Source organism: Pseudomonas sp. FW305-3-2-15-E-TSA4 (assembly GCF_058787295.1).
On the sequence record NZ_JBYSZP010000025.1, the window covers coordinates 1 to 56,326 of the forward strand.

Consider the following 56,326-nt stretch of genomic DNA (forward strand, 5'->3'; position numbering starts at 1 on the left):
GGCGTCCCCTAGGGGACTCGAACCCCTGTTACCGCCGTGAAAGGGCGGTGTCCTAGGCCACTAGACGAAGGGGACACGCTACAACATTCACTCCCTGCCGCGTTTCGCTGTGTGCTTTACGCTGCAAGTGGCGCGCATTCTATGGATGGTTTGAGAGGTCGTCAACCCCCGAATATAAATTTATTTAAATCAATGACTTCGACCTGCTTTACGGGAGCATTCGGGCTTTTCCGTCGCCCGACGATTGACGCCTATATTCCGCCACCCGCCAAGGCGTTATAGTCCGCAACACAATGATGGCAATCTGCGCACCTTGCGCCAGCATTCATATAAGCAGTGGGCAGCCGATATAGACAGAAGCTGCTGAATCAACTCGTCGAGCGGCGCTGGGCGCCTGAATGTCCAGCCACTACACTCGCATGCGAACCCTATAAAGAGGTCTTACCGGTGACACCACTCATGATCACCCTGCTAGTCATAGCCGGGATCGCAATTCTGATCGCCATTGGCTACATGAACCATGTGGTGGAAAACAACAAACTGGAGAAGGCCCGCACCAAAGTCGAACTCAACGACCGCCTGCGCCGCTGCGGCGAGCTGACCGAAACCTTCCCCGGCCAGTTCATGACCCCGGCACTCAAGCTGCTGCTGACCCGTCTGGAGCTGAACGTCTGCCAGCGCCTGCTGAACCTGGAAAAAACCAGCGCCACGACCAAGGCACGGATCACCGAACTCAGCGCACTGGTGGCCCAAGGCGAATCGATCCCGGTCAACAACCCGCCGGCACCGATCCTGACCGAAGCCAAAGCCAAGGACGTCCGCTTCCTGCTCGAAGCCTTGCACGGCCAGATCACCCGCGCCGCCCATGACGGCTTCCTGCCACCGAACGAAGCCAAACACTGGATCAAGGAAGTCCGCCACATCCTGGTCCTGCTGCACATCGAATTCTTCAACAACCTCGGCCAACAATCCCTGCAACAAAACCAACCCGGCCAGGCCCGCCTCGCCTTCGAACGCGGCGTGCAATACCTGCGCAAACAGCAAGACCCGCAGATGTACTCGGAACAACTGCAATACCTGGAAAAACTCCTGGCCCGCGCCAATGCCCAGGTCATGGACAAGATTGCTCCGGTTGAAGGCGAAGTGAACCAGTTGACCGAAGGCCTCAAAGAAGTCGAAGCCGATGCGGACTGGAAGAAGAAAGTGATTTACGACTGATGGTCGAGAGTTAAGAGAAGCCACCGAGAGGTGGCTTTTTTGTGGGGGGTGGGCTGACTGCCATTGCGAACATTCAGTTAGAGATTGGTTGGCAGTAAGGCCGCCTTCGCGAGCAAGCCCGCTCCCACAGTGGGCATGAGTTTATTCAGTTGGAGATTGGTCGGCTGTCAGGCCGCCATCGCTGGCAAGCCAGCTCCCACAGTGGGATAGGGTGAGTGAGTTAGAAAAGTGGTCGGCTGTCAGGCCGCCTTCGCGAGCAGGCTCACTCCTACAGAAGAGCGAGATAGTGCACCGCTTCGCTCTTCACCACTCAAATGGCCGAGTGTCAGCTCGCCGAAAGCTCTTGATCTTGCCGTGCCGGCCCCTTCGGCAGGCTGAGTGGAGGGGTTCATCCGGGGGGGGGTGGGAGCGCAGCGACCGTTTGGCGCAGCCAAACACATCGAGAGGAGGTGCAGCGAAGCAAACCGGAGGCGATGCCCCCGGATGAATCCCGGAGCGAAGGAACCCGAGCCTAAGCGAGGGCCGAACGCCGGGGCCAAGCCTTTTGCTTACTTTTCGGCGTCTGGAAAAGTGAGCCGCTGTAAGAGCGGAACCATAAGAAGCCGTTACCGCAGCAACGGATATTCACCCAAAACCCCAAGAACCTGGTCGGCCCAGAGGCCGCCAAGTCAAAGCCGAAAATGCCCAACCATCCCCTTGAGCTCCCCTCCCAACCGCGCCAGCTCAACACTCGAAACCGCATTCCCCCGCATCGCCATCGAAGACTGATCCGCACTCGCACGAATACTCGTAACACTGCGATTGATCTCCTCAGCCACCGAGCTCTGCTCCTCCGCCGCCGCCGCAATCTGCTGATTCATCTGCTGAATCAACGAAACCGCCGCCGCAATACTGCCCAGCGCACTCTCGGTCTGCAGCGCATCACTGACCGCCAGCTTCACCAAGTCACCACTGCTCTGAATCTGCTGCACCGACGAATGCGCTGCCGAACGCAAAGCACTGACCAGCCGCTCGATCTCCTCGGTCGATTGCTGCGTACGCCGCGCCAACGCGCGAACCTCATCAGCCACCACCGCAAAGCCCCTGCCCTGTTCCCCGGCCCGCGCCGCCTCGATCGCGGCGTTGAGCGCCAGCAGATTGGTCTGCTCGGCAACGCTCTTGATCACATCCAGCACCGTACCGATGTTCTGGATCTGCGCACTGAGGCTTTCGATGCTCGAACTGGCTGATGTCGCCGAATCCGCCAGTTGCTCGATCCGCACCATGCTCTGGCGCACCACCTGCTGCCCGCTCTCGACCTTGGCATCCGCCGTTTGTGCGGCCAGCGCGGCTTCCTCGGCATTGCGCGCCACGTCATGCACGGTGGCGGTCATCTGGTTCATGGCCGTGGCCACTTGCTCGGTCTCTTCCTTCTGGCTGTTGACCTCAAGGTTGGTCTGCTCGGTTACCGCCGACAGCGATTGCGCGGAACTGGCCAACTGCTCGATGCCCGCCTGCAAACCGCTGACGATCGTGCTCAGCCCAGTGCCCATCTGCTGCATCGCCAGCATCAGTTGCCCGATCTCATCACGCCGGGTGACCTCCACCCTCGCACTCAAATCCCCCGCCGCAATCTGTTGCGCCACCCGCATCACACTGCGCAGCGGCGCGACGATCAACCGGGTGATGAGCCACGCGGCAATCAGCCCCACCAGCAACGCCAGCGCCGAAGAACCGATGATCAACGCCGAGTTCTTCTTCAATTCCGCCTGCATCGCGCCGTCCTCGGCGCCATACGCCTGATCCACGCGCTCCATCACCTGCGCCGCACGCTGGTGCAACTGTTCGTAGACGGCTTTTTCCTGGGCCAGCAGGCCGGTGTACTCGGCGAGCTTGTCGTTGAAACCGGCGATGTGCCCGGACACTTCATTGAGTACCGTCAGGTAGCCCTCATCCTTGACCGTGGTCTTCAACTGCTCGGCCTGAGCCTGCGCCTGGGCGGCCTGCTCGATATTGCCCTTGCCGGCACTGTCGGCATCGCCCTTGCGGCTCTGATCCAGACGAACCCGCGCCTCGTTCATCGCCTGCAACATCAGCCGCGACACCTGGCTGACCTGGCTGGCCTGTTCGATGAACTGTGCGCCGTCCTTGCCTTCGGTGTCCTTCAAGGTATACGCGCCATCATCGGCCAGCCCGGCCTGCAGTACGTCCAGGTTATTGGCCACGCTGGACACCGACCAACTGGCCATTTCCAGCGCCAGATCCTTGGCCTGGGTCAGCGAGACAAACTCATCGAAAGCCTTGCGATAAGCGCCCAGTGCCTGTTCGACATCGCTCATCACCGCCACGTTGGCCGGGGACTGCGCCTTGAGTTGCGCGGCCTGAGCCAGCAAACCGTCTACGCCTTCGTGCAAGGCATCGACGGTTTTCGGATTGCTGTGCAGCGCATAGTCCTGCTCCAGCAGCCGCACCTTGAGCAGTGCACTGTTGAGCGACGACATCTGCTTCAGTCCATCGAAGCGCTGACTGATGGTCTGCAGGGACCAGACACCAATGGCAGCCACCAGCGCAGTCAACAGCAGCACCAGCACGAACCCGATACCCAGTTTCTTCGCCATACCGAGGTTGGCAAAACGTCCTTGCACGGCGGAAATCATTGCGCGTAGTCCCCTGCCAAAGTCTGTTGCCGAAGATTCGCAACGGCCATGGAGCAGCACAAGTCTCTGGCGGCGGAATAATGGCAAAAAGCTACGCACGCGTCGTTTTCAGAACGCTTGAGGTCGATTCACACCGGTACTGCGAAAAAACTGCCGGGCCCTCGGATCACAGGCATAGGCTACGTTGATCCGCTGCCACTCACTGGGTTCGCCACTCGGACTGAAGGCCCCCGGGTCGCAAAGGCTGACACCATTGCACTGCGCCTGACTGTGCAAGCGGCCAGTATCGCCCAGAGGGGCACGGGCCCAGATGAACAGGCCGCCACACGGCTTACCGAAGACCTCCCAGTCGGCGTCTTCCAGCGCCTGCAACGCGGCGACCCGATCGGTATTCAACCGTTGACGCTGGCGCTGGACCATTTTGCGATAGGCGCCATTGGCCAGAAGACTGGTCAGCACCGCCTCATTGAAACTCGAAGCGCCCATGCTACTGATCATCTTGATTCGCCCCAGCCGCGCAATCAGCGCTGGCTCGGCGTACACAAACCCGACGCGCAGCGAGCTGCTCAGTGTCTTGGAAAAGCTGCCGACATAGATCACTCGCTCATCGAGTGCCGCCAGGCGTGTGCCATTGCCATTGTGCAGGTCGGCGTAGACATCGTCCTCGATCACTCGCACATCGTGAGCGTTGCACAACCGCAGGATCTGTTGGGCAACGCCAAGTGTCAGGCAAGAGCCGGTGGGATTGTGGTGGTGACTGTTGATGAACATCGCGACCGGCCGGAACTGCCGCAACAGTGCTTCCAGCGCCTGGGGATCCGGCCCGCTCGGCGTGCGGCGCACTTCCAGCAACTGCACGCCGTACAGGCGCAACAGCTCGAACAGCGGCGCATAGCCCGGGGTTTCGACGACAACGCAGTCACCGGCCTTCAACAATGTGCGCGCGAGCAGATCAAGCGCCTGGCTCGCACCGGAGGTCGTCAGCACCTGTTCATCCAGAGCCTCGACGCCGATCAGCCTGAGGCGTTTGACGATCTGCTCGCGTAACGCCGGCAGCCCCAGCGGGCTGCTGTAATTGAACAGACTCGCCATGTCGGTACGGGCCACCTGACGGATCGCATAACTCAGGTCGTCGGATTCACGCCAGCTCTGCGGCAAGCCTCCCTCGCCGAGTTTCAACCCGCTGTGTGCCTGCCCGCAGTCAATCCCGATCACCCCACGGCCCTGCGCGGCCACCATGAACCCGGCGCCCTGACGCGGGGCCAGAACGCCTTGCGCCACCAGCCGTTCGCAGGCTTCGGCCACACACGACTGACTCAGCAGATTGGAGCGCGCAATCTGCCTGACGGAGGGCAAGCGCGTGCTCGGCGCCACACCGCTTCGCGAGATCCACTCAGTCATGCCATCAACAATCTGCTGTACGACCGGCACCATTGCCTGTCGGTCAATTCTCAATTCCATGAGCACGCAAACTCCTGTCCATTTTGCTGGCGGCAGTAAATCACAGCCGCGTCGCTCAGGCTGTGCGACAACGCCGTCAAAAGCAGCCGTTCTAACCGTTTGATACACATTGTTTAACGGTTTAACGGAACGGGCGCCCAGCAACAGGAAAACCCGCACTGAGGCGGGTTCCAGAGTGTTGCCACTCGGCGTCAGAAAGCCGTGACGCCGCCATCCACGGCCAGGGAATGACCGGTGGTAAACGCCGCGCCATCGCTGCACAGATACAGCACGGCGCTGGCGATTTCCTCGACCTTGCCGATGCGCCCCACTGGATGCATCGCGTTGGCGAATTCGCCTTTCTTCGGGTCAGCCTCGTAAGCGCGACGGAACATGTCGGTATCGATCACCGCCGGGCACACGGCGTTGACGCGGATTTTCTTCTTCGCGTATTCGATCGCCGCCGACTTGGTCAGGCCGATCACCGCGTGTTTCGACGCCGCATAAATGCTCATCTTCGGTGCCGCGCCAAGGCCCGCCACCGACGCGGTGTTGACGACCGCCCCGCCGCCCTGAGCGAGCAACAACGGCAACTGGTACTTCATGCACAACCACACACCTTTGACGTTGACGCCCATAATCGCGTCGAACTCGTCCATCGAGCCGTCGGCCAGTTTGCCTTGCTCGATTTCGATCCCGGCATTGTTGAAGGCGTAGTCCAGGCGACCGTAGGTATTGATCACCTCGTCCATCAGATTCTTCACTTCGCTTTCGACGGTAACGTTGCAGCGTACGAAGGTCGCTTCGCCGCCGGCTGTACGAATCAGCGCCACGGTGCCTTCGCCCCCTGCCGTGTCCAGGTCGGCCACCACCACTTTCAAACCTTCGGCGGCGAACGCCTGGGCGGTCGCCCGGCCGATACCGTTGGCCGCTCCGGTGACTACGACCACTTGGCCGGAAAACGTCATGCTCATTGTTATGTCCTCGAAGGGAGAGATGCAGGAGGGATTTGCAGACTCGCAGCATAGTCACCGGGGCCCGTCCCGAGTCAGCACTATCAGAAGGCTGTTTATGCCTTCATCCGTCGCAGTGATAAAAGCCTGTGGGCCACTATCACTGCACTGGATCATTGCGCATTCGCCACATCAGCCGACCTTGCAGCATTGGCCTCGAGGGTCTATCAACAAGGCTTCATTCAGTTCGAGTGCCTGCCATGACCAGTCAGACTAATCGCCAGTTCCTCCTCGCCAAACGCCCGGTGGGGGCTGCAACCCGTGAGACCTTCACCTACCAGGAAGTCCCGGTCGGCGAACCGGGCGCTGGTCAGATACTGGTGAAAAACCAATACCTGTCCCTCGACCCGGCCATGCGCGGCTGGATGAACGAGGGCAAGTCCTACATCCCGCCGGTAGAAATCGGTGAAGTCATGCGTGCCTTGGGCGTGGGCCAGGTCATCGCCTCGAACAACCCGGGCTTTGCCGTCGGCGACTACGTCAACGGCGCCCTCGGCGTGCAGGATTATTTCCTTGGCGAGCCCAGAGGTTTCTACAAAGTCGATCCGAAACTGGCGCCGCTGCCGGTGTATCTGTCCGCGCTGGGTATGACCGGCATGACCGCTTACTTCGCCCTGCTCGACGTCGGCGCACCGAAGGCCGGCGACACCGTGGTATTGTCGGGAGCTGCCGGGGCAGTGGGCAGCATTGCCGGACAGATCGCCAAGATCAAAGGCTGCCGGGTCGTCGGCATCGCCGGTGGTGCCGACAAGTGCAAATACCTGATCGATGAACTGGGCTTCGACGGCGCTATCGATTACAAGCACGAAGACGTGCTGGCCGGACTCAAGCGTGAGTGCCCGAAAGGCGTTGATGTGTATTTCGATAACGTCGGCGGCGAGATCCTCGACGCTGTGCTCAGCCGTCTGGCGCCGAAAGCCCGGGTGGTGATCTGCGGCGCCATCAGCCAGTACAACAACAAGGAAGCGGTCAAAGGCCCGGCCAACTACCTGTCACTGCTGGTCAATCGTGCGCGCATGGAAGGCTTTGTGGTGATGGACTATGCCGCGCAGTACGCCGGTGCCGCGCAGGAAATGGCCGGCTGGATGGCCAAGGGGCAGCTCAAGAGCAAGGAAGACATCGTTGAAGGTCTGGAGACCTTTCCGGAGACACTGATGAAGTTGTTCAGCGGGGAGAATTTCGGCAAGTTGGTGCTGAAGGTCTAAAGCCACCACGAAACAATTGTAGGAGTGAGCCTGCTCGCGATAGCGGTGTATCAGCCACAATCAATGTCACTGATACACCGCTATCGCGAGCAGGCTCACTCCTACAGGGTTCGGCGGTGTTTGCTTAGGCCAGTTCGGCCACGACCGACGCCAGTGCCTTGGCCGGATCCGCCGCCTGGCTGATCGGACGGCCGATCACCAGATAATCGGAACCGGCATCCAGCGCCTGACGCGGGGTCAGGATACGGCGCTGGTCATCTTGCGCACTGCCCGCCGGACGAATCCCCGGGGTCACCAGTTGCAGCGACGGGTGCGCCGACTTCAGTGCGGTGGCTTCCAGCGCCGAGCACACCAGACCGTCCATCCCGGCCTTCTCGGCCAGCGCAGCCAGACGCAGCACTTGCTCCTGCGGTTCGATATCCAGACCGATACCGGCCAGATCCTCACGCTCCATGCTGGTCAGCACGGTCACGCCGATCAGCAACGGTTGCGGGCCGCTGCGTTTGGAAAGCTCTTCACGGCAGGCCGCCATCATGCGCAGGCCGCCGGAGCAATGCACGTTGACCATCCAAACACCCATCTCGGCAGCGGCTTTCACCGCCATCGCGGTGGTGTTGGGAATGTCGTGGAATTTCAGGTCGAGGAACACCTCGAAGCCTTTGTCACGCAGGGTGCCGACAATTTCCGCGGCGCAACTGGTGAACAGTTCCTTGCCCACTTTGACCCGGCACAGTTTCGGGTCCAACTGATCGGCCAGCTTCAGTGCGGCGTCACGGGTGGGGAAATCCAGGGCGACGATGATAGGAGTCTGGCAGGCGGACATGGATGGGCTCTCAGGCAAGTCGAAATCGGCGCGCATTGTAGCGGAAGCGGCGACGGCGCGGCACCCGATGATCGGTAAATCGTCGCCGCAACCGTGATCAGCATAGCGCTCGCGGCTATTGTGTCGAACCCGATACACAACCGACACGCCGCCAACAAGCGCCCGCGCTAGCCTCGCCAGCCGCAACACGTCCTTACATCAGCACTTCCCGCCTCACGGCAGGACGCCTATGCTGAAACCACCACCTCGCAGCCCATCTTTGTGGTTGGCGGCCTACTGGCAGATGAACAGCCCCATGCACAACACCCAGACCACCGTGACTGATGAGCAGAAAGACGACAAACGCTGGAGCATCCGCGCGCTGATCGTCGATGACGATGTGCCGATCCGCGAATTGATGATCGACTACCTGGCCCGTTTCAACATCCACGCCAGCGGCGTCACCGACGGCGCGGCCATGCGTCAGGCGATGCAGGCCGAGCATTTCGACGTGGTGGTGCTCGACCTGATGCTGCCCGGCGAAGACGGCCTGTCGCTGTGCCGCTGGCTGCGCGCCGAATCGGACATCCCGATCCTCATGCTCACCGCCCGCTGTGAACCCACCGACCGCATCATCGGCCTGGAACTGGGTGCCGATGACTACATGGCCAAACCGTTCGAACCACGGGAACTGGTGGCGCGGATCCAGACCATCCTGCGTCGGGTTCGCGATGACCGCACCGAACAGCGCGCCAACATTCGCTTCGACAACTGGCGCCTGAACAGTGTGCTGCGGCAGTTGATCGCCGACGATGGCCTGGTGGTGCCGCTGTCCAACGCCGAATTCCGCCTGCTCTGGGTGTTCATCGAACGCCCGCGCCGGGTACTCAGCCGCGAACAACTGCTGGATGCCGCCCGTGGCCGTTCGATCGAGGCGTTCGACCGCAGCATCGATTTGCTGGTGTCGCGCCTGCGGCAAAAACTTGGTGACGACCCGAAAGCCCCGCAGTTGATCAAAACCGTGCGCGGTGAAGGTTACCTGTTCGACGCGCGAGACATCGGCTGATGCGAGCGCGCTTCGACACGCTGTTTGGCCGCCTGTTTGGCATGCTGTTCGTGGCGATCGTCCTGGCGCACCTGCTGGCCTTTGCCTGGTTTCACCACTACGGCCCGCCCCCGCCGCCACCCCCGCCGGAATTTGCCGCGGGCGTCGACGGTCAGCGGCCGCCGCCGGATCCACGTTTCGCCCATCGCCCGCCGCGCCCCTGGTTCGGCGGGCCGTTGGTGCCGCTGACCTTCCAGTTCATCTCGCTGATGATCGCTGCGTGGTACGGCGCCAAACTGCTCAGCCGGCCGATCCAGCGCCTGAGCGATGCCGCCGAACGCCTCAGCGAAAACCTCGACAGCCCGCCGCTGGACGAGTCCGGCCCGCGTGAGGCACGACAGGCGGCGCACACCTTCAACCTGATGCAACAACGCATTCGTGAACAGGTGCAGCAGCGAGCACGCATGCTCGGCGCCGTCTCCCACGACCTGCGCACTCCGCTGTCGCGGTTGAAGCTGCGCCTGGAACAGATCGACGACGAAAAACTGCAAGGCCAGATGCGCCAAGACCTCAACGACATGATCGGCATGCTCGACGCCACCCTCACCTACCTGCACGAACAGCGCACCAGCGAAGCGTTGCAGTTGATGGATGTGCAGGCGCTGGTCGAATCGTTGTGCGAGAACGCTCAGGATCAAGGTGCAGACGTTGAAGTCAGCGGCCATTGCGCACCGCTGCAGGTGCAGCCGATGGCGCTGCGCTCGTGCATCAACAACCTGATGGACAACGCCCTGCGCTACGCCGGACAGGCACGCATCGAACTGCAGGATCAACGCGAGCAACTGCTGATCCGCGTGATCGACCACGGCCCGGGGATTGCCGAAGACAAGCGCGAGGCGGTGTTCGAACCGTTCTTTCGCCTGGAAGGCTCGCGCAACCGCAACTCCGGCGGCGTCGGCCTGGGCATGACCATCGCCCGCGAGGCAGCGCAGCGTTTGGGTGGACAATTGAATCTGGAAGAAACCCCGGGTGGCGGCCTGACCGCAATCATCCGCCTACCGCGCACTTAAGAAACACACCTATCCACCGTGGGAGCGGGCTTGCTCGCGAAAGCGGTGTGTCAGTCGACTTCTGTGTTGAATGATCGGCCGCCTTCGCGAGCAAGCCCGCTCCCACAGGTTTCAGTGGTGTTCACTCCATCGTGTATACCCACCGGTACAAAGCCAAAACACCCAGGACATCTTGCCCCTTGAGTCTGCACAAGCCGGTACACCCACCGGTTTTACAGTCCAAGGAGTGAGCCCATGATCGGTAGCGTCAGCAATTACACGAGCTATACCAGCACCAGCAGCACCACCCAGAACGCCCGCAGCCAGCAATTGCAAAAGGAACTGTTCGCCAAACTCGACAGCAACGGCGACGGCGCGGTGGATCAGGACGAACTGAAAAGTGCCCTGTCGCAGAAATCCGACGATGGCCTGCTGGTCAACCTGAGCAAGCAATTTGGCGATCTGGACAGCGACGCCAGCGGCAGCCTCAGCATCGAAGAAATGACCGCCATGGCGCCCCCACCGCCACCGCAGGATCAAGCCCCCAACACCGATCTGGCCGACGCCCTGATCAGCGCCCTCGACGCCGATGGTGATGGCGCCATCAGCAGCGACGAACTGAGCAACGGCCTGACCAGCGCCGGCAGCAGCGCCGACAGCAACCAAATCTTCTCGGCCCTGGACAAGAACAAGGACGGCACCGTCAGCCAGGACGAACTCACCGCCAGCCTCACCCCACCACCGCCACCACCGCCGCAACAAGCCTCCAGCAACGAACTGTTCAGCCAACTGGATGCCGATGGCGACGGCAGCATCAGCGAGACCGAACTGAGCAGCGCGTTGCAAAGCAGCGACAGCGCCTCGACGAGTAGCACTGATACCAGCGCTGCATTGCTCAAGGTACTGGACAGCGACAGCAGTGGCGGCGTGAACAGCGACGAACTGAAAGCGGCGCTACAGGCAGGTCGGGATCGCCCGCCCGAAGAACAGACCACCAGTACCCAGACCACCAGCGAAGCGCTGAACCGGATGATTGCCAACTTGAGCAAACAGTACTCGCTGGACAATGCCGCGCCGGTGGGCAAATACCTGAATGTGGCGACCTGACCCGATGTCGTAATGGATGATCGTTTCCATGCAGCGGTGTGGGAACGGTCATTTGGGTGTAACCGTGAGAGATTGGTTGCCTGATATGCCTCTTCGCGAGCAGGCTCACTCCTACAATTGGATGGAGTGCATTCAGTTGGAGATTGTTCGGCTATAAGCCCGCCTTCGCGAGCAAGCCCGCTCCCACAGTTGGATTGGGGGTGGTCAGTTGGAAATTGGTCGGCTGTCAGGCCGCCATCGCCAGCAGGCTGGCTCCCACAATTTTTAACTGTATGCACCGCACGCGGCGAAGCCGCCCCACTCAATGGCCGAGTGTCAGCTCGCCGAAAGCTCTTGATCTTGACCTACGGGCGACATCGGAAGGCTGAGTGGAGGGATTGATCCGGGGGTGGGAGCGCAGCGACCGTTTGGCGAAGCCAAACACAGCGAGAGGAGGTGCAGCGAAGCAAACCGGAGGCGATGCCCCCGGATGAATCCCGGAGCGAAGGGACCCCGAGCCCCAGCGAGCGGGCCGAACGTAGGAGCAAGCGTTTTGGGTTACTTTTTAGGCGTTTGTAAAAAGTGACTCGCCGTAAGGGCGAAACCGCCAGCCGCAACCCCCAAAAAAACGGATATGCCCACAACCCCAAAAAAGCCAGGGCGCCTAAACCCGAGCCTGACTCTTGCTCCAATCCGTCAACAAACTATAAGCCACCGCCAACAACGTAGGCCCGATAAACAACCCGATAAACCCAAAAGCGATCAACCCGCCAAACACCCCAAGCAATACAATCACCAACGGCAGATTCCCGCCGCGGCTGATCAGATAGGGCTTCAACACGTTATCCACGCCACTGATGATGAACGTCCCCCAGATCCCGAGAAACACCGCCATCCCGTATTCACCTTTCCAGGCCAGCCAGGCCGTGGCCGGAATCCACACCAACGGTGGCCCCATCGGAATCAGACTCAACAGAAAGGTCACGATCCCCAGCACCAGCGCCCCCGGGACCCCGGCAATCAGGAACCCGACCAACGCCAGAACCGCCTGCGCCGCCGCCGTACCGATCACCCCGTTGACCACCCGCTGTACAGTGCCGGCCACCAGCTCGATGTAATACCCGGCTCGCTCGCCGATCAGGCGCTGCAGCAGACCGTGCACAAACGCCGCCAAGCGCGGCCCGTCGCGATAGAAAAAGAACACGAAGACAATGCTCAATGTCAGCTCGAGAATCCCGCCGCCGATCTGCGCACTGCGCGCCAGCAACCAGTTACCGACCTGCCCCAGATACGGTTTGATCGACACCATCAGCGCTGCGCCCTGCTGATCAATGCTGTTCCAGATCCCCACCAGCCGCTCGCCCACCAACGGTACGCTGCCGAGCCAGACCGGCGCCTCCGGCAGACCATCGACCTGCACATCCTTGATGAACGCCGTGGCATCGCGCACGTGATCGGCCAGGTTGAACCCGAGCCACACCAGCGGCGCCGCCACCAGCAACATCCAGCCCAGGGTCAAAATGGCCGCGGCGAGTGATTCGCGGCCATTGAGCCAGCGGGTCAGCAGACGCATCAGCGGCCAACTGGCGAACGCCAGCACCGCGCCCCAGAACAGCGCCGACCAGAACGGCGCCATCACCCACAGGCTGGCACCGAACAGCACCAGCAGGAGGATTTGCACCAACAGCCGATCGTTATTGAGCATGTACAGTCTCGAAGAAGTCAGTCGGTCAAAGAGTAGGCGAACACGCCGCGCGTGCACGCCCGATGCAGCTTACCGCAACAGATCGATGCGCAGGCCAGAGCCGTCGGCGCTCCCCGCCTCCATCCGTGCCGCCCGCACCCCCTGACCGATCAGCGCCTGACGCCAGGCCTCGGCCTTGGGTCCGGCAATCGTCACGCGTTGGGTGGTGTCGAGGTTCAAGCCACGGGAAATCAGTCGTAACCAGGTGTCATCCGGATCGCCGGTCAGCTTGGGAAAGTCCAGTTCACCGGTACTTTTGAGCTGTCGCAACAGCGTGGCCGAGGTCGGCAGCAACACGCCCAGCGGCGCGCCCGCTTCGAACTGTTCGACATGCAGGTAGGCTTTGCGATTACCGCGGGTGATGCTGTAGAGCGCGACCAGGGTGTTGTCCTTCGGTGCGGCCAGACGCAACAGCAGATAGGCCTGTTGCTCATCGGCACCGTACAGCTTGGAGTTGCCGAACACTTCATTGGCCCACAGGCTGCTTTCGCCACAATCACGGGCCTGACACCAGAACAGCAACTCGGCGTCCTGCTTTTGCAGGGCTTCGCGGGCGGCGGTGAAGGCTTCGGTGGCGGAATGCTCAGGCGGCAACTCGTAGGTGACCGAAGTGGTCTGGCCGCGCGCCGTGACCTGGCCGTCAAAGCGCAACTGGCCGCTGATCTTGCGGATCGAGCCCAGCGGATAGATCCGCTCAAGCTCCACAGGAGGGCGATAGTCGACGATCTGCGCATCGGCCAGACGCGGCACGATCTGCAAATCCTGGCTGCCGGGCACGTCGGCGGCGAACGAAACGGAACTGAAACAGCACAGCGCCAACAGACTGAGTGACCGCATAGTCAGGCTCATCGGATCGGCATGGCTTGGCGGGTCGGGGGCGCAGCGGTATAGAAATCCATCGAGTTTGTCTCCCATTTCAACCCGCCCAGCCTCGACAGTTGCCCGGTGCAAGTCAAGGAATGGCGAAGAAGCGATTGAAACAGTCTGCGACAAGGTCGGCACCGGACTCATCGTTCAGGTGCAAATGATGCCCGCCCGCCAGCTGTTCCTGGCTAAAGGGTAGACGCTCCAGCAACTCCGGATGTTTGGCCAGCATGCCGTCGGCGGCCACCACCAGTTGCGCCGGGCAGGTGATGCGCTGGACGAAAGCCATCGCCTGCTCTTGAGTCAGGCGCAGCGGTGACGGCAGGGTCAGGCGATTGTCGGTGCGCCAGGTATAACCGCCGGGCACCGGCATCAGGCCGCGCTGCGCCAGCAGTTCGGCGGCTTCGCGGCTGACCGCCACCAGCCCCTTCATCCGCGCTTCGATGGCACGATCAAGGGTGTTGTAGACCGGCTTGCGCTTCTCGCGCAAATCCAGTTGCGCCTGCAGGGCCATGCCCATGCGCTCGGCAGCATTTTCGCCTTTGTCCGTAGGAGGAATCACCCCGTCGATCAACGCCAGGTGGCTGATGCGCTCCGGCAACGAACCGGCCAGCACCAGCGAAACGATCGCGCCCATCGAATGCCCGAGCAGGCCGAAGCGCTTCCAGCCCAATTGCTCGGCGACCTGCAACACGTCGTGCGCATAGTCCCACAACGCATAACCGGCGCCGTTGGGCCGATGCCCGGAATGCCCATGCCCGGCCATGTCCAGCGCGATGATGCGCAGGCCTTTGAGCTTGGGCGCCAGGCGCGCAAAGCTGTTGGCGTTGTCGAGCCAGCCATGCAGGGCAATCACCGGCAGACCGTCCTCGGGGCCGAACAAGTGCGCCGCCAGTTCGATATGCGGCAGGCTCAAGCGCACTTCTTCAAAGGTCGGGCTCATGCGCAGTCCTTCTGTTGGCGGCGCTCCCAGCGCGTAAACAGCTCTTTGAGCAGGCGCGCCGTGTCTTGCGGACGTTCCAGCGGAAACATGTGCCCGCCCGGCATGCTCAGTGCTTCACCCTGCGGCAGGCGCCCGACGAATCGGCTGTGATGACGCATGACCACCCGACTCTTGTGCCCACGCACCACCGCCAGCGGCACTTTCAGCTGACGAGTGCGACCGGGACTGGTGTGCGGCACGCCGCGATAGATGCTGATTTCAGTGGCCGGATCAAAGCGCAGACGCAGCTTGTCGCCAACCGTATGCAGCCCGTGCTGCAGGTAGGCATCGAAGCATTCCGGATCGAAACCGCGAAACAGGGTCTTGCCGGCAAAATAGCTGCGCGCCGTGTCGAGATCGGCGAACTCTTCGCGCCGCCCCAACGTACGTCCGGCCGGGGTCAGTTTGTCGATAAAACCGAAGCGCTTGGCCGCGCGGATCACCCACTGGTCGGTGCGGGTCAGCACCGGCGAGTCGAGCATGACCACGCCGCGATACAGCTCAGGGCAACGCAACGCCGCGTGCAGGTGCAACACGCCGCCAAACGAATGGCCGACGCCCCACACCGGCTGATCCTGTTGCCGCAGATGGTGGATCAGTTCGTCGACCAGGTTGTACCAGTTGTCGTCCGCCGGGAAACGCGGGTCATGGGCATGCTGTTCCAGATGCGCGACCCGATACTCGGGCGCCAGCGCCGCGAACAACTTGCCATAGGTGCCCGAGGGAAACCCGTTGGCGTGGGCGAAAAAGATCGGTTGCGACATGCAGGTTTATCCATGAGCGGAAACATGCCGCTGATTGTCCGCAAGAGCGCGGCCCTGAGCAATGACCGTAACTGCCAGGAATGATGACAGTCCGGTCATGGCGATGGCGCATCTGACCTCAACGCGCCGGCGGCTGCTCGCCCAGTGGCACCACCGCCATGGTCAACCGCGACACACAACTGGCCTTGCCCTCGTCACTGGTCAGGCGGATGTCCCAGACATGCGTGGTGCGGCCGATGTGAATCGGTTTGGCCACCGCGGTCACGCGCCCGCTGCGCAAACCGCGCAAATGGTTGGCATTGATCTCCAGCCCCACGCAGTAGAACTTGCTGGCATCGATGCACAGATAACTGGCCATCGAACCGACGGTTTCCGCCAGCACCACCGAGGCGCCGCCGTGCAGCAGACCGTAAGGCTGATGGGTGCGGTGGTCGATGACCATGCTCGCCGTCAGCGATTCCTCGTCGAAGGACTCGAAACGGATATCCAGCACTTCGCCGATGGTGTTTTTCTGGATTGCGTTCAACTGCTCGATGTTCGGAGTGGTGCGCCACAAGCTCATCGCAGGCTTCCTTTGTTGTTTTGGTGGTCACTCAATCCTGCCACAGCACCGCCTCGCTGCGCGCGCTCCATTCTTCAAACCGCGCGCCGTAGGTGTCTTCAATGACGTTGCGCTTGATCTTCAAGGTCGGCGTGAGAAAACCGTTTTCCACCGCCCAGCTGTCCTTGACCACCACCAGCCGGCGCAGGCGCTCGTGTTTGTCGAGCACGGCGTTGACCTCTTCCAGCAGTTTTTCCAGGCTCGAATGCAGGCTGGCCCGCCCTTCGTCCTGATTGACCGTCGAGAGCACGCACAAGCCCAGCGGCGCACTCAGGCCATCGCCGACCACACAGACCTGTTCGATCCGCGAGTGCACCGCCAGCCGGTTTTCAATCGGCGCCGGGGCGACGTATTTGCCTTTACTGGTCTTGAAGATTTCCTTGAGCCGGCCGGTCAGGCGCAAGCGCCCCTCGGCATCCTGCTCGCCCTTGTCGCCGGTACGCAGGAAGCCGTCCTCGGTGAGGGTCTCGGCGGTTTTCTGCGGCTCCTTGAAATAGCCGAGCATGTTCGCCTGACTGCGCACCTGCACCTCGCCGGACTCGTCGATCCGCACCTCGACCTCCGGGCAAGGTTTGCCGATCCAGCCCTGTTTGTACTGGCCCGGCAGGCAGATGTGCGAGTAGCCGCAACTCTCGGTCATGCCATACACCTCCAGCACATCGAGGCCGAGTTTCTGATACCAACTGAGCAAGGTCTGCGGCACCGGTGCCGCACCGGACAGCGCCACGCGCAAGGCATCAAGGCCCAGGCCGGCCAGCACCTTGTGCCCGACCCGCTTGCCAAGGAACGGCAGGCCGAGCAGGAAATCCAGGCGCTTGGCCGGAATCTTGCCGTACACGCCCATCTGGAATTTGGTCCAGATCCGCGGCACGCCGAACATCGCCGTGGGCCGCGCCCGCTGCAGGTCGGTGATGAAGGTGTCGAGGCTTTCGGCAAAGAACACGGTTTGCCCGGTATAGATCGAGGCCAGCTCAACGAACATGCGTTCGGCGACATGGCACAGCGGCAGGTACGACAGCAGCCGGTCTTGCTCGTTAAGCCCGAACAGTTGCGTGCCGCGAGTCGTGGCGAACCCCAGATTGGCAAAGCTGTGCATCACGCCTTTGGGCAACCCGGTGGTGCCTGAGGTGTAGATGATGGTTGCCAGTTGTTCGCCTGGCGAGCGCGGATCGTCACGGATTGGCGAGCTTTTTTGCAGGTCATCCCAACTGAAATCGAATTCGCCGGGCGGGTGCAGCGGCAGGCTGATGGTCGGCAAATCCGCCGGCACACCGACCGATATGCCCGGCCAGTCATCGAGTTTGCCAATGAACGCCAGCACACTTTCCGAATGCGTCAGCACCTGATTCACCGAGTCGGCGGTGAGGTTGGGATACAGCGGCACCGAGACGTGCCCGGCCATCCAGATCGCCAGATCGGCAATGATCCAGTGCGCGCAGTTTTTCGAGATCAGCGCGATGTGGCTGCCCTGCGGTAATTCCCGCGCGCGCAGCCAGTGCGCGGCACAACGCGCTTGATGACCGACGTCGGCCCAGGTCAGGGTCTCGACCTGCCCGCCGCCGATGGGCTGCACCAGAAAACGCTGGCGCGGGTGCCGGGCCTCACGCTCGTAGAACACGTCCAGCGGCAAACGGAAGGCGGCAGACATGCGACTCGCTCCTGTTTTTTGGGTCTGGAGCAAGCGTAGTCAACCAAGCAAGTGCTTGGTTGGAAAATTCAAACAAATAATTTCAACTGAAAATGAGGGCCCGCTCCCACAAGGAATCAGTGTCAGGGGTGCTTGAGGCTGTTGAGGGTCATCGAGCCGATCAGCAGTTCAGGGCTTTCCAGCTCAGCCAGACCGGCAGTGCCGACCTTCTCCGGTGGATGCCCGGCGCCGTGCTGCAGATAGCTCAGCAGGTTGCCCACCAACGGGTTATGGCTGACCAGCAGCACATTGCTCACCGACACCAGTTGATCGGTGACCTTGTCCGGATCGCTCTCTGGCTTCAGCCAATCGACCGTGCGGATCTCCGGCTCGAACCCCAGCGCCTCGCGGACAATCTGTGCGGTCTGTTGCGCACGCAGATAAGGGCTGGCGTAGATCGCCGTCAGTGGCTGGCCGATCAATTGCGCGGCGCTGCTCAACGCTTCTTTGCGACCGTGTTCGGTCAACGCCCGCTCGGAGTCAGGGCACGAGCCGTAAGGCACCGCCTCGCCGTGACGCAACACCCAGAGTTTCATAGCTTGGGTTCCTCATCGCGGGCCGGATGCGGCGCTGGCGGCACGGCGTGCGGTGCTTCGCCTTCCGGGGCACGCGGGGTTGGCCAGTCGGCAAACGGCCAGGGTTTCTGGTCGCTGTGAAAGCTGCCGAAGCGGCCGATCTGCGCGAGGAACTGGCTCAGGCTGTCGCCGAAATTCATCAGGCTGGCGCTCGGCGCGCCGTAAATCAAACGATAGATCAGTTGCACCAGCACCACGGCGCCGAGGATGAACTGCGCCACTTGCCAGACCAGCACGTAGACGATCATCCACACCACCCGCAGGAGAATGGATTCGTACTTGGCTTCGGTTTTCGGATCGTTCATGGCTCGCTTCCTGTTGAATCAGTTGAAACCGCTGGTGGAAATAAAGTCGACGTCGGTTTTCGGCTCGGCACGCATCAGTAGACCGATTACCTGCTCCAGCGTGCGTCCCTCAAACAGAATCGCATGCAGCCCGGCGACCAGCGGCATGTACACGCCAACCTCCTGGGACTTGGCCTTGAGCACCTTCAGGGTGTTCACGCCTTCGGCGACTTCGCCCAGACGCGACACTGCTTCATCAAGGCTCAAGCCCTGACCGAGGGCAAACCCGACCTGGTAGTTGCGGCTCTTCGGCGACGAGCAGGTGACGATCAGATCACCGACCCCGGCCAGACCGAGGAAAGTCATCGGGTTGGCACCCTGGTTCACCGCGAACCGGGTCATCTCGGCCAGGGCGCGAGTGATCAGCATGCTCTTGGTGTTCTCGCCCATCTCCAGCGCCACCGCCATGCCGGCGATGATCGCGTAAACGTTTTTCAACGCCCCGCCCAGTTCGACACCGAAACGGTCAGCACTGGCGTAAACGCGGAAGGTGCGACCATGCAACGCAGCCTGTACCGCTTTGCAGAGTTCTTCGTCTTCGCTGGCGACCACGGTGGCGGTCAGCGCGTGTTCAGCGATCTCCCGCGCCAGGTTCGGCCCGGACAGCACGCCGATGCGCGCCTGCGGGGCGATCTCTTCGAGGATCTGACTCATCAGTTTGAAGGTGTGGGCTTCGATGCCCTTGGTCAGGCTGACCAGCATCTTGCCGCTCAGGCGCTCGGCGTGGGCGGCCAGCACCGTGCGCAATGCGCTCGAGGGCAGCGCGACGAAGCACAGCTCGCAGGCATCGAGGGTGGCCTGCAGGTCAGTGACCGCAGTCACTCCCGGCAGAATCTTGATGCCTTTGAGGTAACGCGGATTCTCGCGGTTGACCCGGATGGCCTCGGCCTGCTCGGGGTCACGCATCCACTGCCGGACTTGATGGCCGTTCTCGGCCAATAGATTGGCCACGGCGGTACCAAAACTTCCGCCTCCCAGGACCGCAATCGGGCGCTGTTCAGTCATATGCAATCCGTTAATCCATACCAGTGGCGATGCCGGCATTATACGGGGCGGCCGGAGCGCGGCCAGCCCCTGCGTCAATTACCGACACTTGTAGGAAGAAGACCAATAAAGCCGAGGAAAATGCCCGCATCGTGACTGGAAAAGTCACTGTCCTCGGTTAACATGCGCGCCAATTCTTTGCGATCAAGGCCGTGCCGTGTCTTTTGGCTCTCCCCCCTCGCGTTCGTCACTGCTGCTGGCGCTGCTGTTCAGCCCGGTGTTGCAGGCGGACGACCTGTTTGTCGACAGCGAAACGCTGCCGCAGGTGCTGACGGCTACGCGCCTGAAACAGACACCGGCGGAAGTGCCGGGGAGCATGACCGTGCTTGACAGTGAGCTGATCAACGCCAGCGGCGCGCGGGACATCAGCGAGTTGCTGCGGCTGGTGCCGGGGATGATGGTCGGCAACATCAGCGGCAATCAGGCGGCGGTCAATTATCACGGGACCAATGCCAGTGAAGCGCGGCGCATGCAGGTGCTGATCGATGGCCGCTCGGTGTACCGCGCAGGCCTGGCCACGGTGGACTGGAGTGACATTCCGGTGGCCATGGAAGACATCGAGCGCATCGAGGTTTTCCGTGGGCCGAACACCGTCAGCTACGGCGCCAACGCGCTGATGGCGGTGGTCAACATCATCACCCGCAACCCGGCGGACAGCCACGGCACGCGCCTGAAGGTCACCCGAGGCCAGCGCGGCATCAACGATTTCTATGCCAGCCAGGGCACGGGCTGGAATGGCGGCGACCTGCGTCTGTCGTTGTCCGGCCAGGAAGACGACGGTTTTGACAGCGACCGCACCGGCGCCGATTACCGTGACAGCCGCCGCTTGAACCGCTTCAGCCTCGGCGTCAGCCAGACCCTGAGCGACAACCAGAGCCTCGACTGGCAAATCAACGCGAAGGACGGCAGTAACCAGCGGCCCTACACCTACCGCCCTGTGTTCTCGGGGATTACCGCTGCCGGGAACAATTCCGACGTGGTCGCCAAGGATTACGCCGGCTCGGTGCGCTGGAATCTCGACATCAATCCCGAACACAGCCTTTATATACAAGGTTCGGCCCAGCACTGGGATCGCCAGCAAGTGTGGCGCGCCTGTGATGCCGAAGTATCGTTCAGCCCGCAACTGACCCAACTGTGGCAGCTCAACCCGAATTACACCGAACGCCTGGCGCGCAACATCACCCGCTTCACCGGCCCCGGCCCGGAAGCCGGAACGCCACAGGAAATGGCCTTGGCCAATCAAGTGCTGGATCAATGGCGCAACGGTGCCAGCCAGACCTTGTGTGGCGACATCGATCAAAGCGCCCGCGAATCACGCTACGACCTCGAATTGCAGGACACCCTCAGTCTGTCCGACAACCTGCGACTGGTCAGCGGCCTGAACTATCGTTACGACCGGGCCGACTCCGAGACCTACTTCAACGGCACGCTGGACGACACCACCTGGCGCGCGTTCGGCCAACTGGAGTGGCGCGCCAGTGAACACTGGCTGTTGCAGGGTGGCGCCATGTTCGAAAACACCCAATTGATCGGCAGTTCGCTGACGCCGCGATTCGCCGTCAACTACCTGATCAACCCACGCCATGGCCTGCGCGCGGTGTACTCCGAGGCGATCCGCTCGCCGGACATGTTCGAGAACAACGTCAACTGGAGCTATCAGGTGAGCAACCTGCGGCCGTCCGCCTATGGTCAGTCTTCGGCGCGCTACTTCGTCAAGACCCGTGGCCCGGGCAATCTCGATCAGGAGCACATGCGCTCGCGCGAACTGGGCTACAACGGCTATTTCGCCGAGCTGGGGCTGGCTGTGGACGTGAAGCTGTTCTACGACGAAATCACCGGGATGATCAGCGAGCCGCTGCGCAACAACCAGTACATCGCCAGCAACGCCAACAGCTCACGCTTTCGCGGCAGCGAAACCCAGCTCGACTGGCGCCTGAGCATGATCGATCGCCTGCGCTTCACTTACGCTTTCGTCGACGCCGAAGCGAGCAATCCGCTGGATCAGCAATTCACCTCGCGCAACAGCGGTTCTGCCGGCTGGCTGCGTGATTGGGGCCACGGCTGGAACAGCGCGCTGTTCTATTACGGCGACAACGCGCTCAACGGCTACCGCTTCGAGCGCGTCGACACGCGCATCGCCAAACGCATCCCGCTGGGCAAGGCACAACTGCAACTGGCCGGCGTGCTGCAGCAGCGGCTCGACAATGAACCGACCACTTTCGTCGACAACAATTACGACGAACGCCGGGTGCTGTACTTCAGCGCCGAGCTGGAGTTCTAGGGTGCGCTACGCCACGCCAAACAAGACGCCAACCCTTGGCCACTGGCTGGCGGGTGTCTGTCTGTTTTTGACCGCGTGGCTGCACGGCGTGGCGGTGCAAGCCGCCGATATTCTGTTGACCGGCGCCGAAGAAAGCCCCGGGGTGCAAGCCTTCGTCCAGGCCCTGAGCGAGCTGCGTCCCACCGACAACGTGCGGTTCCAGCCGCTGGCCAGCCTGCCGGCGCCGGGCAAGTTGCCGAGCAATCTGCGGATGATTCTGCTCGACCTGCCCAGCCTCGACTGGCGCCTGCAGGAGCCCCAGGGCCCGGCGACGCTGGTGTTGCGCATCAGCCGACTGCAAGCGCGGCAACGCCTGGGTGGCGCACAACCGCCGCACTTGAGTCTGCTGTGGAGCGACCCGCCGCTGGGGCGGCAACTGCAACTGATTCGGCGGATTCTGCCGCAGGCGCGCCGGGTCGGCGTGCTGTTCGACCAACACAGCGAATTCCTGCTCAAGGAGCTGCACCAGGCCGCAGCGCCGCTGAATCTGCAAATCGTCAGCCAGCGTTGGGACAACACTCAGGACAGTCGTCCGTTGCAAAGCGTGCTGAGAAACAGTGATGTGTTGCTGGGCCTTGACGATCCCGATCTGTACAACCCGAAAACCGCGAAAAACCTGTTGCTCAGCAGTTACTCCCGGCAAGTGGCGCTGGTCGGGCCGAACGCGGCGTTCGTGCGCGCCGGCAGCCTCGCCAGCACTTACAGCGATCAGCCCGACTGGCTGGCGATCCTTGACCAGTTGCTCGATCGCCCGCCGGCGACGTGGCCGCGCACGCTCTACCCCGATCGCTTCAAGGTCTCAAGTAATGTGCAGGTCGCTCGTTCCCTGGGTATCGAGCCAATCGATGAAGCGTCTGTTGCCCGCCAGTTGGCTGAAGGAGAAAGCCACCCATGAATCTGCGTCGCCGCTGGGACATCAACACCCGCACGCAATTGATCAGCCTCGGCCCGGCCCTGCTACTCACGCTGCTGCTGATCAGTTTCTTTACCTTCGTGCGAATTCAGGATTTACGTCAGGAGCTCAATCACACCGGGCAACTGATCGCCAACCAACTGGCGCCTGCCACCGAGTACGGAGTGATTTCCGGCAACAACGAAGTGCTGGAAAGCCTGCTCAAAGCGACCCTGGCCACACCGAACGTGCGCTTTCTGGAAGTGCAGGACAGCGCCAACCGGATTCTGGCCTACGTTGAGCAAGCCGCCGATGCGCACAACCGCCCGCATCAGGTCGAGGTGTTCCAGGCCCCGGTGCGCCTGCAACGAATCGCCCTCAACAGCGATTTTTTCCACGACGCCAAAGCCAGCAACAACGTGACCAGCGAGGATTACCTGGGCCGGGTAATCGTCGGTCTGTCCAACGATGCCTTCAGTCAGCGCCAACAGGAAATTCTGTTCAAGGCTGGGATCCTGGCGTTGTTTGCCCTGCTCTTCACCTTTGTTCTGGCGCGGCGTCTGGCCGGCAGTCTGTCAGCGCCGATTCGCGATATCGGCAACGCGGTCAAGGCGATTCAGCAAGGCGACTACAAGACTCCGCTGCCGATCGTCGATGACACCGAGTTGGGCGCGCTGTCGCAGCACATCAACAACCTCGCCCAGGCACTGGAGCAGGCCAGCCGCGAACAGCATCAGGCGATGGCGCAACTGATCCAGACCCGCGAGGAAGCGGAAAAAGCCAACAATGCCAAATCCGATTTCCTGGCGATGATGAGCCACGAACTGCGCACCCCCATGAACGGCGTGCTGGGCATGTTGCAGTTGCTGGAAACCACCGACATGACCGAGGAGCAGATCGAGTACGCGGCGCTGGCTTCCGAGTCGACCGAACACCTGCTGAAAGTCATCAATGACATCCTCGACTTCTCGCGGATCGAACGCTCGGAACTGGAGCTTGAGCACATTCCATTCAACCTCGCCGACCTGATCGGCGCGTGTGCCCAGTCGTTCCAGCACAGCGCGGTGCAGCGTGGCCTGGACCTGAATCTGCGGATCCCCGAGGACATGCGCGCCTTGCAGGTGCAGGGCGACCCGACGCGGATCCGGCAGATTCTGGTCAACCTGGTGGGCAACGCGTTGAAGTTCACCGAGCGTGGCCGGGTCAGCATCGAGGCGCAGTGGCAGTCGCTGGATCACGAGTTGCTGTGGTTCACCTGTTCGGTGCGCGACAGTGGCATCGGTATCTCCTCGGAAAGTCTGGAGTTGATGTTCAATGCGTTCCAGCAGGCCGACAGTTCGATTTCCCGGCGCTATGGCGGCACCGGCCTCGGCTTGCCGATCGCCCGCACCCTGGCCGAACGCATGGGCGGGACGTTGCGCGCGCAAAGCGAAGAAGGCCTGGGATCGGTGTTCACTCTGGAAATCCCGCTGGCCTTATATAAGCAGACGTTGCCGCAACTGGCTGCACCGCGCGCGGCCAATGGCAACGGGCATGGTGAGGGGCGCAATGTGTTGCTGGTGGAGGACAACCCGGTCAACCAGACGGTCATCGAAGCCATGCTGCGCAGCCTCGGCTTTACTGTCAGCGTCGCCACCGATGGCGCGCAAGCGGTGCGCAGCGCCGAAGGCAATGATTTCGAAGTGATTCTGATGGACTGCCGCCTGCCGATCATCGACGGTTACGAGGCGACTCGGCAGATCCGCCAACTGCCCGGACGCCGCGAGGTGCCGATCATCGCGCTGACCGCCAACGCGTTGCAGGGCGACCGCGAAACCTGTCTGTCGGCGGGCATGAACGATTACCTGGCCAAGCCGTTCAAACGCAATGACCTACAACAGATTCTGCAGCGCTGGGTGCAGTAGTGACGGTTTTTCGACCATCTGCGACTGGCGTGAAAAGCGAAAGTGCGGCAGTCTTAGGCACCCGAACGAGCCTCAAAAGAGGCTTGAATAAAAATTTCAGTGCACAAGTGTACATTCATGTCCTTGGTGCTGTGACTTTCACCACAACGCAATAGTCTATGAGTAGGCTGCCGGTACGAGGCATGAACGCGTCGATCGGCCGGGAAGTTTTGCCCCACCTGCCGCATGGGATTATTGAGGAGCTCGCATGACCAAACAAAACGCCTTTACTCGGGAAGACCTGCTGCGCTGCAGTCGCGGTGAGCTGTTCGGCCCAGGTAACGCGCAACTGCCCGCCCCGAACATGCTGATGGTGGATCGCATCACCCTGATCAGCGAAGAAGGCGGCAAGTACGGCAAAGGTGAATTGGTCGCCGAGCTGGATATCAACCCTGACCTGTGGTTCTTCGCGTGCCACTTCGAGGGCGATCCGGTGATGCCGGGCTGCCTGGGTCTGGACGCCATGTGGCAACTGGTCGGCTTCTTCCTGGGCTGGCAAGGCCTGCCGGGCCGTGGCCGTGCGCTGGGTTCGGGCGAAGTGAAATTCTTCGGCCAGGTCCTGCCGACCGCCAAGAAAGTCACCTACAACATTCATATCAAACGCGTCCTCAAGGGCAAGCTGAACCTGGCCATCGCCGACGGTTCGGTGACTGTCGACGGTCGCGAAATCTACACCGCCGAAGGCCTTCGCGTCGGCGTGTTCACCTCCACTGACAACTTCTAAGGGTTATTCGCATGCGCCGCGTCGTTATCACTGGTCTGGGCATTGTTTCGTGCCTGGGCAATGACAAAGAGACCGTCTCCGCTAACCTGCGTGCAAGCCGCCCTGGCATCCGGTTCAACCCGGAATATGCTGAAATGGGTCTGCGTAGCCAGGTTTCCGGCTCCATCGACCTCAACCTTGAAGAACTGATCGATCGCAAGATCTATCGTTTCGTCGGCCACGCAGCGGCTTACGCCTACCTGGCCATGAAAGACGCGATCACTGACTCCGGCCTGACCGAAGAGCAAGTGTCCAACCCGCGTACCGGCCTGATCGCCGGCTCGGGCGGCGCGTCGACTCTGAACCAGATGGAAGCGCTGGACATCCTGCGCGAGAAAGGCGTGAAACGCGTTGGCCCATACCGTGTAACGCGGACCATGAGCAGCACCGTTTCCGCGTGCCTGGCCACGCCGTTCAAGATCAAGGGCCTGAACTACTCCATCGCTTCTGCCTGCGCCACCAGTGCTCACTGCATCGGTACCGCCATGGAACAGATCCAGATGGGCAAGCAGGACATCGTCTTCGCCGGTGGCGGTGAAGAAGAGCACTGGAGCCAGTCGTTCCTGTTCGACGCGATGGGCGCCCTGTCCAGCAAGCGCAACGACACCCCGGAACAAGCCTCCCGCGCCTACGACGCCGACCGTGACGGTTTCGTCATCGCTGGCGGTGGCGGCATGGTCGTGGTTGAAGAGCTGGAACACGCTCTGGCCCGTGGCGCCAAGATCTACGCTGAAATCGTTGGCTACGGCGCAACGTCCGACGGCTACGACATGGTTGCCCCAAGTGGCGAAGGCGCGATCCGCTGCATGCAGATGGCAATGTCCACCGTCGACACCCCGATCGACTACCTGAACACCCACGGCACCTCGACTCCGGTTGGCGACGTCGCGGAAATGAAAGGTGTGCGTGAAGTGTTCGGCGACAAGGCTCCAGCAATCAGCTCGACCAAGAGCCTGTCCGGTCACTCCCTGGGCGCCGCCGGCGTTCACGAAGCGATCTACTGCATGCTGATGATGGAAGGCAACTTCATTGCCGGTTCCGCCAACATCGACGAACTGGACCCTGAAGTGGCCGATCTGCCGGTGCTGACCAAGACCCGCGAAAACGCCACCATCAACACCGTGATGAGCAACAGCTTCGGCTTCGGCGGCACCAACGCCACGCTGGTGCTCAAGCGCTGGGAAGGCAAGTAAGCCCCCGCTGCTGAGCCACACATGAAAACGCCCCGACTGGTTCGGGGCGTTTTTTTGCCTGAAATAAATGGCAGTTAACCGTAAAACCCTGTGGGAGCGAGCCTGCTCGCGAATGCGATATTCCAGCCACCCTCTCATCATCTGACCCACCGAATTCGCGAGCAGGCTCGCTCCCACAAGTGGACTTGCTGAGCTTCTGAAAATGAAACTTCTGTCATGAAACTTCCCGCCCTGCGACCGAATGTCGCGGATTACGCGGGCTGCAGCACTGTTGCAAAAACCGCAACAACACCTTGCGCAAATCAAGCGTTTACTTAGCAAGCTAACAAATCATATAAAAGAGTCCTGCACACGCCTTGCTGCAGATAACTTGAGATTTGGAGCTAGCAGATGACTGTAAAAGTAACTGAACGCGACGATTCACACATGTCCCACGAAGGCGTAGCCGCCGGTATCCGCATCTGGGATGTGCATCAACAAGACTTGCTGGTCGGCATGTTCCACAACGAGATCGACGCCCACAACTACAAGGCCGAACTTGAACTGCAGGAACAGCAGCGGGATCTGAAATCCGCCTGAAGCAACCACAGCATTGAAAACGACAAACCCCGCCATGAGCGGGGTTTGTCGTTATTACAGCTTTATCGGTTTACCACATCAGGTCATCCGGGATCTGATAGGCCGCGTACGGATCGTCCTCGGCATTGACCTCTTCGGTCTGCACGTTGAGCTGCACGATACGTTGCGGGTCGCGCTCCTGGATCTTCAGGGCCGCTTCACGAGGGATCACTTCGTAGCCGCCGGCATGGTGCACGATCGCCAGCGAGCCGCTGCTGAGCTTGTTGCGCATCAGCGTATTGACCGAGATGCGCTTGACCTTCTTGTCGTCGACGAAGTTGTAGTAGTCCTCAGTGGTCAGCTTCGGCAGACGCGAGACTTCGATCAACTGTTTGACCTGCGCGGCACGGGCCTTGGCCTCGGCTTTCTCCTGCTGCTGACGGTTCAACTCCTGGTCGCGCTTGACCTTCTCGGCCATGGCTTCCTGAGCGGCGCGCTGCTGCGAATCATCCAGCTCGGCCTGCCCTTTGTGGGCCAGACGCTGTTGCTTCTGCTTGTCTTTGCTGACCTGCTTGGCCTGCTTTTGGTTGACCAGACCTGCTTTGAGCAACTGGTCGCGAAGGGAAAGGCTCATTAATGCTTACTCACTTGGGCAACGGCTCAGCCGCAGCTGGGCAAATTCTTTTCCTGACGTTTGGCTTCACCCCACAGGGCGTCCAACTCTTCGAGGGTGCAATCTTCCATGGGACGACGGGTGTCGCGCAATGCCTGTTCGATAAAACGGAAACGTCTTTCAAACTTGGCGTTGGCGCCACGCAGCGCGGTTTCCGGATCGACCTTCAGGTGCCGGGCCAGATTGACCACGGAAAACAGCAGATCGCCGATCTCGTCGGCCACCGCTTGCGGATCGTTTTCGGACATGGCTTCGAGCACTTCATCGAGCTCTTCGCGCACTTTGTCCAGCACCGGCAACGCATCCGGCCAGTCGAAACCGACCTGCCCGGCACGCTTTTGCAACTTGGCCGAACGCGACAGTGCCGGCAGCGCGGCAGGTACATCATCGAGCAGTGACAGCTGCTCGGGCGCGGCGGATTTCTCGGCGCGTTCTTCGGCCTTGATCTCTTCCCAGCGCTGCTTGACCTGCTCTTCGCTCAGGCATGGTACGTCCAGCGGCGCATACAGATCGCCGGTGGGGAACACGTGCGGATGGCGGCGGATCAGCTTGCGGGTGATGCTGTCGATCACCCCGGCGAATTCGAAGCGCCCTTCTTCCTTGGCCAACTGGCTGTAATAAACCACCTGAAACAGCAGATCGCCCAGTTCGCCCTGCAAGTGATCGAAGTCGCCCCGCTCGATGGCGTCGGCCACTTCGTAGGCTTCTTCGAGGGTGTGCGGGACGATGGTCGCGTAGGTTTGCTTGATGTCCCACGGGCAACCGTACTGCGGGTCGCGCAGACGGTTCATCAGGTGGAGCAGGTCTTCAAGTGAATACATCTGTCATGCCTCTACACAAAACCAATGTGGGAGCGGGCTTGCTCGCGAATGCGGTGTGTCATTCAGCGCAAATATCGACTGACACGCCCTCTTCGCGAGCAAGCCCGCTCCCACCTTCGAACGAAGCCATCTTCACGGGGTACGGTTACGCCGCGTCTCGATGATGTTCGGCAACTGCGAAATCCGCCCCAGCAAGCGCCCCAGCGCATCCAGCCCGGGAATCTCGATGGTCAGCGACATCAACGCAGTGTTGTCTTCCTTGTTCGAGCGGGTGTTGACCGCCAGCACGTTGATCCGCTCGTTGAGCAGCACCTGCGAGACGTCCCGCAGCAGACCGGAACGGTCGTAGGCGCGGATGACGATGTCCACCGGATAGGTGAGCACCGGCACCGGGCCCCAGCTGACCTGGATGATCCGCTCCGGCTCGCGCCCGCCCAGTTGCAGCACCGAGGCGCAGTCCTGCCGGTGAATGCTCACGCCGCGACCCTGGGTGATGTAGCCGACAATCGCGTCGCCCGGCAGCGGCTGGCAGCAGCCGGCCATCTGCGTCATCAGATTGCCGACGCCCTGGATCTGGATGTCGCCGCGCTTGCCCGGCTTGTAACCGGTAGCTTTGCGCGGGATCAACTCCAGCTGTTCGTTGCCACGCTCCGGCTCGACCAGTTGCTGCGCCAGGTTGACCAGTTGCGCCAGACGCAAGTCGCCGGCACCGAGGGCGGCGAACATGTCTTCGGCGGTTTTCATGTTGGCCTTTTCGGCCAGCTTGTCGAAGTCCACCGCCGGCAGACCGAGGCGATTGAGTTCGCGCTCGATCAGGGTTTTACCGGCCGCGACGTTCTGGTCACGGGCCTGTAACTTGAACCAGTGAACGATCTTCGCCCGCGCCCGCGAGGTGGTGACGTAACCCAGGTTCGGGTTCAGCCAGTCGCGGCTCGGCGTACCGTGCTTGCTGGTGATGATCTCGACCTGTTCACCGGTCTGCAGGCTGTAGTTGAGCGGCACGATCCGCCCGTTGATCTTCGCGCCACGGCAGTTGTGCCCGATTTCGGTGTGCACGCGATAGGCGAAGTCCAGCGGCGTCGCGCCCTTCGGCAAGTCGATGGCATGACCGTCCGGGGTGAAGATGTAGACCCGGTCCGGTTCGATATCGACGCGCAGCTGTTCGGCCAGACCACCGATGTCGCCCAGCTCTTCGTGCCATTCGAGCACCTGCCGCAGCCAGGAGATTTTCTCTTCGTAGTGGTTCGAGCCGGATTTGACGTCGGTGCCCTTGTAGCGCCAGTGCGCGCAGACGCCGAGTTCGGCCTCTTCGTGCATCGAGTGCGTACGGATCTGCACTTCCAGCACCTTGCCTTCCGGACCGATTACCGCGGTGTGCAGCGAGCGGTAGCCGTTCTCTTTCGGGTTGGCGATGTAGTCGTCGAATTCCTTCGGGATGTGCCGCCACAGGGTGTGGACGATGCCGAGCGCGGTGTAGCAGTCGCGCATTTCCGGCACCAGCACGCGCACCGCACGCACGTCGTAGATCTGGCTGAATTCCAGACCCTTGCGCTGCATTTTGCGCCAGATCGAATAGATGTGTTTCGCCCGGCCGCTGATGTCGGCGTCGACGCCGGTGGCCTGCAATTCGTCCTTGAGCTGGGTCATCACATCGCTGATGAACCGCTCACGGTCCAGCCGCCGCTCATGGAGCAGCTTGGCGATCTGTTTGTATTGATCGGGTTCCAGGTAACGGAAGGACAAGTCCTCCAGCTCCCACTTGATATGACCGATGCCGAGCCGGTGCGCGAGCGGCGCATAGATGTCGAAGACTTCCCGGGCGACGCGGTTGCGCTTCTCGTCGTCAGCGGTTTTCACCGCGCGAATGGCGCAGGTACGTTCGGCCAGTTTGATCAGCGCGACACGAACGTCGTCGACCATCGCCACCAGCATCTTGCGCAGGTTTTCCACCTGGCCCTGAGTGCCCATCACCATCGACTGGCGCGGGCTGAGGCTGGCACTGATTGCCGCCATGCGCTGCACGCCGTCGATCAGTTTGGCCACGACGGGACCGAAGCGCTGGCTGACCGCCGCGAGTTCGATCTGACCTTCGCGGACGCCGCGATACAGCACCGCCGCGACCAGCGAATCCTGATCGAGTTTGAGGTCGGCGAGGATCTCGGCGATCTCCAGTCCCGTGCTGAAACTGCCGGAGCCTTCGGCCCACAGATTCTTCTTGGCATTGGACTGCTGTTCGGCCTCGCGAGCGAACTCGCAGGCTTCTTTCAAGGCTTCGCGATCCAGTGCCATGTCGACACTGACCGCGTGATCGAGCCAAGCCTCGAGATTGATACTGCCGTCAGTGTTGATCGGCTGGTGTGCTCTCACCTGTACCATGCTGCTTTACCTTCCCTACGACGCAGATTCAATGCGTCAAATCGCTGACCCTCAACGCCCGTATGCGCTCGCGGGGCTAAAGCGAGCGCCGCCCAGACAGGTCAGACGGATTCAGACGAGCCATCCTGGCTCGCTTCAAATAACGCCATGGCCTCGACATGTGCCGTCTGAGGAAACATATCGAGAATCCCGGCACGTTTTAACCGGTAGCCCTGCCTGATCAATTCGACCGTATCGCGCGCCAGAGTTGCAGGGTTGCACGATACATACACCAACCGTTTGGCACCCAGGGTCGCGAGCTTGCGCACCACCTCGAAAGCACCGTCACGCGGTGGGTCCAAGAGTACCGCAGAAAAGCCGTTTCCGATCCACTGAGCATCGGTCAAAGGCTGGGATAAATCGGCTTGAAAAAACTTTGTGTTATGCAAATTGTTGCTAGCGGCATTCGCAGCGGCGCGGTCGACCATGGTCTGCACGCCCTCCACCGCCACCACTTCGCGCACGCTTTTGGCCAGCGGCAAGGCGAAGTTGCCCAGACCGCAGAACAGGTCGAGTACCCGCTCGTCACCGGTCGGCTTCAGCCAGTCCAGCGCCTGCGCGACCATCGCCTCATTGACCCCGGCGTTGACCTGAATGAAATCCCCCGGGCGCCAGGCCAGATCCAGATCGCACTGCTCCAGGCGATAACCCAGCGACTGCGTGGCATCCACCGGTTGCGGCTCGCCGTCGCCATGCAGCCACAGTTGCGCTTCATGGAACTGGCAGAATTCCTTGAGGATCGTCAGGTCGGCTTCAGACAACGGCGCCATGTGTCGCAACAACACCGCCAGCGAAGAACCACTGAACAACTCGACGTGCCCCAGCGCTTGCGGTTTGCTCAAACGACGGAGCATCTCCGGCAAACGGGTCATGATCGGTTGCAAGGGCTGTACCAGCACCGGGCATTCGTTGATGGCGACGATGTCCTGACTGCCGGCAGCGCGGAAACCGACTTCAAGCTGCTTGGCTTTCATGTCCCAGCGCACGGCGATCCGCGCGCGGCGGCGATAGCCGAATTCCGGGCCAGTCAACGGCGCAGCCCATTCGTCAGGCGCGACCCCGGCAACCTTCGACAGCTGCTCGGCGAGCATGCGCTGTTTCAGGGCAAGCTGTTCGGTGTGGGGCAAATGCTGCACGCTGCACCCGCCGCAGCGGCCGGCATGCTGACAGGCTGCCGGGCGACGCAATTCGCTGGCCTTGAACACGCGCTCGGTGCGCGCTTCGACCACTTTGCCGCGGGCGCCAAGCACCCGCGCCTCGACCTCTTCACCGGCGAGGGCGCCGAGGACGAACCAGGTTTTGCCTTCGAAAAACGCGATGCCGCGACCGTCATTGGCCAGGCGCTCGATGTTCAAGCGCTGTTTTTTGCCGGTCGGAATTTGCGCGGCCTTGCTGCCGCCGGTGGGCTGGAAGCGCAGGCCTCTCTCGTGCTTGGCCATCAGTTGGGCGCGTCGAAAATGCCGGTCGACAGATAACGGTCGCCACGGTCGCAAATGATCGCGACGATCACCGCGTTTTCAACTTCTTTGGACAGGCGCAGCATCGCTGCCACCGCACCGCCCGAGGACACGCCACAGAAGATGCCTTCTTCGCGGGCCAGACGCCGGGTGACGTCCTCGGCTTCGCTTTGCGCCATGTCGACAATGCGGTCGACGCGGTCGGCCTGATAGATCTTCGGCAGGTATTCCTGCGGCCAGCGACGGATACCGGGAATGGCCGAGCCTTCCATCGGTTGCAGCCCGATGATCTGCACGCTGTCGCTCTGCTCTTTCAAGTAGCGCGAGACGCCCATGATGGTGCCGGTGGTGCCCATCGAACTGACGAAATGGGTGATGGTGCCCTGGGTCTGACGCCAGATTTCCGGGCCGGTGGTGGTGTAGTGCGCTTCAGGGTTGTCGCCGTTGGCGAACTGATCGAGCACCTTGCCACGGCCTTCGGCTTCCATCCGCTGGGCGAGATCGCGAGCGCCTTCCATGCCCTCTTCCTGACTGACCAGAATCAGCTCGGCACCGTAAGCGGTCATCGCCGCTTTACGTTCGGCACTGGAGTTGTCCGGCATGATCAGGATCATCTTGTAACCCTTGATCGCGGCGGCCATCGCCAGCGCAATCCCGGTGTTGCCCGAGGTCGCTTCGATCAGCGTGTCACCGGCGTGGATCTGCCCGCGCAGTTCGGCACGGGTGATCATCGACAGCGCCGGACGATCCTTGACCGAACCCGCCGGGTTGTTCCCTTCGAGCTTGAGCAATAGGGTGTTGCTGGTGGCACCGGGCAGGCGCTGCAAACGCACCAGCGGAGTGTTGCCGACGCAATCGGCGATGGTTGGGTACTGCAGGGTCATGGCGTATTCGCAATCCAGACGTGCGGGGGCGCCTATCATACCGGCAAACGTTCGCAGGCCATATCACGCAAAGTGCGGTGCTTATGGTTTCTGGGAATAAGCAGATGGCTCAGCCTTCCTCTTCCCCTGCGACATTCATGGCATAGAACTCGTGCAATTTGGCTTGCAGCAATTGTTTGTCTGGCAACTGCACCTGATATTCCGCGATCAGCGCCGCAGACAAGCTGCGATTGAGGGCATATTCGACGACCTCGTCCTCCTTGCTGGCGCAAAGCAATACACCGATGGCCGGATTCTCGTGAGGTTTGCGAACACCGCGATCCAGCGCTTCAAGGTAGAAATTCAGTTTGCCCAGATATTCAGGTTCAAAACGTCCGACCTTGAGCTCGATGGCGACAAGACAGTTGAGCCCACGATGGAAGAACAGCAGATCAAGGGCGAAATCACGGCCGCCAACTTGTACCGGATACTCCGAGCCGACGAAGCAGAAATCGCGCCCCAACTCGATCAGAAACTCCTTCAGTCGCCCCAGCAAACCTTGGTGCAGATCGGTCTCGGCGTGTACGCCGGGCAGGTCGAGAAATTCGACCATGTAGGCGTCACGGAAGATCTCGAGTGCGGCGGGATGAGTCTGTTTGAGGACAGCAGAAGCCTTTGCGGGCTGGGTGATGCTGCGTTCGAAGAGCGCAGCCTTGAGTTGGCGTTCGAGTTCGCGCTTTGACCACTTTTCCTGAATTGCCATGCGGACGTAGAACTCGCGTTCTTCTGAACGTTTGCTTTGGCTGAGAATGATCAAATTGTGAGACCAAGACAATTGTCGCACCAGTGGTGCGACTTTTTCTTCAGCGTGATAAGTCTCGTAGAACTGGCACATGCGGAACAAGTTCGAACGGGTAAACCCACGCAGCCCTGGCTGCGTTCGAGCCAGATGTTCGGCCAGTTGCCTAACCACCGCATCGCCCCACTCAGCGCGAGCGATCTTGCGGCTGATGTAACCCCCCACCTGCCAGTACAACTCGATCAGTTGAGTATTTACTGCTTGCACGGCTTGCTGCCTGGCGTTCTGAATCAGCGCCAGTACTTCATTGAAACGGTTATCGGAGGTATTGCCGGGGATGTCAGTTGCAGTCATGACCAGTTCCTTGAGGACGAGCGGAGCCCCGAGAGTAAACGGTCAAGAACGGGTTAAAACGTCGATAAACTCCCTTAGGAAAGGTCGTACAAAAATACGAGATCCCTCCCGCACTGGCTTACAGTGGTGAAGCGAAATTCCCCATCGCGAGCAGGCTCACTCCTACAGGAGATCTGCGTTGTTCACACGTTCGGTGGCGAAACGAGTTCCAGTGTAGGAGCGAGCCTGCTCGCGATAGCATCAGTCGATGCGACATCATCGTCAGCCACCAGGCGCAAATTCAAGCGCAACCCCGCCCCACCATTCTCCGCCCACACCATCCCACCCTGACGCTGCACCGCATTCCTCGCAATGCTCAACCCCAGTCCAAAACCACCATCCCCCGGACGCGAGCCGTCGAGGCGGGTGAAGGGTGAGAAGATCCGTTGCAGATCGCCCTCGGCCACCCCGCCGCCCTGATCCTCCAGCCATAAATGCCAGTAATCGCCGTCACGCCGTCCATCGAGGCGCACGATGCCGCCCTCGGGCGAATGCCGAATGGCGTTGCGCAGGATGTTCTCCAGCGCCTGCGCCAAAGTATTGAGGTTGCCGCGCACCCAGCACGACGCCGGCACCGCGCACTGCAATTGCAGGCTCGGCCAGCCGCTTTCATAACAGGCATTGTCGGTGAGCATTTCCCACAAGGCCTGAATCTGGATCGCCTCGTCCGGCAGCGGCGCACGCTCGGTGTCGAGCCACGCCAGTTGCAGGGTGTCTTCGACCAGTCGTTGCATGCCGTCGACTTCACGGCTGATGCGCTCGCGCAGTTGCCGTAGATCCTGTTCGCTTTCACTGGCCACCCGCAGCCGGCTCAGCGGCGTGCGCAGTTCATGGGACAGGTCGCGCAGCAATTGCTGTTGCAGGGCGACGGTGGATTGCAGGCGTTCGGACATTGAATCGAAGGCCCGCGCCAGTTCACCGAGTTCGTCCGGGCGCTGGGTAATGCCGCTCGACAGACGCACATTCAATTGGTCGGCACGCCACGCATTGGCCTGCTTGCGTAGATTGTTCAGCGGCACCACCAGCAAGCGATACAGGCCGACACACAGCAACAGAGTGAACAGCCCCGGAATCACCCCGTTGGTGATCACCCGCCAGAACACCCGGTATTTCCCCGGCAGGAAGCGCTCGGGCAACTCGATCACCAGACTGCCGGCGGACGGATTCTGCGGAAACGGTACGCGCAGCCACGGCCGGCCCTTCTTGTGGATCGGCCAGTCGAGGCCGCGCAAAAAGGTCAGGTGCTGGATTTCCTGTTCATCCAGCGGATCGCTGCTCAACGACTGCAGATTGCGGTCGATCACCCCGACCCAGGCGGCTTCGCGCAGCTCCATGCTCTGCAACCAGTTATCGACCCCGTCACGCTCACCGCGCTGCCACGCGCGCTCGGCTTCGCCGGCATAGCGGCTGAGGGTGCCGCGCGCCTCGTCGGAGAGATACTGGTTGCGCTCTTCCATGTAGCGGCCCCAGGACCAGCTCAGCCAGATCATCAACAGACAGAACGCTACCAGCAGACACGCCAGTTTCCAGAACAGCGAATGCCGCCCCGGCAGGTCAGAGACTTTCATCGGTGGCACTCAGCACATAACCCTTGCCCCACACCGTGCGCACTTCCCGTTCGAGGTAACCGATGGCCTTGAGTTTGCGGCGGATCTGGCTGATGTGCATGTCAAGGCTGCGGTCGTGGGCCGCGTAGCCGCGTTGCAGCACATGCTGATAAAGGAAGGCCTTGCTCAGCACTTCTTCGTCGTTGCGATTGAGGGTTTCCAGCAGACGGTATTCGCTGCGGGTCAGGCCGGCGGCTTGTGCGTTATAGAAGACTTCGCACTGTTCGTCGTCGAAACGCAGCGCGCCGTGGATCGTAGCCGGGGCAATCGCTGCCGGGCGCCGATCCAGCGCCACCCGGCGCAGGATCGCCTCGATCCGTACATGCAGCTCGGCCATGCTGAACGGCTTGGGCAGGTAATCATCGGCGCCCAGGCGAAAACCGCTGATGCGATCGGCCTCGGCGCCCAGCGCCGACATCAGCAGCACCGGCGTCGAATGGCTCTGGCGCAATTGCGTCAGCACCTTCAGGCCGTCGAGCCCCGGCAGCAGAATGTCCATCAGCACCACGTCGAACGGCTGGTGACGCGCAATGTTCAGCCCTTCCTGACCGTTCTGGCACCAGGTCACCGCAAAGCCGCTGCGGCCCAGATGCTCGTGAACATAGGCGCCCAGCACCGGGTCGTCCTCAATGGCGAGAATGCGTGGCAGGTCGGTGGAAACAGGAGTCATGAGTATCTGCTAATAATTCTCAGTTGGCCGATTATTCAAGATTGCCCGCCATCGGGCAACCCAAGCTTGACCGGCCGGACAAACGCGCCAGGCCGCGCCGACCAATGGCGACATGATTTTTCCGAAGATTGCCCGCCTGCAAATCGCTACACTGCGCCAATGTCGCGTGCCGGACGCACGTGCGAGTCAACAGTTCAGCGGGATGCAGGAGATGGGTGTGCTCAAGAAACTGGGAATCAAAGGTCGCGTGTTGTTGCTGACCCTGTTGCCCACCAGCCTGATGGCGTTGGTGCTCGGTGGCTATTTCACCTGGATGCAACAGTCCGATTTGCAGACCCAATTGATGCAGCGCGGTGAAATGATCGCCGAACAACTGGCGCCGCTGGTGGCGCCCGCCATGGGCCACGGCAACACCGATCTGCTCGAACGCATCGCCACCCAGTCCCTCGAACAACCCGACGTGCGCGCCGTCACCTTCCTCGCCCCCGACCGCACACCGCTGGCGCACGCCGGCCCGACCATGCTCAATCAGGCGCCCAGCGGTGACAGTGCACAACTGCAACGGCGCAGCGGCAATGACGCCACCCGTTACCTGATGCCGGTGTTCGGCAAGCATCGCAACCTCGCTGGTGATCTGATCCCCGAAGAATCAGACCGTCTGCTCGGCTGGGTCGAACTGGAGCTGTCGCACAACGGCATGCTGCTGCGCGGTTATCGCAGCCTGTTTGCCAGCCTGCTGTTGATTGCCGCCGGTCTGGCGGGCGCGGCCCTGCTCGCGTTGCGCATGGGCCGCACCATCAACCGCCCGCTGAGCCAGATCAAACAGGCGGTTGCCCAGCTCAAGGACGGTCATCTGGAAACCCGCCTGCCACCGCTCGGCAGTCAGGAACTGGACGAGCTCGCCTCGGGCATCAACCGCATGGCCGGCACCCTGCAGAACGCTCGCGAAGAACTGCAGCACAGCGTCGATCAGGCCACCGAAGACGTGCGGCAGAATCTGGAAACCATCGAGATCCAGAACATCGAACTGGACCTGGCGCGCAAAGAAGCACTGGAGGCGAGCCGGATCAAATCCGAGTTCCTCGCCAACATGAGCCACGAGATCCGCACGCCGCTCAACGGCATTCTCGGTTTCACGCATCTGTTGCAGAAAAGCGAACTGACCCCGCGCCAGCTCGACTATCTGGGCACCATCGAGAAGTCCGCTGACAGCCTGCTGGGGATCATCAACGAGATCCTCGATTTCTCGAAGATCGAGGCCGGCAAACTGGTGCTCGACCATATCCCGTTCAACCTGCGCGATCTGCTGCAGGACACCCTGACCATCCTGGCCCCGGCAGCCCACGCCAAGCAGTTGGAGCTGGTGAGTCTGGTCTATCGCGACACGCCGCTGTCACTGGTCGGCGACCCGCTGCGCCTCAAGCAGATCCTCACCAACCTGGTCAGCAACGCGATCAAATTCACCCGCGAAGGCACCATCGTCGCCCGCGCCATGCTTGAAGAAGAACACGAAGACAGCGTGCAGTTGCGCATCAGCATTCAGGACACCGGCATCGGCCTGTCGAGTCAGGACGTGCGCGCGTTGTTCCAGGCCTTCAGTCAGGCCGACAACTCGCTGTCGCGCCAACCCGGCGGTACCGGTCTGGGTCTGGTGATCTCCAAGCGTCTGATCGAACAGATGGGTGGTGAAATCGGCGTCGACAGCACCCCGGGCGAAGGCTCGGAATTCTGGATCAGCCTGAGCCTGCCGAAAACCCGCGACGACAGCGAAGACCTGCCAGGCCCGCCACTGCTCGGGCGTCGCGTGGCGGTGCTGGAAAATCACGAACTGGCTCGTCAGGCCCTGCAGCATCAACTGGAAGACTGCGGCCTCGACGTCACGCCGTTCAATACGCTGGAGAGCCTGACCAACGGCGTCACCGGCGCGCACCAGACCGATCAGGCGATCGACCTTGCGGTGCTCGGCATCACCAGCAACGACATGCTCCCGGAGCGCCTGAACCAGCACATCTGGGATCTCGAACACCTCGGTTGCAAAGTGCTGGTACTGTGCCCGACCACCGAACAGACGCTGTTCCATCTCTCGGTGCCCAACCCGCACAGCCAGCTGCAAGCCAAACCAGCCTGCACGCGCAAACTGCGTCGGGCGTTGGCCGATCTGGCCAATCCACGCCAGCCGCGCAACGAGCCGGGTGAGCCGCTGTCGAGCCGCGCGCCGAAAGTGCTGTGCGTCGACGACAACCCGGCCAACCTGTTGCTGGTGCAGACCCTGCTCGAAGACATGGGCGCCAAGGTTCTGGCCGTGGAAAGCGGCTACGCAGCAGTCAAAGCGGTGCAGAGCGAATCCTTCGATCTGGTGCTGATGGACGTACAGATGCCGGGCATGGACGGACGCCAGACCACCGAAACCATCCGTCAGTGGGAAAGCGAACGGCATAGCACACCGCTGCCGATCGTCGCCCTCACCGCCCACGCCATGGCCAACGAAAAACGCGCCTTGCTGCAAAGCGGCATGGACGACTACCTGACCAAACCGATCAGCGAGCGGCAACTGGCGCAAGTGGTGCTGAAGTGGACCGGTCTGGCCTTGCGCAATCAAGGAACGGAACGGGCCAGCGACAGCGCGGCGGGTGGCAATGAGTTGCCGGTGCTCGACCACGAAGAAGGCTTGCGTCTGGCCGCCGGCAAGGCCGATCTGGCAGCCGACATGCTGGCCATGTTGCTCGCCTCGCTGGAGGCTGACCGCGAAGCCATTCGTGCCGCCAGTGAAGCCCGGGATCAGAATGCACTGATCGAGCGCGTGCATCGCCTGCACGGTGCGACCCGATATTGTGGCGTGCCGCAGTTACGCGCGGCCTGTCAGCGCAGTGAAACCCTGCTCAAACAGGGCGATCCGAAGGCAGTGGTGGCGCTGGAAGAACTGGAGCGGGCGATCAATCGACTCGCGACGCAAGCCAGGATCAGCGCCTGATCCACGGCAATGCCGGCAGCGGCATCTGCCGTTAAAGTGGTGGCCGTCAACGCTGACTCGCCACCCCGTTCCAGGAGGAATTCATGCGCACGCTCGTTTTCAGCAGCCAGACCTATGACCGCGACAGCTTCCTCGGCGCCGAATGCCCGGCCGGGCTGGAACTGCACTTTCAGCCGGCCCGGCTCAGTCTCGACACCGCCGCCCTGGCCGAGCAGCACGAGGTGGTCTGCGCCTTCATCAATGACGACCTCAGTGCGCCGGTGCTGGAGCGCCTCGCCGCCGGTGGCACACGGCTGATCGCCCTGCGCTCGGCGGGCTACAACCATGTTGATCTGCTCGCGGCAAAACGCCTCGGGCTGGCCGTGGTGCGGGTACCGGCCTACTCGCCACATGCGGTGGCCGAACACGCGGTGGCGCTGATTCTGGCACTCAACCGACGCCTGCACCGCGCCTACAACCGCACCCGCGAAGGCGATTTCACGCTGCACGGCCTGACGGGTTTCGATCTGGTGGGCAAGACCGTGGGCATCGTCGGCACCGGGCAGATCGGCGCGACGTTCGCGAAAATCATGTACGGTTTCGGTTGCCAATTGCTGGCCTACGACCCGTACCCAAACCCTGAGGTCGTGGCGCTGGGCGCACGTTACCTGAGTCTGCCGGAGCTGCTCGCGCAGTCACGAATCATCAGCCTGCATTGCCCGCTCAACGCGCAAAGCAAACACTTGATCAACCGCGAGTCACTGGCACACCTGCAACCGGGGGCGATGTTGATCAACACCGGACGCGGCGGCCTGGTCGACACGCCAGCGCTGATCGACGCCTTGAAGGACGGCCAACTGGGCTATCTGGGACTGGATGTGTATGAAGAAGAGGCGCAGCTGTTTTTCGAGGATCGCAGCGACTTGCCGTTGCAGGACGACGTATTGGCGCGGCTGCTGACCTTCCCGAACGTGATCATCACCGCGCATCAGGCGTTTCTGACCCATGAAGCGCTGGGCGCGATTGCCGCGACCACCCTGCACAACATCGCGACCTGGGCTGCAGGTGCGCCGCAGAACCAGGTCGAAGGTTGAAGGCTTGCCGGTTTACTTCGGCGACAGCGACGAGGCCAGGATCAGCAACGCCAGCCAGCCAAAACCGAAAAAGCGCTGCTTCATCGAATGACCGTTACGCAGCAGGAACCAGACGAAGACCATCGGTAGCAGGAACACCATGATCTTCAACCAGCCTTCCACTGGCCGCGAACCGTCGGCGTTGGGCTGAAGTTGAGGTGCGGGTTCCGGTTGCCGACGGCGGCGACCGAGCGCGGCCGGTGTGACTTTCGGCGCAGGCTCCGGGGCTGGCGCCGGGACGAAGGCTTCAGGCACGGATTTGTTGCGCGGCAGGCTGCCAAATGAAATCGTCGCAGCGGCGGCTTGCGCCGGTGTGTGCTCGTGCTGCTGCGCCATCGGAGCACCACAATGAATGCACGCCTTGGCTTCCGAGCTGATGCTCCGCTTGCATTCATAACATTCGATCAGCGCCATGTTCCGTTCCCTCAGAGTGAAGGGCGGCAGTTTGCCATGAGCGCCGGAGGATTTGAACCGGATCGAAGGTCGCACGCGTACGCCATCCTGCAATCCAGCCCGTGCTAGCATGTCGCGCAGATTTGGAGGACCCATGGTCGAACACGATTTCCGCTACACCCTGATGAACCCGCAACACACCCTCACCGAATGCCGCGCCCTCGTACCGGGCCGCTATCAGGTCACCGGCAACGGTGGCTCGATCCGCAACGGTGACGTCCTGTTGGTCACCCTCAAAGGCAGCAAGGACTTGTCCATGCGCCTGACCGTCGACACCGTGCGCCACCTGATCAATCCGCCGGGCCAATGGACCGCGATGACCACCGGCCCGGTCTTCGGCGAACTGGCGATCCACACCTGGCAGGTCAACTGCGACAGCTGCGCCAAAGAGCTGAACTTCGAGTTTGCCGTGGACGCCAAGCTGGGCAAGACCGCCGAGAAACCGGCCGCCACGGCGCGCATCGCCGAGCTGGGCTGGAAAGCCGTCGGCGACAAGCACCTGTGCCCGAAATGCCAGGAGCCTGCGTGATGAAACGCCTTGCCCTGCCGCTGCTGGTCGGTGCCGCTCTGGTGGGCTGCGCCGCAGAGCCTGTGCAATTGCAACAGAACCGCAGCTACATTCTGGAGTGGATCGGCGAGCGGCCATTGATGGATTACAGCCATCTGACCGTGACCCTCGGTGACGATGGTCGCGCATATGGCAACGGCGGTTGCAACCACTGGTTCGCGCCGTACACCCTCGAAGGTGACAAGCTGAGCTTCGGCCCGATCGGCAAGACCCGCAAACTCTGCGCGCCGGCGCTGATGGAGCAGGAACAACGCTTCCTGCAGGCGCTGCAAGGCGTTGAGCGCTGGGACATCTCGCCGATCGAGCAGATGCGCTTCTGGCCGGCCGAAGGCAAGCCGTTGCGTTGGTGGCTGGAAGAGGGTTAACCCTCAAGAACGCCAAACCCTCACCCTAACCCTCTCCCAAAGGGAGAGGGAACTGATTGGGGGGTTCTGAAAGTGTGCGCCGACTTGAAGGATCTTCGCTGAATCCATAATCGACACGATCTTCCAGGTCGATGGAAGCGCCAGACACCTCGGTCAGCTCCCTCTCCTTCTGGGAGAGGGCTGGGGTGAGCGTTGCTCTTTAGAGGCAGCTCACTTTGTCGCCTGCAATGCCTCAAGCTTGGCCATCACCCCCGCCGCCGTCTGCTCGCCCATCAACTGCTCACGCACCTTGCCCTTGTTGTCGATGATGTAGGTCACCGGCAAGGCCTCACTGCGCGGCAGGTCGAACAGGTCGGCCGGATCCTGCGCCAGCACGGTGAACTTGATGCCCAGCTTCTCGCTGGCACTCTTCAGGTCTTCACCCTGGACGTTGTCGAAGTTGACCCCGAACACGCCGATGTTCTTGCTCTTGAGTTCGTCAGCCAAATGATTGAGCTCAGGAATTTCCGTGCGGCACGGGCCACACCATTCGGCCCAGTAATTGATGACTACCCATTGTTTGTCCAGACGCTCGGACGCGACCTTCTGACCATTCTGGTCAATGCCGTAGTCATTGCCGCAGCCCCCCAGCATCAACGCCCCGATTATCGTCAATGCCGCTGCCAATCGCCGTGTCATGTCATGTTCCCTGGTCAAAAATTGAAGGCGCCTGCGACCCATCGCCTCTGAAGGTTCTGGATTACGCGCTGCACAGTTAGAATAGCCGCCACTTTACGCCAGAAGCGACCCGCCATGACCGATCTGACGCTTTATCACAATCCGCGCTGCTCGAAATCCCGCGGCGCACTGGAACTTCTCGAGGCCCGTGGCCTGACCCCGAACGTGGTGCGTTACCTCGAAACCCCGCTGAATGCGGTGCAAATCAAGGCACTGCTCGGCAAGCTCGGGATCAGCGCGCGTCAGTTGCTGCGCAGCGGAGAAGATGAATACAAAATGCTTCAGCTGGCTGACGAAAGCCTCAGCGAAGCGCAATTGATCGACGCCATCGCCCAGCATCCAAAACTGATGGAACGACCGATTCTCGAAGTCGGCGACAAGGCTGTGATCGGTCGTCCGCCGGAAAATGTGCTGGAGCTGCTGCCGTGAGCGCGCCGTACATTCTGGTTCTGTATTACAGCCGCAACGGTTCGACCAACGAGATGGCCCGGCAGATTGCCCGCGGTGTCGAACAGGCCGGTCTCGAAGCGCGCCCGCGTACCGTACCGGCGATTTCCAGCGAGTGTGAGGCGGTCGCCCCGGAAATCCCGGAAGACGGTGCGCTCTACGCCACCCTCGATGACCTGAAGAACTGCGCCGGCCTCGCCCTTGGCAGCCCGACGCGCTTTGGCAACATGGCCGCACCGCTCAAGTACTTCCTCGACGGCACCAGCAACCTGTGGCTGACCGGCGCTCTGGTCGGCAAACCGGCCGGCGTGTTCACCTCCACCGCCAGCCTGCACGGCGGTCAGGAAACCACCCTGCTGTCGATGATGCTGCCGCTGTTGCACCACGGCATGCTGATCACCGGCCTGCCGTATAGCGAGTCGGCGCTGCTGGAAACCCAGGGCGGCGGTACGCCGTATGGCGCCAGTCATCATGCCGGGGCCGATGGCAAGAAAGGTCTCGATCAACACGAAATGGCGCTGTGTCGCGCACTCGGCGCACGCCTGGCGAAAACCGCGCAAAAACTGGAGGGCTGAGGGTGGCGAAGAAGCCGAAAGTCCTGCCCTCCGTCGAGTGGCTCGAACCCCGCGTCAAGGCGATGCGGGTCATCAGTCTATTGTGCTTCTTCGGCCTCGCCGGGCTGCTCGCCGCTTACTATCTGGTGTTCGCCGACCTGCACGGCGCCCGACCGTGGGTGATCCTGCTGGTCGAGCTGATCCCGTGGCTGATCCTTGCGCCGGGGATGCTGATGGGCAACGCGCGTGCGCACTCGTGGATGTGTTTTGTGGTGAATCTGTATTTCATCAAGGGCGCACTGGCAGCGTATGACCCGAACCGACAGCTGTTCGGGGTGCTGGAGATGGCCGCGAGCCTGGCGCTGTTCTGCTCGGCGCTGCTGTATGTGCGGTGGCGGTATCAGTTGAATCGCAAACTCGCGGGCGAAGGCGAGATCAGCGTCGCCTGATCTGACGCCTTCGCGAGCAGGCTCGCTCCCACATTTGAAATGTATTCCCTCTGTGGGAGCGGGCTTGCTCGCGAATGGAGCGCTGCGGTCTTAATGGTTGACGGTGTACGCGAGCATCATCGAAATCTGGCTCATCGGCCGCCCGCCACTCTGTTCATGCCACTGATTGAACGCGTTCTGCACAATCGCCAGATCGCGCAGACTGGTCGGCGCCTTGTCGACGATCTTCTGTGCATTCAGCGCGGCGACCACGTCATAGCTCGGCACGAAAGTGTCCTTGCCGACCATGCGCAGGAAGCGCGGCGCCGACAGTCCGCCCAACTGACTCCCATGCTTTTTCAGGTAGGTCCACAGACCGACGATATCGGTCACCGGCCAGTCGGCGATCAGCGCGCCGAAACTGCCCTTGTCCTTTTCCACATCGAGGATGAACTGGGCATTGCGCGGCACGCTCTTGAGCTTGCCCAGGTGGCGAATGATTCGCGCGTCCTGCATCAGGCGCTCGAGATGCTCGGCGCTCATCAGCACGACTTTTTCCGGGTCAAACTTGAAGAACACTTCTTCAAAGGCCGGCCACTTGGCGTCCACCAGGCTGTGCTTGAGACCAGCGCGAAACACGCGCAGGGCCATGGTCGAGAGGTAACGATCGTCGCTGATCTTGCGCAATTGCGCGGGAGTCTTGGGAACGGGCAGATGGGCTTCCAGTTCAGCCGCCGAACCGAAGCGGTTCAGACAGTATTCGTGCAGCCACTTGTAATCGCGCATGCCCTCTCCTATTGAATGAAACGAAAAACCCCATGTGGGAGCGGGCCCTGTGGTGAGGGGATTTAGCGAAACGTCGCACCGCCCCGATGAGGAGCAAAGCTCCCCCAGAAAAGCTGGGGCTGCTGCGCAGCCCATCGGGGATAAATCCCCTCACCACAGGGCTCACTCCCACAATGATTGTGCTTACAGGTTAACGACGTTAACGAAGCGCGAGGCCGCCGTTTCGTCGATCTTCAGGCTGGTGAAGTCGAACAGGTTGCGGTCGGCCAGTTGCGACGGCACCACGTTCTGCAGACTGCGGAAGATGCTTTCAGTTCGGCCCGGAGTCTTGCGCTCCCAGTCCTGAAGCATTTCCTTGACCACCTGGCGCTGCAGGTTTTCCTGCGAACCGCAGAGGTTGCACGGGATGATCGGGAATTCCTTGAAGTCCGAGTAGGCCTGGATGTCTTTCTCGTTGCAGTAGGCCAGCGGACGGATCACCACGTTGCGCCCGTCGTCGGCGCGCAGCTTTGGCGGCATCGCCTTGAGGGTGCCGTTGAAGAACATGTTGAGGAAGAACGTCTCGACGATGTCGTCACGGTGGTGACCGAGGGCCATCTTGGTCGCGCCGATTTCGTCGGCAAAGGTGTACAGCGTGCCGCGACGCAGGCGCGAGCACAGCGAGCAGGTGGTCTTGCCTTCCGGCACCAGCTCCTTGACCACCGAGTAGGTGTCCTTCTCGACGATGTGGTACTCGACGCCCAGCTCTTTCAGGTAGGCCGGCAGTACGTGCTCGGGGAAGCCCGGCTGCTTCTGATCCATGTTCACCGCGACGATCTCGAACTTGATCGGTGCAACCTTCTGCAGGTGCAGCAGCACATCGAGCATGGTGTAGCTGTCCTTGCCTCCGGACAGGCAGACCATGACCTTGTCGCCGTCTTCGATCATGTTGAAATCGGCGACCGCTTCGCCGGCCAGGCGGCGCAGGCGCTTTTGCAGTTTGTTCTGGTTGACCGTAAGAGTGCCCATGACGCGAAATCCGTGAGGTGTGACGAAAGGCGGGCATTTTACGCAAAAACACCGGGGTTGTGGCCACAGGTTGTCGCCCCTTCGATTGCCCGTTTGCACAGACCCCGACGCGATTACCCCGCCGGTTTACAGCGCAATTTGCTCTAAGCCCCTAATCCCTGTGCGGTTAAGTCCTTTCTATACTGCGACATAAGGTCGCACACAATCTGAAGACCTGAATTTGCTCGGCCACCTTGGCCCGTAGGCGCTCCGCTGGGGGGCGATGGCAATAACAAGAGGAGTGACTGGCATGATCCATCACGTAGTGGGACTTTTTACCCACCCCGATCAGGAATGGAAGGAAATCCGTGGCGACCAAGAGGAAAGCATCAGCCACATGTACCTGACGCACACGCTGATCCTGGCGGCGATTCCGGCGGTTTCGGCGTTTATCGGCACCACTCAGGTCGGCTGGGTGATCGGCAACCGCGCACCGGTGATGCTCACCGTCGAAAGCGCGATCTGGATGACCGTGATGTCGTACCTGGCGATGCTCGGCGGGGTCGCAGTGATGGGCGCCTTCGTGCACTGGATGGCCCGCACCTATGACGCCAATCCGAGTCTGGCCCGTTGCGTGGCATTCGCCACCTACACCGCGACACCGTTGTTCGTCGGCGGGCTGGCGGCGCTGTATCCGCACATGTGGCTGGGAATGATCGTCGGCACGGCGGCCATCTGCTACACGGTGTATCTGCTGTACGTGGGGCTGCCAACGTTCATGAACATTCCGTCGGACGAAGGCTTCCTGTTTTCCAGCTCGGTGCTGGCGGTGGGTCTGGTGGTGCTGGTGGCCATCATGGCGTTCACCGTGATTGTCTGGGGCCTCGGCGTGGGGCCGGTGTATACCAACTGACAAGCTTTACCCCAGAGAAAAACAAGATCTGCCAATACAGGCCGCCGCAAGGCGGCCTTCTCGTTTGGCGGATGACCATTCGGCAGGTCAGCGATTCGCAAGTCCCAGAGGTTGCGGCATACTCGACGCCTCTGGAGATCCATCAAGCATGCCCGAGCAACTCAATACCCGCGTCGAAGACTGTTACCAACTCGCTGAAGCCTTTTTCAAACGTCATTTCCAACGCCCCGTCGTCAGCCTCAAGCTGCGCGGGCAAAAAGCCGGTGTCGCGCATCTGCACGAGAACCTGCTGCGCTTCAACCCGCAGCTGTACCGGGAAAACACCGAACACTTCCTCAAGCAGACCGTGGCCCACGAAGTCGCGCACCTGATCGCCCATCAACTGTTCGGCGACCGTATCCAGCCCCACGGCGAGGAGTGGCAACTGATCATGCGCGGGGTTTACGAACTGCCGCCGGATCGCTGCCACACCTACGCAATCAAACGCCGCAGCGTGACCCGCTACATCTACAAATGCCCATGCGCCGACAGTGATTTCCCGTTTTCGGCGCAGCGCCATAGCCTGGTGCGCCAAGGGCGACGGTATTTATGCCGTAGATGCCGCAACACTTTGGTGTTCAGTGGTGAGATGCGGGTGGAATAGCCGGTTTTTGTATTGCCCCAACTGGCCCCTTCGCGAGCAGGCTCGCTCCCACAAGGGGAACGCATTTCAAATGTGGGAGCGAGCCTGCTCGCGAAGAGGCCGGTACAGACGCTAGAGAATTACCTTGGCCGCCCGCAATTGAGCAATCCGCTCAGCATCAAACCCCAACTCCCCCAACACCTGCTCAGTATGCTGTCCCAACCCTGCGCCGACATGCCGCGGCGCCGGCAGCGCTTCGGAGAATTTCAGCGGACAGGCAATCTGCGCCTGGGCCGTACCGTCGCCACGCGGCACCTGGGTCACCAGCTTCCGCGCCTGCAACTGCGGATGTTGCACCGCCTCGCTCAGGTTCAAGACCGGTTCGACACAGGCATCGACCTCGGCAAACAACGCGCACAGCTCGGCAAAGTCGTGCTTCTCGAATTCGACTTTCAACGCGTCCTTCAATAACCGTTGCTGCTCGGGTTTCGGCGACAAGCCCTGCGCCGCCAGCTCCGGCCGGCCCAGCGCTTGACACAGTTGCTGCATGAACCCCGGTTCAAGACTGCCCACCGACAGCCAGCGCCCGTCGCGCGAGCGGTAATAGTCATAGAAGCTGCCGCCATTGAGCATCTGCTCTTCCCAATGCGGTTCCTCGCCACAGGCCAGATACCCGGCACCGGCCATGGCGTTCAGGCTGAAGGCGCAATCGGTCATGCTCACGTCCAGGTGCGTGCCCTGCCCTGTCTGTTGCCGGGCGATAACCGCCGCCAGCAAGCCGATCACGCCATGCAGTGACCCGCCGGCCACATCCGCCACCTGCATGCCCAGTGGCAACGGCCCGCTGTCGGCGCGGCCGGTGTAACTGGACAGACCGGCCAGGGCGAGGTAGTTGATGTCATGCCCGGCGCGATCCTTGTACGGCCCGGTCTGGCCATAGCCGGTGATCGACACGTAAATCAGCTTCGGGTTGATCGCCTTCAGCGCCTCATAACCCAGACCCAGACGCTCCATTACACCGGGGCGGAACTGCTCGAGGACGATGTCGTAGTCGGCCAGCAACTGCCTGACCACCTCCAGCGCCTCAGGCTGTTTGAGATCCAGCGCCAGACTGCGCTTGTTGCGATTGAGGTAAGCGTGGCTGGCTGACACACCTTGATCATGCGGCGGCAGCACCCGCAGCAGATCCATGCGCGTCGGTGATTCAATGCGCAGCACTTCGGCGCCCATGTCCGCCAGCAACAGCGAGGCAAATGGCCCCGGCAGCAGGGTCGAGAAATCCAGAATCTTCAGTGAGGCCAGCGGCGCGGACATGGGCGAACTCCTTGGGCGATGCACTCAGCCTAGGCAGCGCTGCCGCGCACGGCAATCACCGGATGCATCAGCGGCAGTGACCGTAATGCTCAAATCGCAGGCAATAAAAAACCCCTGTAGCGAGGGGATTCATCCCCGATGGACTGCGCAGCAGTCCCCTTCTATCTAAGAAGGGGCCGCTTCGCGACCCATCGGGGATGAATCCCCTCACCACAAGGGCTCTCAGACTCCAGCATTACACTGGAGCCAATTCAGATTACTTGACGTTGCTCGGAGTAGCACCTTCAGCAACACCCAGGTCATCTTCCGGACGGGTGTCAGCAATACCGCGACCACCCGAAGCCAGCTCGGATTGCAGCACGTCGGTGTCCAGCTCTTTCACCCACTTGGCAACCACGATGGTCGCCACGGCGTTGCCGACCAGGTTGGTCAGGGCGCGGGCTTCGGACATGAAGCGGTCGATACCGAGGATCAGCGCCAGACCGGCCACCGGCAGGTGACCGACCGCCGACAGAGTGGCGGCCAGCACGATGAAGCCCGAACCGGTCACACCGGCGGCACCTTTGGAAGACAGCAGCAACACCACCAGCAGGGTGATCTGATGGGTGATGTCCATGTGCGTGTCGGTGGCCTGAGCGATGAACACCGCAGCCATGGTCAGGTAGATCGCGGTTCCGTCGAGGTTGAACGAGTAACCGGTCGGGATCACCAGACCCACGACGGATTTCTTCGCGCCCAGACGCTCCATCTTGATCAGCATGCGTGGCAGTACCGATTCCGAAGACGAAGTACCGAGTACGATCAGCAGCTCTTCACGGATGTAGCGGATCATCTTCAGCACGCTGAAGCCGTGCATGCGGGCGATGGCACCCAGCACGATCAGGATGAAGGCCAGACAGGTGATGTAGAAGCAGGCCATCAGTTGACCCAACTGCACCAGCGAACCGACACCGTAAGCACCGATGGTGAACGCCATCGCACCGAAGGCACCGATTGGCGCGAGCTTCATGATCATGTTGATGATGTTGAACATCACGTGGGCGAAACGATCGATGAAGTCGAGGATCGGGCGGCCGTAGTCACCCAGGCGATGCAGGGCGAAACCGAAGATCACCGAGAACATCAGCACTTGCAGGATGTCACCGGTGGCGAACGCGCCGACGATGGTGGTCGGGATCACGTTGAGCAGGAAGCCGACTACGCTCTGGTCTGCACCTTGCTGCACGTAGGTCGCGACTTTCGAGGCATCCAGGGTGCTGACGTCGATGTGCATGCCGTTGCCCGGCTGCACGATGTTGACCACGATCAGGCCGACCAGCAGGGCGATGGTAGAAACGATTTCGAAGTACAGGAGTGCATAACCGCCGGTCTTGCCGACCGACTTCATGCTTTGCATGCCAGCGATGCCGCTGACCACGGTGCAGAAGATGATCGGGGCGATGATCATTTTGATCAGCTTGATGAACCCGTCACCCAGTGGCTTTACCGCCACACCGAACTGCGGGTAGTAGTGACCAAGGGCAATACCGATGATGATCGCGACGATCACCTGGAAATACAGGGATTTGTACAGTGGCTGACGAGTCGTCATTGCAAGTGTCCTCAAGCGTCCCGCGGGCAACATCCATCTGTTGGGCGCAGAACCTGAATTGCGAACCCTCCTGCACTGGAGGGATTTGTTGTTGGAGCGGCGCTATTCCCGCGGAATAGACGCACACTTCTGTCGCTCTTATCGCAAACGCCGTGCCACTTTGGTGCAATTCGCTGCAAGCCTTTTGATATCAGGGGATGCAGAGTATTTTTTGTCACTGCCCGGTGACGCCAGTGTGGCGGATTTCCGCCAAGTCAGCGGATCTCGTCCTACAATTTGGCGGAAATCCGCCTTGTTGCCCTGCGCATGCCCCGGCTACCATCCAGCGCCTGAGGAAGGATCTGCCGCTTATGCGCGAACGTACCATCGCCAGTCATTTCGCCCGTGCCGCCCTCGGTGGCGCACGCCGTTCGGGGTTCGACTATGCGCCGCTGCTGCAGCAACTGGGCATCAGTCCCGAGTTGCTCGATGAACCACGGGCGAGGATTGCCCCGGAGCAATTCACCCAGTTGATCCAGAGCCTGTGGCTGGCGCTGGATGACGAATACCTGGGCTTTGGCAACGCGCCAAGCAAACCCGGCAGCTTCGCGATGATGTGCCACGCGCTGATCCACTGCCGCAATCTGGAGAAGGCACTGCAACGCGGTTTATTGTTTTATAGCCTATTCCCCGAGGCTCCGCGCCTGAGCCTGAGCCGCGAAGACGAATGGGTGCGCCTGAGCCTTGATGACTCGCAGTTATGGGACCCGGATCACTTTCTCAGCGAGAGCCTGCTGGTGATCTGGCATCGCCTCGGCAGTTGGCTGATCGGCCAGCGGATTCGTCTGGAGCAGGCCACCTTCAGTTATCCGAAACCGGCGCACGGTGCCGAGTACGACCTGTTATTCCCCTGCCCTTTGGTGTTTTCCGCCCAGCAGAGCAGCCTGCTGTTTCACAGTCGCTATCTACACATGCCGCTGTTGCAGGACGAACGCACCCTCAAGCACTTTCTCGAACGCTCACCCGCCGACCTGCTATCGCGCCCGGACGACGGCGACAGCCTCAGCAGTCGCCTGCGCCGCTTGCTCAGCCGCGACAGTGCGCACTGGCCGGACCTCGAAGCGGTGGCCGCGCAGCTGCACATCAGCCCGCAAACCCTGCGTCGGCATCTGCGTGAGGAAGGCAGCAGTTTTCAGGAATTGAAGGATCAGTTGCGCCGCGACATCGCGATCTATCATCTCGGACGGGCGGATCTGTCGTTGCAACAGATTGCCGAGCAGTTGGGGTTTTCCGAGCCGTCGGCGTTTCACCGGGCGTTCAAGAAATGGACCGGGCTGACACCGGGGGCTTATCGGGCGCAGGAGCAGTGAGACCCGCGCTGAACTGACTGGCGCTATCGCGAGCAGGCTCACTCCTACATTTGAAATGCATTCCCCTTGTAGGAGTGAGCCTGCTCGCGATGACGTCAGAACAGCCAACACCTAAACCGCAGGAAACTGAATCCTGAACGCCGCCCCGCCCATCGGCGAATCCCCGAGCATCAGCTTGGCGTTGTAGCTCTCGATGATGTCCTTGACCACCGCCAGGCCGATGCCCTGCCCCGGATGCTGACGATCCAGACGCTCACCACGCTCGAGAATCCGCGCGCGCTGATTCGGCGGCACACCGGGGCCGTCGTCTTCGATGCACAACTCGATGCCGGCGAGGGTGTCGCGCACGCTGATGCGCACTTCGCCCAGGCACAGGCGATAGGCGTTCTCCAGCAGGTTGCCCATCATCTCCAACAGCGCGCCCTGTTCGATCGGCACGTAGCAGTGCTCCGGCAGATCAAATGCCACCCGCACGTGTTTGTCGCGGTAGACCTTGTCCAGCGTGTCGCACAGGCTTTTGAGCACCGGTTGCAGCCGCACCTGATGGCGCACCAGACCGCTTTTGCGCAGGCTGGCCCGTTGCAGTTGATAGCTGATCTGCTGGCTCATGCGTTCGATCTGGGTTTGCAACACCCAGGCCTGATCGCGATCTTCCGGGCGCTGGGCCATGTCCTCACTGACCCCTTGCAGTACCGCCAACGGGGTTTTCAGGCTGTGCGCCAGATCATCGAGGGAGTCACGGTAGCGGCTGCGCTGCTGGCGCTCACTGTGCAGCAAACGGTTGAGCGAGCCCGTCAGGCGCAGCAGTTCGCGCGGGTGCTGTTCGGTGAGACTTTCGCGGGTGCCGCTTTCGATCTCGTCGAGTTCCTGACTCAGCCGACGCAGCGCCTTGAGACCCCAGGTCAGGCCGATCCACAACAGCGCCAGCAGCACCAGCAATGCGGCGCCGAAGCCCAGGTAGAGATTTTCGCGCAGGCCTTCGAGGGTGTTTTCGTATTCGCGCACCGGTTGCAGGGCGACGATGCTGAAGGCCGCGCTCTTGCCGCCGAGCAGTTTGACTTCGACGTCGTAGACGAAGAACTCCTGGCCGTTGCTCTCGCGGATCCGCGCGAACTCGTTGCCCATGCCGTCGTAACGCGGCTTGTAGTTGATCTGCTCTTCCTGCGTGCCTTTCGAGCGCCAGACCAGTTTGCCTTCGCGGTCGTAGATGTAGCCGAGCAGGCGGTTGTCGGTGAGATTGAAACGCTCATCCGGCAGTTGCGCCGGCATCACCAGATGGCCGCTGTCGACGCGTGCCGCCGAGATCAGCGTGGTGACGTCCGAGGCCAGGCGCTGCTCGATCGAGTCCTGCAGCGCCAGGCTGAACGCGCCCTGCATGGCCGGCAGCAAGCCGAGCATGAACAACACCGCCAACGTGGTGGCGGCGAGCATCAAACGAACGCGAAGAGAACGAATCAAGTGCAGCGCTCATTGAACAGGTAGCCGAGACCGCGCACGGTGTCGATCGGCTTGAACCCGCCCGGTCCTTCGAGCTTGCGGCGCAGACGGCCGACCAGCACTTCGATCACGTTCGGATCACGCTCGTCGTCATCCGGATAGAGCTGCTCCATCAGGCGATCCTTGGGCACCACTTGCTGGTGGTGGCGCATCAGGTATTCGAGGATGCGGTATTCGTAGGCGGTCAGTGCCAGCGGCTCTTCATCCAGCGACGCCTGCTTGCGATTGAGATCAAGCAACAACGGCCCGGCGACGATGGTCGACTGGGTGAAGCCGCTGGAGCGACGCAGCAAGGCATTCAGGCGCGCGTCGAGTTCCTCGAACTGGAACGGCTTGACCACGTAGTCGTCGGCACCGGCGGCGAGGCCTTCGACCTTGTCCTGCCAATTGCCGCGCGCGGTGAGGATCAGGATCGGAAAGGTCTTGCCGCTCGAGCGCAACTGCCGGATCAGGTCCAGACCGCCCATGCCCGGCAGACCGAGGTCGATCACCGCCAGATCGAAGTTGAACTGCCCGGTCTGGTACAGCGCCTCTTCGGCATTGGCCACGGACTCGACCACGTGACCGCTCTCCGTCAGGCGGGTTTGCAGGTGATGGCGCAACAGCGCTTCATCTTCGACGACCAACAGTTTCATAACGCTCTCCCGGGTAAATCAAAAACTCCAACAACGCACCTGTGGGAGCGGGCTTGCTCGCGAAGGCGATGTATCAGCCAACATTGTTATCGACTGATAGAAGGCTTTCGCGAGCAAGCTCGCTCCCACAGGGTCTAGAGCGAACCGCGCTTTAGAAAGCGTAGTTCGCCGACAGGTAAGTCTGGGCGCTGCTGGTCAAGTCCAGCGAGCCTTGCTTGCTGCCACCGCTCTCTTTCATTTCAGTGCTGGCGTTGCTCATCAGGTAACGGTAACCGAGTTCCACCGAAACGTTCTGCGCCACTTGTTGCAGCACACCGAACTGGCCACCGACGGCGTAACCGATGTCGCTGTCACGGCTATAGCCCGGCGAGTCCTGAGTCAGCTTGGTCAAACCGGCCGTTGCACCACCGAACAGTTTGGTGCTGCCGCCCACTGGATAGAACAGATCGTAGCTGCCCAGCAGGTTTTCCTGGCGCAGTTTAATGCCATTGTGCGAACCGGACACGTTGTCGTAGGTCGCGTAGTAACGACCTTGCGAGTTTTGCTGACCGAGGCGTACGCCGTACGTGTTGTTGCCGTCGATTGCGCCGCTGGCGTCCGGGTGGCCAAGGTTGTCGTTCAGCGCGTGGGATTTTTTAACCTTGTCACTGGTCTGGCCAAAGGTCAGGCCGGCGAAGTTGCTGGTGTCATCGGCATGTGCCGCAAGGCTGGAGCCCAACAAGGTAAAAGCCAGCAGCAGTTTGTTTAGACGATTCATCGCGTTTCCTCTTTCACAGTGCTGTTTGGGTATGGCGCAAGGTTACTGACCCGCCCCTGTACCTGCCCTGAACACTCTCTGAACCTGCGCTGAATCAAATCGACTAGGCTGTCCTGACCACTTTCGATAAGGAGACCGACCATGCGCCTGTTCCTCGCCCTCGCCCTGCTCGCCGCCAGCAGTCTGGCCAACGCCGCGATCAAGACTCAGGAGATTCCCTACCAGAGTACCGACGGCACCAAACTGATCGGCTACTACGCCTACGACGACGCGATCAAGGGCAAACGCCCGGGAGTCGTCGTGGTGCATGAATGGTGGGGCCTTAACGATTACGCCAAACGTCGCGCCCGCGATCTCGCCGAACTGGGCTACAGCGCGCTGGCGATCGACATGTACGGCGAAGGCAAGAACACTGAGCACCCGAAAGATGCGATGGCGTTCATGCAGGCCGCGACCCAGGATGCTGCGGCCTCCAGCAAACGTTTCGAGGCCGGGTTGAACCTGCTGAAAAAGCAGCCGCAGACCGACGTCAATAAAATCGCCGCCATCGGTTACTGCTTCGGCGGTGGCGTGGTGCTCAACGCCGCGCGTCAGGGCGAGCCGCTGGCGGGCGTAGTGAGTTTCCACGGTGCGCTGGCAACCACCACCCCGGCGACGCCCGGCAGTGTGAAGGCGAAAGTTCTGGTCGAGCATGGCGCGCTGGACAGCATGGTCACCCCGGACAACGTCACCGCGTTCAAATCTGAAATGGACAAGGCCGGCGCCGACTATAAGTTCGTCAGCCTCGACGGCGC

At 61.3% G+C, this 56,326-nt stretch carries 52 protein-coding genes, 1 tRNA gene and 1 pseudogene (1 of these 54 cut by a window edge); 22 read left to right on the forward strand and 32 right to left on the reverse strand.

All coding sequences use genetic code 11. The annotated features are described in order from the left end of the window. Positions 1 to 2: 2 nt before the first annotated feature. Positions 3 to 75, reverse strand: a tRNA-Glu gene (locus tag AC3WMV_RS26140). A 384-nt stretch (positions 76 to 459) separates the two neighbouring features. Here AC3WMV_RS26140 and AC3WMV_RS26145 point away from each other — a divergent pair. Further along, on the forward strand, positions 460 to 1,218 hold the full coding sequence (locus AC3WMV_RS26145) for a hypothetical protein (RefSeq protein WP_171061878.1): 759 nt from the start codon (positions 460 to 462) through the stop codon (positions 1,216 to 1,218). Positions 1,219 to 1,886: 668 nt separating this feature from the next. On the opposite strand, the gene AC3WMV_RS26150 is transcribed toward AC3WMV_RS26145, so the two are convergent. From AC3WMV_RS26150 to AC3WMV_RS26165, 4 genes and pseudogenes are all read right to left on the reverse strand, one after another. Beyond that, positions 1,887 to 2,768, reverse strand: a complete 882-nt coding sequence (locus AC3WMV_RS26150) for a methyl-accepting chemotaxis protein (protein ID WP_371917821.1) — start codon at positions 2,766 to 2,768, stop codon at positions 1,887 to 1,889. A gap of 27 nt (positions 2,769 to 2,795) precedes the next feature. Further along, a pseudogene (locus tag AC3WMV_RS26155) lies at positions 2,796 to 3,854 on the reverse strand (HAMP domain-containing protein); the annotation flags it as partial. A gap of 108 nt (positions 3,855 to 3,962) precedes the next feature. After that, on the reverse strand, positions 3,963 to 5,315 hold the full coding sequence (locus tag AC3WMV_RS26160) for an aminotransferase-like domain-containing protein (RefSeq protein WP_027612324.1): 1,353 nt from the start codon (positions 5,313 to 5,315) through the stop codon (positions 3,963 to 3,965). A gap of 191 nt (positions 5,316 to 5,506) precedes the next feature. After that, positions 5,507 to 6,268 (reverse strand): SDR family oxidoreductase, encoded by a 762-nt coding sequence (locus AC3WMV_RS26165; protein WP_103369813.1) that lies wholly within the window; start codon positions 6,266 to 6,268, stop codon positions 5,507 to 5,509. A gap of 239 nt (positions 6,269 to 6,507) precedes the next feature. Here AC3WMV_RS26165 and AC3WMV_RS26170 point away from each other — a divergent pair, with 239 nt between their 5' ends. Next, entirely contained in the window at positions 6,508 to 7,512 is a 1,005-nt protein-coding gene (locus AC3WMV_RS26170) for an NADP-dependent oxidoreductase (protein WP_103369812.1), read from the forward strand. Between the two features lie 124 nt (positions 7,513 to 7,636). Here the strand turns inward: AC3WMV_RS26170 and pyrF are convergent, their stop codons facing one another. Further along, positions 7,637 to 8,335 carry an orotidine-5'-phosphate decarboxylase gene (pyrF, locus tag AC3WMV_RS26175; protein WP_047295723.1) on the reverse strand — a complete coding sequence of 233 codons (699 nt, stop codon included), beginning with the start codon at positions 8,333 to 8,335 and terminating at the stop codon, positions 7,637 to 7,639. A 295-nt stretch (positions 8,336 to 8,630) separates the two neighbouring features. On the opposite strand from pyrF, the gene AC3WMV_RS26180 reads away from it, so the two are divergent. The 3 genes from AC3WMV_RS26180 to xopAW all read left to right on the forward strand — a co-directional run bounded on the left by AC3WMV_RS26180 (position 8,631) and on the right by xopAW (position 11,515). Next, positions 8,631 to 9,380, forward strand: coding sequence for a response regulator (locus AC3WMV_RS26180; protein WP_041073744.1), 750 nt, complete (start codon positions 8,631 to 8,633; stop codon positions 9,378 to 9,380). Further along, positions 9,380 to 10,429 (forward strand): sensor histidine kinase, encoded by a 1,050-nt coding sequence (locus tag AC3WMV_RS26185; protein WP_492561403.1) that lies wholly within the window; start codon positions 9,380 to 9,382, stop codon positions 10,427 to 10,429. The genes AC3WMV_RS26180 and AC3WMV_RS26185 overlap by 1 nt, the downstream gene beginning before the upstream one ends. Before the next feature lie 234 nt (positions 10,430 to 10,663). After that, positions 10,664 to 11,515, forward strand: a complete 852-nt coding sequence (gene xopAW, locus AC3WMV_RS26190) for an EF-hand domain-containing protein (RefSeq protein ID WP_103368734.1) — start codon at positions 10,664 to 10,666, stop codon at positions 11,513 to 11,515. Between the two features lie 643 nt (positions 11,516 to 12,158). Here the strand turns inward: xopAW and AC3WMV_RS26195 are convergent. The 9 genes from AC3WMV_RS26195 to AC3WMV_RS26235 form a co-directional block, all read right to left on the reverse strand. Next, positions 12,159 to 13,199 carry an AI-2E family transporter gene (locus tag AC3WMV_RS26195; protein WP_027612318.1) on the reverse strand — a complete coding sequence of 347 codons (1,041 nt, stop codon included), beginning with the start codon at positions 13,197 to 13,199 and terminating at the stop codon, positions 12,159 to 12,161. Positions 13,200 to 13,268: 69 nt separating this feature from the next. After that, positions 13,269 to 14,075, reverse strand: coding sequence for a DUF4892 domain-containing protein (locus AC3WMV_RS26200; RefSeq protein ID WP_103368735.1), 807 nt, complete (start codon positions 14,073 to 14,075; stop codon positions 13,269 to 13,271). Positions 14,076 to 14,190: 115 nt separating this feature from the next. Next, positions 14,191 to 15,045: an alpha/beta hydrolase gene (locus tag AC3WMV_RS26205; protein ID WP_027612316.1), complete on the reverse strand. Its 855-nt coding sequence runs from the start codon at positions 15,043 to 15,045 to the stop codon at positions 14,191 to 14,193. Beyond that, complete coding sequence (locus AC3WMV_RS26210; RefSeq protein WP_103368736.1) at positions 15,042 to 15,848, reverse strand: alpha/beta fold hydrolase; 807 nt, start codon at positions 15,846 to 15,848, stop codon at positions 15,042 to 15,044. The genes AC3WMV_RS26205 and AC3WMV_RS26210 overlap by 4 nt, the downstream gene beginning before the upstream one ends. A 118-nt stretch (positions 15,849 to 15,966) precedes the next feature. Continuing rightward, positions 15,967 to 16,410, reverse strand: a complete 444-nt coding sequence (locus AC3WMV_RS26215; protein WP_027612314.1) for a hotdog fold thioesterase — start codon at positions 16,408 to 16,410, stop codon at positions 15,967 to 15,969. A 31-nt stretch (positions 16,411 to 16,441) separates the two neighbouring features. Further along, positions 16,442 to 18,097 (reverse strand): AMP-binding protein, encoded by a 1,656-nt coding sequence (locus AC3WMV_RS26220; protein WP_103368737.1) that lies wholly within the window; start codon positions 18,095 to 18,097, stop codon positions 16,442 to 16,444. 122 nt (positions 18,098 to 18,219) lie between these two features. Further along, positions 18,220 to 18,672, reverse strand: coding sequence for a phosphohistidine phosphatase SixA (gene sixA, locus AC3WMV_RS26225; protein ID WP_027612312.1), 453 nt, complete (start codon positions 18,670 to 18,672; stop codon positions 18,220 to 18,222). Beyond that, entirely contained in the window at positions 18,669 to 19,016 is a 348-nt protein-coding gene (locus AC3WMV_RS26230; protein ID WP_103368738.1) for a DUF4389 domain-containing protein, read from the reverse strand. The genes sixA and AC3WMV_RS26230 overlap by 4 nt, the downstream gene beginning before the upstream one ends. A gap of 18 nt (positions 19,017 to 19,034) precedes the next feature. Continuing rightward, complete coding sequence (locus tag AC3WMV_RS26235; RefSeq protein WP_027612311.1) at positions 19,035 to 20,060, reverse strand: NAD(P)H-dependent glycerol-3-phosphate dehydrogenase; 1,026 nt, start codon at positions 20,058 to 20,060, stop codon at positions 19,035 to 19,037. Positions 20,061 to 20,256: 196 nt separating this feature from the next. Here AC3WMV_RS26235 and AC3WMV_RS26240 point away from each other — a divergent pair, with 196 nt between their 5' ends. From AC3WMV_RS26240 to AC3WMV_RS26265, 6 genes are all read left to right on the forward strand, one after another. After that, positions 20,257 to 22,380, forward strand: a complete 2,124-nt coding sequence (locus AC3WMV_RS26240) for a TonB-dependent receptor plug domain-containing protein (RefSeq protein ID WP_103368739.1) — start codon at positions 20,257 to 20,259, stop codon at positions 22,378 to 22,380. Between the two features lies 1 nt (position 22,381). Then, entirely contained in the window at positions 22,382 to 23,314 is a 933-nt protein-coding gene (locus AC3WMV_RS26245; protein WP_103368740.1) for an ABC transporter substrate-binding protein, read from the forward strand. Further along, a complete protein-coding gene (locus AC3WMV_RS26250) occupies positions 23,311 to 25,215 on the forward strand; it encodes a response regulator (RefSeq protein WP_103368741.1) in 1,905 nt (634 codons plus the stop codon). Before AC3WMV_RS26245 ends, AC3WMV_RS26250 begins: the two co-directional genes overlap by 4 nt. A gap of 247 nt (positions 25,216 to 25,462) precedes the next feature. Next, positions 25,463 to 25,978, forward strand: a complete 516-nt coding sequence (fabA, locus tag AC3WMV_RS26255) for a 3-hydroxyacyl-[acyl-carrier-protein] dehydratase FabA (RefSeq protein WP_003227150.1) — start codon at positions 25,463 to 25,465, stop codon at positions 25,976 to 25,978. 11 nt (positions 25,979 to 25,989) lie between these two features. Beyond that, the gene (gene fabB, locus AC3WMV_RS26260) at positions 25,990 to 27,210 is read left to right on the forward strand and encodes a beta-ketoacyl-ACP synthase I (RefSeq protein ID WP_007968959.1); all 1,221 of its coding nucleotides are present in this window, start codon (positions 25,990 to 25,992) and stop codon (positions 27,208 to 27,210) included. Between the two features lie 390 nt (positions 27,211 to 27,600). After that, the gene (locus AC3WMV_RS26265; protein WP_095137166.1) at positions 27,601 to 27,789 is read left to right on the forward strand and encodes a hypothetical protein; all 189 of its coding nucleotides are present in this window, start codon (positions 27,601 to 27,603) and stop codon (positions 27,787 to 27,789) included. Between the two features lie 70 nt (positions 27,790 to 27,859). On the opposite strand, the gene AC3WMV_RS26270 is transcribed toward AC3WMV_RS26265, so the two are convergent. The 8 genes from AC3WMV_RS26270 to AC3WMV_RS26305 form a co-directional block, all read right to left on the reverse strand. Beyond that, complete coding sequence (locus AC3WMV_RS26270) at positions 27,860 to 28,402, reverse strand: DUF2058 domain-containing protein (protein WP_007968960.1); 543 nt, start codon at positions 28,400 to 28,402, stop codon at positions 27,860 to 27,862. A 26-nt stretch (positions 28,403 to 28,428) separates the two neighbouring features. After that, positions 28,429 to 29,262 carry a nucleoside triphosphate pyrophosphohydrolase gene (gene mazG, locus AC3WMV_RS26275; protein ID WP_103368742.1) on the reverse strand — a complete coding sequence of 278 codons (834 nt, stop codon included), beginning with the start codon at positions 29,260 to 29,262 and terminating at the stop codon, positions 28,429 to 28,431. A gap of 132 nt (positions 29,263 to 29,394) precedes the next feature. Beyond that, the gene (gene relA, locus AC3WMV_RS26280) at positions 29,395 to 31,638 is read right to left on the reverse strand and encodes a GTP diphosphokinase (protein WP_103368743.1); all 2,244 of its coding nucleotides are present in this window, start codon (positions 31,636 to 31,638) and stop codon (positions 29,395 to 29,397) included. Positions 31,639 to 31,739: 101 nt separating this feature from the next. After that, a complete protein-coding gene (gene rlmD, locus AC3WMV_RS26285; protein ID WP_097088503.1) occupies positions 31,740 to 33,116 on the reverse strand; it encodes a 23S rRNA (uracil(1939)-C(5))-methyltransferase RlmD in 1,377 nt (458 codons plus the stop codon). Further along, positions 33,116 to 34,018: a cysteine synthase CysM gene (cysM, locus tag AC3WMV_RS26290; RefSeq protein WP_027612303.1), complete on the reverse strand. Its 903-nt coding sequence runs from the start codon at positions 34,016 to 34,018 to the stop codon at positions 33,116 to 33,118. The genes rlmD and cysM overlap by 1 nt, the downstream gene beginning before the upstream one ends. Positions 34,019 to 34,127: 109 nt before the next feature. Beyond that, positions 34,128 to 35,150 (reverse strand): PDDEXK nuclease domain-containing protein, encoded by a 1,023-nt coding sequence (locus AC3WMV_RS26295; protein WP_103368744.1) that lies wholly within the window; start codon positions 35,148 to 35,150, stop codon positions 34,128 to 34,130. A 182-nt stretch (positions 35,151 to 35,332) separates the two neighbouring features. Then, the gene (locus tag AC3WMV_RS26300) at positions 35,333 to 36,757 is read right to left on the reverse strand and encodes a sensor histidine kinase (protein WP_103368745.1); all 1,425 of its coding nucleotides are present in this window, start codon (positions 36,755 to 36,757) and stop codon (positions 35,333 to 35,335) included. Next, complete coding sequence (locus tag AC3WMV_RS26305; RefSeq protein ID WP_103368746.1) at positions 36,744 to 37,466, reverse strand: response regulator transcription factor; 723 nt, start codon at positions 37,464 to 37,466, stop codon at positions 36,744 to 36,746. Before AC3WMV_RS26305 ends, AC3WMV_RS26300 begins: the two co-directional genes overlap by 14 nt. Positions 37,467 to 37,683: 217 nt before the next feature. Between AC3WMV_RS26305 and AC3WMV_RS26310 the strand changes: the two genes are divergently transcribed. Together AC3WMV_RS26310 and AC3WMV_RS26315 are read left to right on the forward strand one after the other, a co-directional pair. After that, on the forward strand, positions 37,684 to 40,437 hold the full coding sequence (locus AC3WMV_RS26310) for a response regulator (RefSeq protein WP_027612300.1): 2,754 nt from the start codon (positions 37,684 to 37,686) through the stop codon (positions 40,435 to 40,437). A gap of 83 nt (positions 40,438 to 40,520) precedes the next feature. Next, on the forward strand, positions 40,521 to 41,510 hold the full coding sequence (locus tag AC3WMV_RS26315; RefSeq protein ID WP_103368747.1) for a 2-hydroxyacid dehydrogenase: 990 nt from the start codon (positions 40,521 to 40,523) through the stop codon (positions 41,508 to 41,510). 12 nt (positions 41,511 to 41,522) lie between these two features. Here AC3WMV_RS26315 and AC3WMV_RS26320 read toward each other — a convergent pair whose 3' ends face one another. After that, entirely contained in the window at positions 41,523 to 41,963 is a 441-nt protein-coding gene (locus AC3WMV_RS26320) for a hypothetical protein (protein WP_103368748.1), read from the reverse strand. A 133-nt stretch (positions 41,964 to 42,096) separates the two neighbouring features. Between AC3WMV_RS26320 and AC3WMV_RS26325 the strand changes: the two genes are divergently transcribed. Both AC3WMV_RS26325 and AC3WMV_RS26330 read left to right on the forward strand, forming a co-directional pair. After that, complete coding sequence (locus AC3WMV_RS26325) at positions 42,097 to 42,531, forward strand: hypothetical protein (RefSeq protein ID WP_025112952.1); 435 nt, start codon at positions 42,097 to 42,099, stop codon at positions 42,529 to 42,531. Next, the gene (locus AC3WMV_RS26330; RefSeq protein ID WP_098965082.1) at positions 42,531 to 42,935 is read left to right on the forward strand and encodes an META domain-containing protein; all 405 of its coding nucleotides are present in this window, start codon (positions 42,531 to 42,533) and stop codon (positions 42,933 to 42,935) included. The genes AC3WMV_RS26325 and AC3WMV_RS26330 overlap by 1 nt, the downstream gene beginning before the upstream one ends. Positions 42,936 to 43,145: 210 nt before the next feature. Here AC3WMV_RS26330 and AC3WMV_RS26335 read toward each other — a convergent pair whose 3' ends face one another. Further along, positions 43,146 to 43,613, reverse strand: a complete 468-nt coding sequence (locus tag AC3WMV_RS26335; protein ID WP_096796797.1) for a TlpA disulfide reductase family protein — start codon at positions 43,611 to 43,613, stop codon at positions 43,146 to 43,148. A 114-nt stretch (positions 43,614 to 43,727) separates the two neighbouring features. On the opposite strand from AC3WMV_RS26335, the gene arsC reads away from it, so the two are divergent. From arsC to AC3WMV_RS26350, 3 genes are read left to right on the forward strand one after another with little or no spacing between them, the layout of a single operon-like run. Continuing rightward, entirely contained in the window at positions 43,728 to 44,081 is a 354-nt protein-coding gene (gene arsC, locus AC3WMV_RS26340) for an arsenate reductase (glutaredoxin) (protein ID WP_096796798.1), read from the forward strand. After that, positions 44,078 to 44,674 (forward strand): NAD(P)H:quinone oxidoreductase, encoded by a 597-nt coding sequence (gene wrbA, locus AC3WMV_RS26345; RefSeq protein ID WP_103368749.1) that lies wholly within the window; start codon positions 44,078 to 44,080, stop codon positions 44,672 to 44,674. The genes arsC and wrbA overlap by 4 nt, the downstream gene beginning before the upstream one ends. Before the next feature lie 2 nt (positions 44,675 to 44,676). After that, a complete protein-coding gene (locus AC3WMV_RS26350) occupies positions 44,677 to 45,102 on the forward strand; it encodes a DUF2069 domain-containing protein (protein ID WP_103368750.1) in 426 nt (141 codons plus the stop codon). Between the two features lie 90 nt (positions 45,103 to 45,192). Here the strand turns inward: AC3WMV_RS26350 and AC3WMV_RS26355 are convergent, their stop codons facing one another. Further along, positions 45,193 to 45,867, reverse strand: coding sequence for a DNA-3-methyladenine glycosylase I (locus AC3WMV_RS26355; protein WP_103368751.1), 675 nt, complete (start codon positions 45,865 to 45,867; stop codon positions 45,193 to 45,195). A 183-nt stretch (positions 45,868 to 46,050) separates the two neighbouring features. Further along, complete coding sequence (ttcA, locus tag AC3WMV_RS26360) at positions 46,051 to 46,875, reverse strand: tRNA 2-thiocytidine(32) synthetase TtcA (RefSeq protein WP_007968702.1); 825 nt, start codon at positions 46,873 to 46,875, stop codon at positions 46,051 to 46,053. 289 nt (positions 46,876 to 47,164) lie between these two features. On the opposite strand from ttcA, the gene AC3WMV_RS26365 reads away from it, so the two are divergent. Next, positions 47,165 to 47,767 carry a Yip1 family protein gene (locus AC3WMV_RS26365; RefSeq protein ID WP_007917515.1) on the forward strand — a complete coding sequence of 201 codons (603 nt, stop codon included), beginning with the start codon at positions 47,165 to 47,167 and terminating at the stop codon, positions 47,765 to 47,767. A 148-nt stretch (positions 47,768 to 47,915) separates the two neighbouring features. Continuing rightward, positions 47,916 to 48,410 (forward strand): SprT family zinc-dependent metalloprotease, encoded by a 495-nt coding sequence (locus AC3WMV_RS26370; protein WP_003227192.1) that lies wholly within the window; start codon positions 47,916 to 47,918, stop codon positions 48,408 to 48,410. Between the two features lie 111 nt (positions 48,411 to 48,521). Here AC3WMV_RS26370 and AC3WMV_RS26375 read toward each other — a convergent pair whose 3' ends face one another. Then, the gene (locus tag AC3WMV_RS26375) at positions 48,522 to 49,703 is read right to left on the reverse strand and encodes a CaiB/BaiF CoA transferase family protein (RefSeq protein ID WP_103368752.1); all 1,182 of its coding nucleotides are present in this window, start codon (positions 49,701 to 49,703) and stop codon (positions 48,522 to 48,524) included. A gap of 256 nt (positions 49,704 to 49,959) precedes the next feature. Further along, complete coding sequence (locus AC3WMV_RS26380) at positions 49,960 to 51,294, reverse strand: dicarboxylate/amino acid:cation symporter (RefSeq protein ID WP_027612291.1); 1,335 nt, start codon at positions 51,292 to 51,294, stop codon at positions 49,960 to 49,962. 350 nt (positions 51,295 to 51,644) lie between these two features. On the opposite strand from AC3WMV_RS26380, the gene AC3WMV_RS26385 reads away from it, so the two are divergent. After that, positions 51,645 to 52,643 carry an AraC family transcriptional regulator gene (locus AC3WMV_RS26385; protein ID WP_103368753.1) on the forward strand — a complete coding sequence of 333 codons (999 nt, stop codon included), beginning with the start codon at positions 51,645 to 51,647 and terminating at the stop codon, positions 52,641 to 52,643. A 111-nt stretch (positions 52,644 to 52,754) separates the two neighbouring features. Here the strand turns inward: AC3WMV_RS26385 and AC3WMV_RS26390 are convergent, their stop codons facing one another. The 3 genes from AC3WMV_RS26390 to AC3WMV_RS26400 form a co-directional block, all read right to left on the reverse strand. Continuing rightward, entirely contained in the window at positions 52,755 to 54,101 is a 1,347-nt protein-coding gene (locus AC3WMV_RS26390; protein ID WP_103368754.1) for an ATP-binding protein, read from the reverse strand. Then, positions 54,098 to 54,775, reverse strand: a complete 678-nt coding sequence (locus tag AC3WMV_RS26395; protein ID WP_027612288.1) for a response regulator transcription factor — start codon at positions 54,773 to 54,775, stop codon at positions 54,098 to 54,100. Before AC3WMV_RS26395 ends, AC3WMV_RS26390 begins: the two co-directional genes overlap by 4 nt. Before the next feature lie 151 nt (positions 54,776 to 54,926). After that, positions 54,927 to 55,532, reverse strand: coding sequence for a membrane protein (locus AC3WMV_RS26400; protein ID WP_027612287.1), 606 nt, complete (start codon positions 55,530 to 55,532; stop codon positions 54,927 to 54,929). 141 nt (positions 55,533 to 55,673) lie between these two features. On the opposite strand from AC3WMV_RS26400, the gene AC3WMV_RS26405 reads away from it, so the two are divergent. Beyond that, positions 55,674 to 56,326 carry the 5' portion of a dienelactone hydrolase family protein gene (locus AC3WMV_RS26405; protein ID WP_103368755.1) on the forward strand. The gene runs 139 nt beyond the window's last position, so only the first 653 of its 792 coding nucleotides appear in the window; it begins with the start codon at positions 55,674 to 55,676; its stop codon lies off the right edge, out of view.

Coding starts and splice junctions, on each gene's coding strand:
- AC3WMV_RS26145 (WP_171061878.1), top strand. CDS start 460: ATGATCACCCTGCTAGTCATAGCCGGGATCGCAATTCTGATCGCCATT.
- AC3WMV_RS26150 (WP_371917821.1), bottom strand. CDS start 2,768: ATGCTGGCGATGCAGCAGATGGGCACTGGGCTGAGCACGATCGTCAGC.
- AC3WMV_RS26160 (WP_027612324.1), bottom strand. CDS start 5,315: ATGGAATTGAGAATTGACCGACAGGCAATGGTGCCGGTCGTACAGCAG.
- AC3WMV_RS26165 (WP_103369813.1), bottom strand. CDS start 6,268: ATGAGCATGACGTTTTCCGGCCAAGTGGTCGTAGTCACCGGAGCGGCC.
- AC3WMV_RS26170 (WP_103369812.1), top strand. CDS start 6,508: ATGACCAGTCAGACTAATCGCCAGTTCCTCCTCGCCAAACGCCCGGTG.
- pyrF (WP_047295723.1), bottom strand. CDS start 8,335: ATGTCCGCCTGCCAGACTCCTATCATCGTCGCCCTGGATTTCCCCACC.
- AC3WMV_RS26180 (WP_041073744.1), top strand. CDS start 8,631: ATGCACAACACCCAGACCACCGTGACTGATGAGCAGAAAGACGACAAA.
- AC3WMV_RS26185 (WP_492561403.1), top strand. CDS start 9,380: ATGCGAGCGCGCTTCGACACGCTGTTTGGCCGCCTGTTTGGCATGCTG.
- xopAW (WP_103368734.1), top strand. CDS start 10,664: ATGATCGGTAGCGTCAGCAATTACACGAGCTATACCAGCACCAGCAGC.
- AC3WMV_RS26195 (WP_027612318.1), bottom strand. CDS start 13,199: ATGCTCAATAACGATCGGCTGTTGGTGCAAATCCTCCTGCTGGTGCTG.
- AC3WMV_RS26200 (WP_103368735.1), bottom strand. CDS start 14,075: ATGCGGTCACTCAGTCTGTTGGCGCTGTGCTGTTTCAGTTCCGTTTCG.
- AC3WMV_RS26205 (WP_027612316.1), bottom strand. CDS start 15,045: ATGAGCCCGACCTTTGAAGAAGTGCGCTTGAGCCTGCCGCATATCGAA.
- AC3WMV_RS26210 (WP_103368736.1), bottom strand. CDS start 15,848: ATGTCGCAACCGATCTTTTTCGCCCACGCCAACGGGTTTCCCTCGGGC.
- AC3WMV_RS26215 (WP_027612314.1), bottom strand. CDS start 16,410: ATGAGCTTGTGGCGCACCACTCCGAACATCGAGCAGTTGAACGCAATC.
- AC3WMV_RS26220 (WP_103368737.1), bottom strand. CDS start 18,097: ATGTCTGCCGCCTTCCGTTTGCCGCTGGACGTGTTCTACGAGCGTGAG.
- sixA (WP_027612312.1), bottom strand. CDS start 18,672: ATGAAACTCTGGGTGTTGCGTCACGGCGAGGCGGTGCCTTACGGCTCG.
- AC3WMV_RS26230 (WP_103368738.1), bottom strand. CDS start 19,016: ATGAACGATCCGAAAACCGAAGCCAAGTACGAATCCATTCTCCTGCGG.
- AC3WMV_RS26235 (WP_027612311.1), bottom strand. CDS start 20,060: ATGACTGAACAGCGCCCGATTGCGGTCCTGGGAGGCGGAAGTTTTGGT.
- AC3WMV_RS26250 (WP_103368741.1), top strand. CDS start 23,311: ATGAATCTGCGTCGCCGCTGGGACATCAACACCCGCACGCAATTGATC.
- fabA (WP_003227150.1), top strand. CDS start 25,463: ATGACCAAACAAAACGCCTTTACTCGGGAAGACCTGCTGCGCTGCAGT.
- fabB (WP_007968959.1), top strand. CDS start 25,990: ATGCGCCGCGTCGTTATCACTGGTCTGGGCATTGTTTCGTGCCTGGGC.
- AC3WMV_RS26265 (WP_095137166.1), top strand. CDS start 27,601: ATGACTGTAAAAGTAACTGAACGCGACGATTCACACATGTCCCACGAA.
- AC3WMV_RS26270 (WP_007968960.1), bottom strand. CDS start 28,402: ATGAGCCTTTCCCTTCGCGACCAGTTGCTCAAAGCAGGTCTGGTCAAC.
- mazG (WP_103368742.1), bottom strand. CDS start 29,262: ATGTATTCACTTGAAGACCTGCTCCACCTGATGAACCGTCTGCGCGAC.
- relA (WP_103368743.1), bottom strand. CDS start 31,638: ATGGTACAGGTGAGAGCACACCAGCCGATCAACACTGACGGCAGTATC.
- rlmD (WP_097088503.1), bottom strand. CDS start 33,116: ATGGCCAAGCACGAGAGAGGCCTGCGCTTCCAGCCCACCGGCGGCAGC.
- cysM (WP_027612303.1), bottom strand. CDS start 34,018: ATGACCCTGCAGTACCCAACCATCGCCGATTGCGTCGGCAACACTCCG.
- AC3WMV_RS26295 (WP_103368744.1), bottom strand. CDS start 35,150: ATGACTGCAACTGACATCCCCGGCAATACCTCCGATAACCGTTTCAAT.
- AC3WMV_RS26300 (WP_103368745.1), bottom strand. CDS start 36,757: ATGAAAGTCTCTGACCTGCCGGGGCGGCATTCGCTGTTCTGGAAACTG.
- AC3WMV_RS26305 (WP_103368746.1), bottom strand. CDS start 37,466: ATGACTCCTGTTTCCACCGACCTGCCACGCATTCTCGCCATTGAGGAC.
- AC3WMV_RS26315 (WP_103368747.1), top strand. CDS start 40,521: ATGCGCACGCTCGTTTTCAGCAGCCAGACCTATGACCGCGACAGCTTC.
- AC3WMV_RS26320 (WP_103368748.1), bottom strand. CDS start 41,963: ATGGCGCTGATCGAATGTTATGAATGCAAGCGGAGCATCAGCTCGGAA.
- AC3WMV_RS26325 (WP_025112952.1), top strand. CDS start 42,097: ATGGTCGAACACGATTTCCGCTACACCCTGATGAACCCGCAACACACC.
- AC3WMV_RS26330 (WP_098965082.1), top strand. CDS start 42,531: ATGAAACGCCTTGCCCTGCCGCTGCTGGTCGGTGCCGCTCTGGTGGGC.
- AC3WMV_RS26335 (WP_096796797.1), bottom strand. CDS start 43,613: ATGACACGGCGATTGGCAGCGGCATTGACGATAATCGGGGCGTTGATG.
- arsC (WP_096796798.1), top strand. CDS start 43,728: ATGACCGATCTGACGCTTTATCACAATCCGCGCTGCTCGAAATCCCGC.
- AC3WMV_RS26355 (WP_103368751.1), bottom strand. CDS start 45,867: ATGCGCGATTACAAGTGGCTGCACGAATACTGTCTGAACCGCTTCGGT.
- ttcA (WP_007968702.1), bottom strand. CDS start 46,875: ATGGGCACTCTTACGGTCAACCAGAACAAACTGCAAAAGCGCCTGCGC.
- AC3WMV_RS26365 (WP_007917515.1), top strand. CDS start 47,165: ATGATCCATCACGTAGTGGGACTTTTTACCCACCCCGATCAGGAATGG.
- AC3WMV_RS26370 (WP_003227192.1), top strand. CDS start 47,916: ATGCCCGAGCAACTCAATACCCGCGTCGAAGACTGTTACCAACTCGCT.
- AC3WMV_RS26375 (WP_103368752.1), bottom strand. CDS start 49,703: ATGTCCGCGCCGCTGGCCTCACTGAAGATTCTGGATTTCTCGACCCTG.
- AC3WMV_RS26380 (WP_027612291.1), bottom strand. CDS start 51,294: ATGACGACTCGTCAGCCACTGTACAAATCCCTGTATTTCCAGGTGATC.
- AC3WMV_RS26385 (WP_103368753.1), top strand. CDS start 51,645: ATGCGCGAACGTACCATCGCCAGTCATTTCGCCCGTGCCGCCCTCGGT.
- AC3WMV_RS26395 (WP_027612288.1), bottom strand. CDS start 54,775: ATGAAACTGTTGGTCGTCGAAGATGAAGCGCTGTTGCGCCATCACCTG.
- AC3WMV_RS26400 (WP_027612287.1), bottom strand. CDS start 55,532: ATGAATCGTCTAAACAAACTGCTGCTGGCTTTTACCTTGTTGGGCTCC.